This window comes from Planktothrix serta PCC 8927, assembly GCF_900010725.2.
Classification (GTDB): Bacteria; Cyanobacteriota; Cyanobacteriia; order Cyanobacteriales; family Microcoleaceae; genus Planktothrix; species Planktothrix serta.
In genome coordinates this window covers 1-57,671 of the sequence record NZ_LR734888.1, presented here as the reverse complement: position 1 = coordinate 57,671, position 57,671 = coordinate 1, and the positions used below count along the sequence as shown (strand labels likewise).

The following is a 57,671-nucleotide window of genomic DNA, read 5'->3' as shown; positions in this document are numbered from 1 at the left end:
TCCAAAAATTCGACGAATACACGACGAGTTTCGCCATCAATATGATCCCAGGATTGCTCAAACTCTTGATCCCGGACAAAGTGATGGCGGTTGTAGTCTACACGAAACTCTTCCAGAATGGCTAAGAGTTCTTCCTCATTGACGGAGATGTCCATTTTCTCCATTTCCTCAAAATCCGTCGTGTAAAAACGGGGAGTGAGGATGGTTTCTTTCGCTGGGACTTTCACCCCAGGTCTGATTTCGTCAAAAGCGGGTCTTTTCAGGGAATCTACCATGTCTGTTGGATCTCTATTCTGATCGGGGGTGTATTTTAAAGTCAGGAGTTCAGGGGACTTTTCGCCCGTAACCCCGCTTGAGGCTACGGCTAGTTAGGAATTAGTCTCAAATTGCCATGAAATACAGTCTACCAAGGTCTATACCCAGAAATGACGTCATTTGCGTTAAGATTTGCAACAAAAGTTAAAAAATAGCGATTTCCGGTCTTTTTTTGTTCTTACCGATACCCCAGATTCTCACCTGCGAGCCCCCTGAATTGAAAAATTATGTCACCATGAAATAGGAAAGTAGCCTTTAGAGGATTTCCAACTCCAGGTTACTGACTGCAATGGGGTGAAGTGTTTTCTGGAAATCTCTCCATGAATAAAGTCGGGATGAGTTATTTGTTATGGGCGGCTTGTTTAAGGACTTCATCGTTTTTATTATGAGCTTTGATAACTATTTTAAAAGTTGATTTTTTTCACGTTTATTCAATTTACTGTTAATTTTAGGGAAATAAACTATGTTTTTAGTAACGGGAGCAACAGGTGGATTAGGCCGTCGTATTGTTCAACAATTATGTGATCAGGAAATTCCAGTCCGAGCTTTTGTGCGTTTAAGTTCTCGATATGCTCAATTGGAACACCGAGGGGCTCAAATTTTTCTGGGGGATTTAAGGGAACAGCGAGATATTGAAAAAGCTTGTCAAGGCGTTCAATATATTATTAGTACCCATAGTAATCCTGACAATCCTCTCAAACTAGATTATCGAGCAAATATTGATTTAATTGATGTAGCAAAAGCAGCTAATGTTAAACATTTTGTGTTTATTTCTGTGTTAGGAACAGATCGAGGCTATGAAGATTCACCCATTTTTAAAGCCAAACGAGAAGTTGAGAAATATTTACAATCCAGTGGATTAAATTATACTATTTTAAGACCTTCAGCCTTAGCATCTAGTTTATTACCCTTAGCAGAAAGCTTTAAACAAACAGGAATTTATTTATTAATTGGCGATCGCAAAAATCGGACTTCCGTTGTCAGTACCGATGATGTTGCCCGCATTGCGATTGATTCAGGATTTATTGAGGCTGCAAACCATCAAATTTTTCCCGTAGGAGGGCCAGAAATTTTAATTAGAGAAGACATTTATCAAATTTTTAGCCGAGTTTTTAATCGAGAACCGATTGTAATTAATCCGCCCTTATTTCTCTTTGATGGACTTCGGGGCGGTTTGGGATTAATTAATTCTGATTTATATCAAAAATTAGGAACCTTACGAGTATTATTAGGCAATGAATTCTTCTGTACAACGGAGGAAATTCAAAACTTAGAGCTAATTTTTAAGATGAAAATGGAAAATTTAGAAAGTTTTATTCGTCGCTATTTAGCAAGTTAAGATTCCTCCCAACAGAACCTAGACAGGACTTAGAGACGAAGGGTTTTTGCCTCCTTCTAACAATCAGGGCCTCAGATCTGCTAAGTTGGATAAAGCACTGATTGGGGTAAAATTGCTCAATTCCCCTTGTTCAAGTGATCCCATCGATCACAAAAGTGCTTTATTCTCCGAATAGGTAACGGATGCAAGCAACATTCATCCATCAATTCAATAGCGGTTTTACGCTGTTTCTCAGCTTGCTGGTAGAAGCGATCCCCTTTTTACTATTGGGGGTTTTATTTTCCAGTTTGCTGTTATGGTTCGTTGATGAACAGAAACTTTTATCCTATATTCCTCCCCATCCTCTGTTAGGGGCATTTATGGGGAGTTTAGTGGGGTTTCTGTTTCCCGTCTGCGAATGCGGTAACGTTCCCGTCGCCCGTCGCTTGCTTCTGCAAGGGGTTCCCTCATCAGTGGCCATTGGGTTCTTATTTGCCGCCCCCACCATTAACCCCATTGTCATCTGGTCAACCTGGGTAGCCTTCCGAGATCAGCCGGAAATTGTGATTTTAAGGGTGCTATTTTCCCTGACTATTGCTACAACTTTAGGCTGGTTATTTAGTGTTCAGAAGGACTTAAGACCCATTGTTCAACCTGCGATCGCCCGTGCATTACCCATTGTTGATCCCCCTAAACCTCCTGCGTCTGACCTTGTGGCTTCTTCCTTACTTCAGTCGGGAACCTATTTTTTAGGGGAGTCAGAACAACCCCTGCGCCTAGAGTCCCTTCCCGCCTGGAAAACTCAAAGACTCCTCAAGAAAAACCAGGTTAAAAAAGAATCTGTCACTGTTAAACCTTCCCTCCCTCCTTGGAAAACGATATTCTTGACACCCACCCAAGAGCGTTGGAGTTCCATGTTGGAAAATATGGTGCAGGAATTTCGAGAATTAGGAGGAGTGTTAGTCTTAGGAAGTTTTATCGCTGCACTGATTCAAGTCGCCGTTCCGCGTGAATTTATTCTCAATTTAGGTCAAAGTCCCGTTACATCAATTCTGGCGATGTTATTGTTAGCGGGAGTTGTTTCAATTTGTTCAACCGTTGACTCCTTTTTTGCCCTCTCCTTTTCCTCTGCATTTACCAGTGGATCGCTGTTAGCTTTTTTGGTTTTTGGGCCGATGATTGATATTAAAACCGTCGGGTTAATGTTATCTGTTTTTAAAGCTCGCGCGGTTTTTTATCTGGTGATTCTTGCTTTTCAGTTAACCTTTTTATTTACCCTGGTGGTTAACTTAAATTTCAGTTAATTTGGCTACCGTACTGGAAAAATCGGAGTCTTCTATATCATGACGCATCTGACTCAAAAACTTAGCCGTTTCTACCAGCGATTTTCCCCAAGTTTAGAAAACCCTTGGTTAGATGTTTTTGCTTTGTTGGCTTGGGGAATTTTGCTATTAAAATATTGGATCAGTGGAAAACTCTACATTCTCATCCATCCCAATTATTTTGGGTTAACCCTGGCTGCGGCTCTAACATTATTTATCTTAGGAGGATTAAAAGTTAAACAAATTACTCAAGAAACCCCATCCCCTGCTGTACAACATATCAGCTTATTTCCCAAAGGTTGGAGTAGTATCTTATTAATTATTACTGCTTGTTTGGGATTATTCATCACACCCCAAATGTTCGGCGCACAAACCGCATTAAAACGGGGGTTAACGGAATCTTTACCCATAACTCGCGCCCAACCCCAGGAATTTAGAACCGCAATTCAACCGGAAAATCGTTCTTTAATTGAATGGGTGAGATTACTCAATGTTAATCCTGAACCTGATGCTTATACAGGTCAAAAAGCCAAAGTCACCGGGTTTGTGATTTATCCTCCCGATTTAAGCGAAAATTATATATGGTTAGGACGATTTATTTTAACCTGTTGTGCGGCGGATGCTTACCCTGTCGGACTTCCCGTTTTACTTCCTGAAGGGAAATCTCGACAATTATATACTCAAGATACTTGGTTAGAGGTGGAAGGAGAAATGTTTACCGAAACCTTTAATGAGCAACGCAAGTTAACCATTAAAGCCAAAACAGTTAAAGCTATTCTCCCTCCTAAAAACCCCTACGATTACTAAAAAGTAGTAAGCCCTTTAGGGCAAATTCAACCTAATGTCATGAACAATATTATCTCAAAATTTAAACACCAAAAATGGGTTCAACCCTTAGATCAAGCTGCATTAATCTTAATGATAGTTTTAACAATATTAATCGGAATTGTTTTAGTAACAGGCGATCGCACTACCCCCAAAGTTAAAGAATTTAGTTGGCAAAACAAACAAATTGGGGCAGAAGATAGGGGTTTTATCATTGCTTTTAATCGTCCTATGAATCGAAAAAGTGTAGAAAATAATTTACAAATTGATCCTCCTCTACCTGGTAAAATGAGTTGGGCAGGACGACGCATGGCTTATACTTTATCAGAAACCATCCCCTATGGAACCCCCTTTAGTGTGCAGTTAAAAGGGGCAAGAGATCATTTATATGGGGATAAACAAGGAACACTTATTGAACCGTTTACCGGGTTTTTTCGCAGCCGAGATCGGGCATTTACTTATATTGGAGTGCAGGGAACTGAAGAAGGACGATTAATATTAGTTAATTTGAGTCAGAAAGAACCTAAACCCATTCCTTTAACACCCGAAGATTTAGTTATTTTAGATTTTGAACCCTATCCCAAAGGCGATCGCATTCTATTTTCTGCTATTTCTACAACTGAACAAAAACAAGGATTACTTGAACCTCAATTATATACTGTAACAACAGGAATTAATCCTCAATCTCCCGGAGAAAATTCTGAATCTGCTCAACAACCCCCAGGACAAATTGAAAAGATTTTAGATGCCAAATATTATCGAAATTTAAAATTTGATTTATCGCCCGATGGTAACATTATTGTTGTTCAACGGGTGAGTAAAACTAATCCCAATGATGCCAGTCCTTGGTTTATTGAAAGCGGGAAATCCCCTAAACCTTTAAATGTAGAAGGGGGAGACTTTTTAATTGCACCCGATAGTCAATCTCTTGTGATTGCTCAAGGGCCAGATTTAACCACAATTTTACCTTTAAAACCTGATACTAAACCCCTAGAATTTTTACCTAAATTTGGTCAAGTTTTAGGGTTTGCACGGGATGGAAGTGCCGCAACGATGTTAAAATTTAATCCCGATGGGACGCGATCGCTATTTATTGTTAATAATCAAGGACAAGAACAAGAACTCTATCGAACTCCTCCCTTTGGGAATATTATCAGTGCTGAATTTGATCCAAGCAATACGATTTTATACTGTTTAATTACTGAAGTTTTGGATGATCCCGAAACCTATAAAGAACAACCTTATATTGTTGCGATTGATTTAAAAACTAAACAAGTTATTCCCTTTGTGATTTTACCCAATCAACAGGAAATTAACATGAGTTTATCTCCCGATGGATTAGCCTTACTCTTTGATCAAACCGTGACCCAAATAACACAGCCTGATGATCCTAATCAATCCACAAAAACCGCCGGAGGAGATACAATTAAAACCAGTCGGATTTGGATTTTACCCTTAGTCATCGATACGCCTACGGATGGATCTAAACCTCAAGTTAAGCCGGAAGAATTACCTTTTTTAGGTTTTCATCCTCAATGGCTACCCTAAAATAGACTAAGCGATGTCGAATATCCAAGATTTTAGGTTATACAATTTAGATGGATATAAGCTGATCAATTAAACTATGGAGCGATCATTTTATGGAAATTGAAGAAATTGGTAAAATTTTAACCGCAAAATTTGGAAAGGCGGTAGGTCAAATTGAGTCGAGTTTATGGCAAGTGGAAACAGAACAATTTCGTTTGTTAGTCGTCTTATCTGAAGATCAAAGTTGGTTAAGACTGTTACTTCCGATCGCTCCAGTTCAAGAAGTACAATTAATTTTACAACAACTCTTAGAGGCTAATTTTGATCAAACTCAAGAAACTCGCTATGGAATTCATCAGAATGTCGTTTGGGGAATATTTCAACATAGTCGAGATACCTTAACTGAAGCTGACTTTAATCGCGCTATTTTCGGTGTAATTTCCCTTCAAGAAGCCGGATTTTCTGCCTATTATAATCAACTGATTGAAAATCGGATGATAGAAATTATTCAAGTCGCTAAACAGCAAGGACAATCAATGGAAACAACCTTACAAAATTTAGAACGCTTTTATGCTGAAGGAGTCATGGGAGATTTAAGCAATAGTCCAGAAGATCGAGAACGAACTTTAACCGCTTGGCGTTATCAATTAGAACGGTTGTGGTTAGAAGTAGAATAGTAGTAAGCCCTTTAGGGCTAAGAGAGTCCTAAAGAACTCACTACAGAATAGTAGTAAGCCCTTTAGGGCTAAGAGAGTCCTAAAGGACTCACTACGAGTATTATCAATAACCTCATAAACCTGCGCCATCATGAAAGTTAAGTTTAATATTGTTAGGCAAAGTCCTAATTCCTTTCCCCAAGTCCAAAGTTATCTGCTTGATGTTGAACCCGGAAATACAATTCTGGACTGTCTTAACCTCATTAAATGGGAACAGGATGGGACTTTAGCTTTTAGAAAAAACTGCCGGAATACCATTTGTGGCAGTTGTTCCATGGGAATTAATGGCCGTTCTGCTTTAGCCTGTAAGGAAAATATTGGCAGCGAAGTGGCCCGTTTACAAAAAATTGCCGAAGCCAACTCAGAGCCAACCCCCTCAAACGATATCCCAGAAATGACCATCGCCCCGATGGGGAATTTACCCGTCCTCAAAGACCTAGTGGTGGACATGAACCGCTTCTGGGATAACTTGGAAGCCGTTGAACCCTACGTCAGTACCGCAGGACGGGCCATTCCTGAACGGGAATTTCTCCAAACCCCAGAAGAACGGGCCAAACTTGACCAAATGGGCAACTGTATTCTCTGTGGAGCTTGTTATTCCGACTGTAACGCCGTCGAAGTTAACCCCGATTTTGTTGGGCCCCACGCCTTAGCCAAAGCTCAACGCATGGTCGCCGACTCCCGTGATGCCAAAACCGAACAACGCCTAGAACACTATAACGAAGGGATACAGGGCGTTTGGGGTTGTACCCGTTGCTTTAACTGTAACTCCGTTTGTCCGATGGAGGTGGCTCCCCTGGATCAGATTAGCAAAATTAAACATGAAATCCTTGAACGCAAAGACGCTAACGCCAGTCGTCCCATTCGCCATCGCAAAGTATTAGTGGAATTGGTCAAACAGGGCGGTTGGGTCGATGAACGCAAATTTGCTGTAATGGTAATAGGTAATTATTTCCGCGATCTCAAGGGTTTACTCAGCTTAGGGCCCGTAGGAATACGGGTGGTTATGCGGGGTAAATTCCCCCTAACCTTTGAACCTTCTGAAGGAACAGAAACAGTGAGATCCCTAATTCAATCGATTCAAGACTTAGAAAAACAACCATGACTTCTCCAACACCTTCGACTTCAACTCCCGACGAACCCAACCCCCAACCCGAACCCGCAATGGGTTGGACTTCCTACGCCGAACAAATTAACGGCCGTTTTGCCATGGTCGGATTTGTTCTATTAATTCTATTGGAATTTTTTACCCATCAAGATTTATTCACTTGGTTGGGTTTGCATTAGGTTTTGTAGAGACGTTATATATAACGTCTCTACGCAAATTACTGACCCTATATTCAGAGCAAATTTTTGGTTTTTACCTCAATAAAAAATGTTTAAAAAAATTACCCTAAAAAACTACAGAACTCATAAATCAACTACCCTGGAACTTCAGCCAATTACCCTACTAATCGGTAACAATAATTCGGGGAAAACTAACTTTTTATCGGGAATACAGCATTTTTCTGAGTTAATTATACAGTTAAATGATTACCGACCTGCTCAAGCTAAAGATTATTTTCCCCATCGTTATTGTCTAGCTAATGATGATGCTCCAATGTCTATTGAAATTGAATGGAGCAAAAATAACAATTTTGTTAGGTATTATATGGAGCTTTATCCGAATAAAAAATTTAAAAATAATATAGGTTGTAAAGAAAAATGTGAGTTTAGGTTTAACCATTCAAACAGTCTACAAACTTTGACCAGTGGTTATGATCCTGAAAGTAATTTATTAGAAATTCATTCTAGACTTTATCATGGTCACTTAGAATCATTAGAACCTGAAGATCAAGACGTATTAAAGTTATTTTTCCATGATTTTCAGAATACATTTAGCTATCATTTACAACCATCTTTTTTAAAAGATTTTTTTATTGAAGAAGAAAAAAATGAAATTATAGATATTCATAAGAATATCAGTAGACCACCAAGACCTATAATACTTAAATCTACACAACTAAAGCTAACAAGTTCATTTTCATGTTTAGACTATGAAGGAAAAAATTTACAGAACATTATTTATTATATAAAAACTAAAAATGAACGAGTTTTCAGTCGTTTCTTAGCATTAATGAGACGTTTTGCAAACAATCAAAACTTTCAAGGAATTCGTTATGATGAAGAAAATTCTAAATTATTATGGCAGTTTGATTTAGGAAGAACAACAACAGATCTCTTAGTAGATGAGTTTCCCCCAGAAGTTCTTTCTGATGGATTGCTAAAAGCAGCAGCAATCGCATTATTAGTCTCTTTGGAAACTTCTCCCGCTTTAATCTTAATGGAAGAAATCGAAAATGGTATCAATCCCGGCAATATTCAGGAGTTGATGCGATGGATTTGGCAAGCAACCGCTCCCAATCAAAAAGATATTAGTCACCAATTTATTTTAACTTCTTATAGTCCTTCTGTTCTCAGAGAATTTCATAAAAATTTAGATTCAGTCTATACATTTCGATTAAATAAACGTACCTATCAAAGTGATGTAAGAAACTTGAATCAAGCATTGGATACTTTGATTGGAATTGGTGCTGTAGAGGGAGAAATTATTGAAGATGAAGCTACTGGAAAACGCTTAGTTGAAATTCCCCAATATCAATTAGCGGAACTTTGGTATTCGGGGACTATTGGCTAATACAACTAATCAAAGTGAATTTAAGGGATTTTGAGTAATGGCACCTATTAAACGCAATATTGGGATTATTGGAGATGGCCCCACTGATAGAATAATTTTTACTAAAATTGTGGAATGTATTTTAACAGAAGAAGATCCATCCAAGGAATTTATCGACTGTAATATCATAGAATTACAAAGGCAAACAATCTTTGACTTAATACAAAAATATATTAACGCAGAGAAAAAAAATTTATCTCCAAATCCTCAACATTTAGTCAAATCGGTGACTGGTGTGCTTATTAGTGGATTTAAAGAGTTGCTCGACCAAGTTGACATCTGCAATTGCGATATTATTATTTTAACAACCGATTCAGAACAGGTATTAAATATGCCCGATGATTACTTCAACTATGGGATTAAATTCTTTCATATTTTATCAGAAGCTGCCATTAATTTTTATGGAGCAGTTTTGGCACAGGGTTATCCCCAGAATAATATTCCCCTGGTTTTGACAATTATTACTTTTCCATCCACAGAAATTTTAATTGCAGCAGCTAGGGGATTAAAAATAGCCGACTACTATAATACAAGACCTTTAGAGTTAAAACAGATGATTTATAATGTTCCTGATGCTCGAACACTTAGCGAGGAAGATTTAAAAAGTAAAGCTCTTGATCATATTACACTTAAAGGAATAGAAAATATATTTAAAAATATTCCTGAATCACGACATTTTATTCAAACCTTATCCACTTATAAAGTATCCTGTTGTTTATAACTTTTTTAATTAATTAATGTTAAAAAATACAGGTTGAGCTTCCCCGCACTCAACCCAACCTACATAAAAACCAACTCCTGGTAAACATAGAAATCAAATCAACGAATTTTCAATACCTGAACAATATCCCCCGCATTAATTTGAGATTGACCAATGGGTAAAACTGCTAACCCTGTTGTTTGAGCCAAATTAATTAAATTACCTGAAATTTGACTCCCTGGTGCTAATTGAAATTCATATTCCCCATTCACCAAACATAATTGACCCGATAAATAAGTTTCTCGTTTTCCTCCTCCTTTTAAATCTTGACGCGATCGCGCCTTCACAAATTCTGGCCCCCAAAACCGAGATAATAACCCCGATTGTTTTTTAATTGCAGGTTGCACAAACCGCCAACAGGTTACTAACGCTGAAACTGGATTTCCCGGTAAACCAAAATATAAGCAATTTGGAAATGTAGCAACTGTTAAAGGTTTTCCCGGTTTAATCGCAACGGCTTGGATATGAATTATTCCTCCTAATTCTGTTAAAATTTCCTCAACATAATCATAATCCCCAACAGAAACTCCCCCCGTTGATAAAACAATATCCGCATTTTCTATCGCTTGAGTAATGGCATTTCTTAACATCTCTGGTTGATCTTGAATCACCCCAAATCCAATCGGCTCCGCCCCTAAATTAGCTACAATTGTTGCCAAAGCATACTGATTAGAATCTACCAACTGTCCCCGCTTCAACGGTGCATCAGGCATCACTAATTCATCCCCCGTTGATAACAATGCCACTCGCAAACGTCGATAGACCGGAACTTGAGTACACTGTGCTGCTGCTAACACCGCAATATCTGCCGCATCTAAAGGAATTCCAGGGGGAAGAAGAGGTTCCCCGGCTTTGTAATATGATCCTTGATCTCGAATAAAAGCATGAGGTTTTGGAGCGGATAAAATTTTAACTTGATTTCCTTGCCGTTCTGTATCTTCTTGAATCACAATAGTATCAGCACCATTCGGAATACAAGCTCCTGTAAAAATTCGAGCGGCTTGTCCTGTTTGAATCGTACATTGAGGGGAATATCCTGCCGGAATTTCTTCAATAATTTCTAATAATTTAGGATAGTCTACTGAAGCATCAACAACATCTTCATATCGCACTGCATACCCATCCATTGCTGAATTATCCCAGTGGGGAAAATCTAATTGACTAACTATAGATTGAGCTAATATTCGTCCCGATGCTGTAAATAAACCCACAATTTCTTGATCGGTTTCAGCATCCAAAGGTTTTACTAAATTTAAGATAATTGATTCCGCTTGTTCTACAGGTAACATAGTTGTTGATCCTCTCTATAGGATTTAAAATTAAGTTTGGCACAGTCAACGTTGCTCAGAAGTATTGACCGTTAACTGATGGCTGATGAGTGAGCACTATTCTCTCTCTCCGGCTTTCAGTGATACAGATCACAAAAAAAGACACAATTGATCATCATTCTTCCGAGATGAACATCACTGAAATTTATTGGAATTTTCGTCAGAATTAGATCAGGCTTCGAGCAACCGTAAATTGATGAAATCGATTTCTGATTTTTAAGATCACAATTTATAAACCCTTTCCATTTAATATCACTATGATAAAACCAAACCGTGCCCCAACCATCATCCCCGATCCTGAAGAGTGGATTACAGAGCATTATGTATTAGCGAGTTTCGCCCACACTCTCAGTACACTAAAGCAACTTTTAGGTGATGAAGAAACTCAGATCGATCATACAATTTCCTATACCCATGAAGGAGATTTAGTCCTAGGAAATGAAACGATAAATTTATTAAAAGCCAGCTACGGCGATGATCATTGGCGATATGTTGAAAATTATCTGGCCGTAGGTGAATATTAAATAATAGATAATTGAACCCCATCTTTTGTCAATGCTGATCAAACAGAGACAATTAATTGATCATGAGCAATGCTAAAACCAGAACTATTTTACTAAATTCTTAATCCTTGTACTTTTTATTCAGAAATAGATTAATCCTGAAGTCTGTAGAAACCTATTGCAATTGCGCTTACTTTTTTTCTTTAGATGGCAAAGAAGAATTAATTCCCCTTTGTCGTCTCCCCCCATGGCTAAAGCCCCTGAGCTTCCCGACTCCCATTCTTAATTTGTGATCAAACTCAATCCCACCCCGCAATCAATCGATCAATATCCCCATTAACAAAGAATAGAGTCCCTATATTACCAGCAAGCCATTTAGCAAACAAGCTGAATGCCTTGCTGCACAAGTCTTTCAAGAATCAGCAAAAAAACTTTCCCCAAAGGGGTTGACAAACCCGTGAAGGTTAGATACATTGGTAAATGCGCTTGAGAGACGAAAGAAACGAGAGCGCAGCCGAACCTAGAAAAAAGAATACGTTTGAAAGTCGAATTAACGAAATCCTAGTCAAAAAACTAAGAGAGAAATCAGTTGTAAAACTGAAGACTCCCAAAAAATAACATGACTAGCAAGTCTAGTCAAGATGAAGAGCTAACAGATTCTTCAAAATGGAGAGTTTGATCCTGGCTCAGGATGAACGCTGGCGGTCTGCTTAACACATGCAAGTCGAACGGAATCCTTCGGGATTTAGTGGCGGACGGGTGAGTAACACGTAAGAACCTGCCTCTAGGACGGGGACAACAGTTGGAAACGACTGCTAAACCCGGATGAGCCGAAAGGTAAAAGATTTATCGCCTAGAGAGGGGCTTGCGTCTGATTAGCTAGTTGGTAAGGTAAAGGCTTACCAAGGCGACGATCAGTAGCTGGTCTGAGAGGATGATCAGCCACACTGGGACTGAGACACGGCCCAGACTCCTACGGGAGGCAGCAGTGGGGAATTTTCCGCAATGGGCGAAAGCCTGACGGAGCAAGACCGCGTGGGGGAGGAAGGTTCTTGGATTGTCAACCCCTTTTCTCAGGGAAGAAGAAAGTGACGGTACCTGAGGAATAAGCATCGGCTAACTCCGTGCCAGCAGCCGCGGTAATACGGAGGATGCAAGCGTTATCCGGAATGATTGGGCGTAAAGAGTCCGTAGGTAGCCCCTCAAGTCTGCTGTTAAAGAGCGAGGCTTAACTTCGTAAAGGCAGTGGAAACTGGGGAGCTAGAGTATAGTAGGGGCAGAGGGAATTCCTGGTGTAGCGGTGAAATGCGTAGAGATCAGGAAGAACACCGGTGGCGAAAGCGCTCTGCTGGGCTATAACTGACACTGAGGGACGAAAGCTAGGGGAGCGAATGGGATTAGATACCCCAGTAGTCCTAGCGGTAAACGATGGAAACTAGGTGTTGCCTGTATCGACCCGGGCAGTGCCGGAGCAAACGCGTTAAGTTTCCCGCCTGGGGAGTACGCACGCAAGTGTGAAACTCAAAGGAATTGACGGGGGCCCGCACAAGCGGTGGAGTATGTGGTTTAATTCGATGCAACGCGAAGAACCTTACCAGGACTTGACATCTCTGGAATCTTGATGAAAGTTGAGAGTGCCTTAGGGAACCAGAAGACAGGTGCTGCATGGCTGTCGTCAGCTCGTGTCGTGAGATGTTGGGTTAAGTCCCGCAACGAGCGCAACCCTCGTCGTTAGTTGCCATCATTAAGTTGGGAACTCTAGCGAGACTGCCGGTGACAAACCGGAGGAAGGTGAGGATGACGTCAAGTCAGCATGGCCCTTACGTCCTGGGCGACACACGTACTACAATGCGAAGGACAGAGAGCAGCCAACCCGCGAGGGCGAGCGAATCTCAGAAACCTTGGCACAGTTCAGATTGCAGGCTGCAACTCGCCTGCATGAAGGAGGAATCGCTAGTAATCGCAGGTCAGCATACTGCGGTGAATCCGTTCCCGGGCCTTGTACACACCGCCCGTCACACCATGGAAGTGAGCCACGCCCGAAGTCATTACTCTAACTCTTAGGAGAGGAGGGTGCCGAAGGCAGGGCTGATGACTGGGGTGAAGTCGTAACAAGGTAGCCGTACCGGAAGGTGTGGCTGGATCACCTCCTTTCAGGGAGACCTACTTCTGAGTAGAGTGCGAACATCCCAACAAAATCTAGCACCCTCAGAAGTCATCCCAGGTCGGAGCTAGGAAAACAGGAAAAGAGACTTTCAAACGTAAACTAGGTTGGGTAAATGGGCTATTAGCTCAGGTGGTTAGAGCGCACCCCTGATAAGGGTGAGGTCCCTGGTTCAAGTCCAGGATGGCCCACCTAAAAAAATGTGGGGGTATAGCTCAGTTGGTAGAGCGCTGCCTTTGCAAGGCAGATGTCAGCGGTTCGAGTCCGCTTACCTCCACTATTACCCCAAGTTTAAGAACAAATCAGCACTACTATTTTCCCAGAAGAAAGAGTAAATGCTGGAAAAAGTTCCAGCCAGAACCTTGAAAACTGCATAGAAGAATCAGAAGGGATCAAAAATGAAACCAGAACCGGGAAGAAAAAACCCGGGAAAGTTCTGGTGTTCAGGAGTTCGCAAACGAACAGAGATTCTCCTTTGGNATGAATGCAGCCGAGACACACTAACAGACCGAGGGCTTGACCTCATTTTCTTCTGATTCTCTATGCAGTCTTCTTTTTTCTGTTGTTTTTATCTATTACAAATCAAAGCCTCTTTCTGGTTATTCTGATTCTCTATGCAGTCTTCTTTTTTCTGTTCTTTTAATCTATTACAAATCAAAGCCTCTTTCTGGTTATTCGGAGAGAGGCTTTGGTTTTTTAAGGTGAAAAGGTGAAGAAGTGGAAGAAGTGATTGATGTCCTCCACCTTCAACACAAACCTAGAGGGGTGGATGCCTTAAAAAAGGAACATCCACGACTTCTGCCTCGATTTCACCGACTTTGACCTTTAAACCCACTCCACCCGCTTTTGTGCGAATATAACCTAAGCCAAAATGTTCTCCATCGGTGTTGGTATAACTGGTTAATTTTCCGATTTTGACCTCATCACTCCAGATTAGGGTTCCCGGTGAAACAGGCGCATTCAAACGAATTCCCCACAGTTGTTGTTTAACACCCTTATAAGTATTGAGACGGGTAATGGTTTCTTGACCAATGTAACAACCCTTATCAAAAGATAGCGTTTGCCATAAACCCGCTTCCAGAGGATTGTAATCTTCTGTTAATTCAGCATCGGGCACTGGACGACCTTGACAAATGCGTAAATGTTGCCAAACGGCCTCACCGAATGGAATAGCCCCCACCTGAGTTAAAACTTGCCAGATAGAGGAGGCGTCAGAGGCGGGAATCATCAAAGTATAGCCCAGAGTTGCTAACCCACTGCCAACAGTGATGCGGAGGGTTGAACCTGCAATTTCCAATAATTGATGACAGCCGTAGGGTTGCTGTTGCAGGTCTGTTACACCCAGCTTGTTGAGAATAGTAGGACTATCTGGCCCTAGGAGACTGAAAACGGCATAATCGCTGGTGATATCCTGCAATTGTATTTGATCCATCGGGAAAATATACCGATCTAGCCATTGTATTAAATGCTGACGACGGTTTGGTGAAATTAACAGCAGAATTGCATCTTCTGTGATCAACGCTGTAGCTAGGTCAAGGGTGCGAGCCGTCGAAGTTACAAATACCGTATCACAACCTTCTCCGGGTTTGAGAGTCTGAATAGAATTTGTACTTTGATTATGTAAAAATCGCAGTCGGTCTTCCCCAGAAAGTTTCAATAGTCCCCAGTGAGATCGATCATACAAACCAACACCCTGTTTTGTGGCGGTGATGGCTTCAGGATCATTGCCAAAAGTCATAGGAATAATTTCCCCAGTGCTTAAGGGTTCAAAAATAGCACCTGTAGAAGCTTGTAAATTCTGTAATTCTGAAATCATTGTGGCAGTAAAGAGATTAAAAAAATTTTCAACATTGATAAGTATAGGGACTTAACATGAAGAATGGGTTGCCTCAAGAGGTAAGTTGGCAAATAAATCTGCAATAATCTGACGGGTTTTATTTTCGAGGTTCTGCCAATCAACATCCCCCGTTTCTTGATCAATTAAGGTCATGTCAATTTCAACCTCAAGACTTTCTTCGTGAGCATGGGTAGGACGATAGTTTTGAAAACAGATCTGATAACACAATTCCCAAATATCTACACTGACTTGTTGACCATTATGCTCTAATTCTAACCGATACCCAGGGAGAGGGTCTTGGATTTCCTGGTAAGTTCCCGTCCAAATCGATTCGTCTAATTGTTTACGGATGTTATCTAAAAGACGAATCAAAGCGGGTTGCATCAGGAGTTCAGCTTGTTGCCAAGCTACTTGATCTTTAATTTTAGGTCTCATGGATCTAAATCTCAACAGGATTTTTTCATTCTCTCAGTTCATGCTGAAAGTGCCAAATCCTGTTTGAATTAGACATAGCAAACTAAACGATTTAGAACAGTAAATTGTTACAATACTTCAAAAATGCTTCGATTCAGATGATGAAGGTGTAGACTATTCTATTTTACATAAGACCCCCCAAAAGGAAGATGTAATTTGCCTCTGAAGTTAGGAAAATCTATCATATAAGTTAAAACACGAGGGAGGGAAAGTTTAATGCTGAAGTCGCATTGTGAGGAAAGGATAAGTTTAAAATGTTGTGTTTGGCTTTAAAATTTCTTCATAGTTCGTCTCTAGTTTTGGACTCAAACTCGCAGGTTATTAAATTTTGTTGAATACGCGACTGATGGGAATTGAGAATGAATCAATTAAGATAAGAAAATAGCAAATGTTGTTAAAAATTTCACAGAATAAGTGTAAATTTTTAACGGCATCGTTAGAATCAGTTTCAGATATTGGGAATTTGATCTGATGCAATACAGCATAACATCAGATGATTTTGGGTAGTAATTATTAATAAATGAGTCACCAAAATCTAGGATAACCGTGATTGTTATGAAAAGGTGATTTTGTTGAATAACAAATTTCTCTAAAATTCTTCAATTCCACCTTGAAATCAAACCTGTTTCTGCCTTATTGCTGAATCTAATTTTGGATTCAGATGTAAAACAGTAGAACAAAATTTGAACCCGAATTTCTGTTTTAAAACACTCTGTTGATTGACTTTATTTATTTCCTTGAATTCATCTCATTTAAGCAGTCTAACCCAGAATTAAATTGCCTATTTTAGGTGATTGCTAGAGAAAATACAAGTTTAAAAAACATTTCAATGTGCTTTCAATTTTTTGATAGGAGAATTATAATCATGAATGAATGTCCCTGTTGCTCTTCTTCGATGCTACGTCATATTGAGCATAATCGAGTGTATTGGTATTGCCTTTATTGTCATCAAGAAATGCCTAATTTTTCTCTGGAGATTGCTCACCGCAAACGTAACTATTCTGTTCCTCACGTTTTTAACCCAGATCGACATCTGACAAAACTCGCATTAAGTTCTCGCATCCAGTTAAAGGTTGATATTCTCCCCTCCTAATACTGGCAATTGTAGCGGGGAATTCTCACATCACAGTCAGAGATTCCTGTTAGGATTGACTGTAAAAGTCTTCCTCGCTGCTGTCTTGTATGGGTTCATAGGAAGGTAAAACTAAAACCGATTTCCCTGTAATCAGGCGGTTAATTTCAGCTAAGGTTTCTGTGCGAGATAATCCATCTCTAGTAATTAAAAGTTTTAAAATATCAAAACTGGTGGTGTTCGTGAAGTAATAACCCCCATGAACATCTACTTTTTGGGCGATAAAAAATACAGTATTCATCACGTCAATAATCAGGCTTGTCCAGATATTTAAAGGGAGAGAAATAGCATTAACTCCCGGCATTTCTGAACAATCAATATAGTTGAATTTTTCAAATAAATCATAAGCTGAAGTGGGTTGAACCGCCGATTGAGAACTCATCATTACCCGAATATAGGGTTGATAGTTAATAGAATTTTTGACGGGTTTTAAATAAATATTTCCTAACCGCAATCCTGACATTTCTACGCTGGGTTCACTAAACCAGTTTCCGAGAATAGACATATAACGAAGAACTAAATCTCTATCACTGGAAAATAAATAAATTTCATTACATCGTAAAATCGCAGAGCGAACATAATTATTTCGACCTTCACGGAGAAATTCTAAGGGAATATCAGGAGCCGTTAAAATTAATTTATTTAATTGTAAATAATCCCCCATATTATTTTTTTCATATTCCAGACGATCTTCTTTACCAAATCGATCCGAGAGAATTCGGAGCACATTGACAACCACTAACGCCCCCATACTATGACCAATTAAGTTAACACTCATCGGGGGGAAATTTTGGCTATAATAATTAGCGATCGCTATTTCTTTTTGAGGTTCATAAAAAGGCATAGAGGTATAAGGATTTTCACCCAAAACCTTATCTAATCTCCAAAAAAATTCTGCTAAATCTGGTGCTCCGTAATGAATGGCTCGATAGCGATCGCGTTGATAAACAGAAATTCTTAAGATTTGCATTAATAACAACCACAGGGCAAAAACCGTTAGAGTGACCCAATTCCATTGAGCAAATAAATCAGAAATTTGATTCCAATTCAACCAATACCACAGGGGAGATAAAGGCATTTCCATCCCGAATAAATTCAAGAAGGGAACTCCAATTAAGGTTAATAGAATATAAAATCCGGTTCCCACAGTCCAAGCGATCAGGGCTAAAATAAATAAAAATTTCAACGATATGCCTTTTTGATCACCCAGATCACTCCATAATCCCGGATGAATTAAGGGCATTTCACTCGGCCAAGTATAACCAATATAAACACTCCGATTTTCTAATGTACCTATCTGATTAATCGGCCCCTTTTCGGATAAAGACTCGATTTCTGCCATAAATTCTTGATAAAATTTATGAGCCGGATTTGCATAACCATGAGTTCTTAATGTTAGATAGCGAAAGTTTTCCTTCCGCATCATTTGCCCCATTTCAGCAATATTAAATAGGGGACGAAATCGTTCTAAAGGAGGTAATTCTCGATCAATATTTAATGAAGTGCGGGCTGTACTTACAACTAAAAAACCATTAGAATATTTACGATCTACATAAACTTCAAAGTTGCGACTGACGGCTTTAGCAAATTGTTTATTATGCCAACTATTTAAGGTACGAATCACATAATCTTCATTAACCTGAGTCTCAAAATCGGGGTATTCTTCTAAATTACAGGTAGAACGTAATGCTTCTGCGATCGCTAATTCAGAGGTATAAGAGCCATAAATAGGCAAATTATAAAGGGTTTGAGTCTTGACCCCTTTGGGAATGGAATAAGCGAGTTGGACAATGCGGGCTTTTGTCCAAGCATCAGAAAACGGCGCCGTGTTACGAACAATCGACTCTAACCAACGATAGTCATTTTCAACGGTGTCTTGATGCCAATACAAGGGTAAACCTTGGTATATTCGCTTAGTACCCATAGTGTTATTTGTTCGAGGTTAAACATTCAAGTGATTTCAGCAACAGTGATCTGAAATCCTGTTTGATCAGCTTTGTTTCGCGTAATAGCATGACACAAAATTGACCTGTTGTGTTAATTGTTATAACCCCGATTAGGAAATGTCCGTTAAATATTAGAAGTTTTATGTACGATGTTGATGCACCCGACAATCAGATTAATTGTTATTTTTGAATGGATTCCACCAAGAATCTGAAGTCGATTGTACCCAGTTAATTCGACGACGAATATCCTCAATTTTCCAGTTTGTTAATGTGGCTAAGTTTTGCGCTTCTTGTTCCTGTCGTTGGCGAACGGACTGCCGATATTGCTGGGCTTGTGAACACTGCATTTGACCCCGATAGGGACGATTAATAATATATCGACCTTGAAAATTTTGTTGATTGGCTGTTGATTGAAAATTTAGATCTTCAGGAAAAGTATTCCGGGTGTAGCGAATATGTAAGCGAGTAATAAAGGTTGAATTAAAAGCGTTTGAATCCAACCAAAATACCCCCGCTTGTTTTAATTCTTCCTGGTTTAAAGGATCGGCAGAACAAGGATCGCATCCGCCCATATTCCAAGCATATTCTAAAAAGGCGACTTTTTTCTGTTCCCGTTCATAAGCTTTTGTGAACATGGATTTATAAAAACCGGGAAACTCTTCTTTCACAAATTCAGGAATTTCTTGATCGGAAGGAATTTTAACCGTGCGATAATTGGTTAATTCCATTTGACCTTTAGGAGAAAGTAAATAAACAATTAAATCCTGTTCTCCTGTCCCATTAATCATCCCTAAACGAATCGGTAACATAAATCGAGGAGATTCATAAGCCATCATTAAAGGACGCAGATTTTGAAACCCACTTTGATCAAATTTTGTTAAATTAACTTTAGCAACAAAAAATTTTAATCCCTGTTGAATATAGGGTTTTAATAAAGCACTTGCTCCTTCAGGAATTTGATAACCATTTTGCGTTAACCAGGTTTCTAATCCATCGGATTCTTTCGCACTCAGAATTAAAATATCATATTCGCCGACACTAAAACGAGCTTCAATTGTGACCCCTAAACTAGATTCGGATTCGGGTTGTTTTTCCATTTGTAAATCAACTCCTCCTCTAGTTCCTCCTCGCGTTGTTGGAGCCATAGGGTAGAAATTACAAGGGTCAGGATCGAAATATTCCACCAGTCGAGGCGCACTAAACGCATCTAATCTTTGAATAATTTTGGGGTCTCCGATATGAACTTGTTCAGGTTTTAAAATAACAGGAACCGGAACCACTAAAGCAAAATCTTTCACAGATCCTTGATAATCATTTGCCATTGTTAAAATTGTACGATTTCCATCTCTGGCAATGATCACTTGAGAGGCTTGATTATATAAACTTGCATCAGCTTGAGAGACATAAAATCCACAAAATGCCAACGCAGGAGAAGCAAAACCAACAATGACTAAAAGAATAACTAAAACAGAAATAATCCAGTTTAAAGCTTTCATCAACAACTCCAATTTAAACACTATTAGGAATGGGAATATTAACTAAAAAACAGGAGATGAAGGCAAAGATTTGAGATATTTTTCTGACCAAGAAAAGCGAGACGCTTGAAAAACTTGATCAAATATAATAGTCAGGGGAGACAGGGCAAACAATGACCAAAATAGAGCCGTTGAGATAAAAAATTGGTGTTGTAAAATAAAGGTTAATCCGGCTATTAACATCGCCCATAAAATTCTGCTTAAGGGAGCATTGGGAATAGAACGCGGATCGGTAATCATAAAAAAGGCAAACAATAATAAACTGCCGCTCATCAGTTGATGACTATAAACATCCCAACTCCATCCTAAGCTAAAATTTCGCCAAGCTTCTAATCCTGTATAAGTGATTAAAAAGGCTGCGGAAGTATCCCAACGACCCACTTTTTTAAGAATAATTCCTCCGGTTGCTAAAAATAGAAGAAAATACCAAGAATCCGTTCCCCATTGTCCGGGGGAAACCCAAGCATCGGCTGTTAACGTGATAGCAATAATCATCCCAAAATTAGCGGGATTAAAAAAATGTTTTCCTTGAGATTGAAAGATAAATTTACTGGCGATCGCACAACATCCCGCTAAGGCTAAGGTTGTCCAATGGTTTCCTCGCAGTAGTAAACACAACCCTAATGTGGTAATTAAAGCACTGCGCCAAGAGGCTAAAAATTCTGGGGATAAAAAGGTAAATTTTTTGTGAATATAGAAGGAGGAAAGGGAAGAAAAAAACCATTGAGTCAATAAACAACTTAATCCGATTACCAGGATAAAATCGGGTCGTAATGTCCAATCTCTGGTTCCAATACCCAATAGCAAAAACATCGACAAAAATAAAATTTGAGCATTCCGAGCATCTTTAAACATGGGTTCATCCTTAAATAGGTTTAAACTAAAAGTAGTTGAATCCACTGATCTAACGATTGACGATATTGTTCTGTTAATTGTTGCCCTAATTGACTAATTGCCTTGAGATTAACTTCTGAAGGATCATCCATTGGTAAGGTTCTGCGATCGCTCAAAACCGTATTAATTCGTAAATAATGTTCCGGTTTACCCGTCGTATCAAAGATTTGTTTCATTTGATAATCAACGGTTTCCGCTACCCCAGTCATAATAATATCAAATAGCGGATCAAGCCATTTTAATTTTCCCCAATCTTTTGCTTCCTGATAAGGATATTTCTTTTTAACCTCCCCTGTTCCTAATGATAAAATCACCATTTCTTTAGCCGTTGGGCCTGTTTCATAGCGATGATCGAGATTAAAGTCTTGATTAAATTTATGGCGGGCTTCTGCGTAGGCACAGAGAGCCGGATTATTAGCAAAGACTCCCCCATCAATACAAGTATAAACCTCCTGGTTTAGAGCGTGAATTTGAGCCACTTCAAAAAACGTTGGGGCGGCAGAGGTAGCCCGGAGAACATCTCGAATTAAATAATCATCTTTTGGGTTTAATTTAGCATCATGTTGGGTAAAAAAGTGGGCTTCTCGTCTTTCTATTTCATAGGAAGTAATCAGACAAGGTTTAAGTAGTTCACTCAATTTAATATCTTTAAAAAAATCACCCATCACCTGATTAAATTTTTGATAGGAGTATTTTTCATTAAATAATTCCCCGACTTTTTGGAAGGAATCATTAAAGAAAGGATAAAAGATTTGGCTGGATTTATATCGAAAAAAATCATAAACTTCTTGGGCAGAACACCGAGGTCTTAAAGGATTTTCGGCATCAGGGCAAAGATAAAGAGCGGTTAATATTCCTCCAGCACTGGTTCCCGCAATTAAATCAAAATAATCGGCAATTCTAGCATCAGAATTTCCTGTAAAATCCTGTAATTTCTGCTCAACATACTTTAATACCTCGGCGGACATGATTGCTCGTAGTCCCCCGCCATCAAGAGCAAGAATTCGAGTAAATTGTGACATTTTTTACGATTACCTCGGTTTAGAAAGACACTGATCGATTTAGGAAATATTCCAACGTTCTGATAAATACGCTTGAATATCAAAAAAATCCGTCCAGTTAATATAAGGTTTTTGATATTCATCTAAATATTGTGCCAAACGATCACGAGCAAAAACAATAGGGGCAGCTAAAGCCATATTTAAGTCCGTAACAGAGTCTCCAATGGCTATCGGTTCAGTATTGGGATAACGTTCCATCACTTTAACTTTAGCTACTAATTCTGTATCCGCTTCAAATTCAGAATTAACTTTAAAATACGCGCCTGAAGTGTCTAAATCAACGGCATAAATGCTATCAATTTTTTGACTTAAATCTCCTAAAACCGTTTCTACCATCACCCGAACACCTCCAGAAACTAAAACAAAGGGAACGCCTTGGATATTGAGAAAATCTAAAAATTCAACAAATCCAGGTCGTATTTTCTTTGTTCTGGAAAATTCAATAATTTCAGGATAGCAACGCGAAGGAATAGACTCTAACATTTTTCTAACTCCTTCTCGTAATGTCATTTCCCGCCGATACAATAATGGCATAATTTCAGCCGCCATTTCGGGAGCAAATTCTTTTAACATTCCTACAAAAGTTTCTTCTGCGGTAATTGTTCCGTCAAAGTCACAAAAAATAATTGGGTTCATGATCATTAATCCGTTGTAGGGGCGGGGTTATCCCCAAAGTCCGTCAACTTAAGCCTCCGAAGCCCTGAACTAAAGTTCGGGCTAAGAGCTAAAGTCATCTAAAGATGACTAAAACTGTTCTTTATTAACCCGTTTTAACGGGTTTTAGCTTTGAGCCTGAAATTTATTTCAAGGCTTTTAGCGCGATTGTTGACACTGATGGGTTATCCCGCCCATATTTAGCTATTAATTGTAGGGTTATCTCGCCCATATTCAGCCATCAGTTATCAGTCAACTAATCAGGATGATTTCGCCACCATTCTCGAACTAACTTAATTTCTTCATAATTATACTGTTCTCCTAAATGTTCGTAAATTGTTCTTAAGCTAGTATCTCCTACTTTTTCAATTGCTTTAATAATACTATTTTGACGGTCAAGTTCAACAAACTGATCAAGATTGATCTCCTGATTAGCGGCAATTAATTGGGTTAAATGGTCAGCAATAGTGCTATTTTTTAACCCTCGTTGATTGGCGATCGCATTCAAACTTAATCCCTGTTGAGATAACTCCAAAGTCGTGATTAAACTATCGGATAAATCCTCCAAAGTTAGACGCTTAACTTCTGATGATTTAGGTTTAGAATTTGAACCCGTTTGATCTTGAAAATAGGTAGAAATGGCTTCAGTAAATTGTTTACCATAGCGTTCTAGTTTATAACTACCCACCCCAGAAATTTGACTTAATTCCTCTAAATTTTGGGGTCGTTGTTGGGCCATTAATCTTAATGTAGAATCAGAAAAAACCATATAGGGAGGGATAGATTGTTCATCGGCTAATTTTTTACGAAGATGGCGCAATTGTTCAAATAACATTTCCGCTTCCACCGCCAAAGATCGAGTTGATTTTTCCAGATTTTGTTCTTTAATTACCGTAATTTCAACGGTTCTTTCCCGTTTCATTACTTCCCAACTGCGGGAATTTAACTTTAAAATTGCATAACCATCTGTGGTTTGATCAAGTAGTCCTTGACGTAAAAGCGATCGCCCTAAATTCTTCCATTCTTCTGCTGTTTTATCTTTACCAATGCCATAAGTAGAAAGTTGATCATGATGTCGATCTAGAATTTTTTGACTTTTCGATCCTCTCAATACATCAATAATATAATTCATCCCAAATCTTTCTTGACATCGGGCAATACAGGATAAAAATTTCATCGCTTCAATTGTCCAATCTTCAACGGGATTTTGTGTCCGACAATTATCACATTTTCCGCAATTTTCCGAGAAGAATTCGCCAAAATAACTCAATTGAACTGTGCGCCGACATTCCGAGGCTTCAGCATAATCTAACATTTGCCGTAACTGTTGACGGGCAATGCGTTGTTCATCAGCATCGGGTTTTTGATCAATTAAATATTCCAGGGTTTTAATATCACCATAACTAAAAAATAATGTACATCGTGCTGGTTCTCCATCTCGTCCTGCCCGTCCTGATTCTTGATAATAACTTTCTAACGTTCGAGGTAAATTATAATGAATCACAAAGCGAACATCGGGCTTATTAATTCCCATGCCAAAGGCAATAGTCGCTACCATAATTTGGACATCATCCCGAATAAATCGGGTTTGATTTTCAGCCCGCAGTTGATCTTCCATTCCGGCATGATAAGGTAAAGCTGAAATGCCATGATTTTGTAACCGAAAAGCTAAGTCTTCTACATTTTTTCGACTTAAACAATAAATAATTCCTGAACCTCCAACATCCTGAATTATTTTTAAGAGTTGGGTAAAGGTTTGTTTTTTCTTGGGAATAACTTCATAATATAAATTAGGTCGATTAAAACTAGCAACATGAATATAGGGATTTTTTAACTCTAATTGTTGAATAATATCCTGTCTAACTCGTTGGGTTGCCGTTGCTGTTAATGCTAAAACGGGAATTTTAGGATAACGATTTCGCAGTTGTTTTAATTTGCGATATTCCGGCCTAAAATCATGCCCCCATTCCGAAACACAGTGAGCTTCATCAATGGCAAAGGCAGAGACTCCTAATTGATTTTCTATCGTATCTAAGAACAATAAAAACCTTTCAGATAATAACCGTTCTGGGGCAACATATAACAGTTTAATATCACCCTGTAAAATTGCTAACTCCCTTGATTTTGCCTCCGCAGCCGTTAAGGTACTATTGAGAAATGTCGCACCAATTCCATTATCTTGTAACGCCTCTACTTGATCTTGCATTAAGGCAATTAAAGGAGACACAACAATCATTAATCCGGGTTTTAATAAAGCCGGAAGTTGAAAACACAAAGATTTTCCGCCTCCTGTGGGCATAATAATTAATGAATCTCGCCTTTGTAGTGCCTGTTCAATAATTTCGCGCTGTCCGGGTCGAAAAGAATCATAGCCAAAGAAATGTTTAAGAGACTGTTCTAGGGATTGGGGTTGGGCAAAGGAAGTAGAAATTAGCCCTGACATTGCTCGTGATTTAGATAAAACGTCTTTTTTATTTTATGATTAAAACTGGGTAAATGACTGCGGGATCTCGATAAAATTTTGTGATTGATAACCCAGACTAGACACTGAATGCCTCAAAGATGTTAAATTTTAATACAACGTTGTAAATTTTAGAGGAGATTTATGCCGAAAGCAGTTTGGAATGGTGCAGTTTTGGCAGAAACTGACCAATGCGTTGTTGTGGAGGGCAATCAATATTTTCCCCCGGACTCCATCAAAGCTGAATATTTCCAAGAAAGTAACACCCATACAACCTGTGGTTGGAAAGGGGTTGCGAGTTATTATGATATCGTTGTTGAAGGTCAAGTGAATAAGGATGCCGCTTGGTATTATCCTGAAGCGAAATCCAAAGCTAAAAATATTGAAGGTTATATTGCGTTTTGGAAAGGGGTTAAAGTTGAGGTTTAAGCGGTTTCATGTTGATTGATGAACGTTAATTAACATAACAAAAGATAACTAATAGGGGCTTAGAGTTGTTAGCATCTTTAATTTTAGAAAAAAATAAGCGACCGCTCTTGATTTTATCAGGTAGCGATCGCTATTTCTTTACTCTTTTCCCCCCGACTTTGAAACAGCCCTGGGGAGTTGGGGGGATCATTTAGGGATTTCATATTAATAGTAAAAAGGCGATCTCATTGAAGATGGGCGGGTTTAGTCAGATTATTGGTTAGAATTGAAGATAATTACAGAACCCGCCCCTACATTTTGTTGTGGAAAAAATCTGATGGCGTAGCCGCCGCCTTGCGGCATCGCATTTGAGCAATAATCAACAATTAAACCGTAGGGGCGGGTTCCGAGACGAGCTTTAATGATCAGTAATTATCTCCCTAAACCCGCCCTCTATTCTCAGGCGATCGCATTTTAGATCCGAGAATGAAACAGCCCTGGGGGTTTTTCCAGGGGGATTTAGGGGGATCTGTTCTTGGCTGTAATCACGGATTTTTGGCTTAAGGTGACACGCTTTGGGGAGTAACCCCGCCCCTACTCCCTCCGCTCCCCCTGCTTCAAAAAAATATTTTTCAAAAGGGGTTGCCAAATCCAGAATGTTGTGGTTATACTAGGAAAGGAACAAGCGACGCGGGGTAGAGCAGTCTGGTAGCTCGTCGGGCTCATAACCCGAAGGTCAGTGGTTCAAATCCGCTCCCCGCCATTTTATTAGGTTATTGACAAATTGTTATCTGCTTTAACCCAATAATTTCATCTTTATCTTTTGAACAAGAACTTGCTAATGGTATGGCGAGTTCTTGTTTTTATTGGGTACATTATCAGCCTAAACCGAGAGGGAGAGAAGAAACAATCTAAACTCGGTAGCCAGGTGGCAGACAACAAGTAACTTAAATTATATTTATTGATCTTATAATTCACGAGGGGGCTGGAACCCCCTCTATAATCAGAAATTCTAAATCACTTTAGGCTTAACTCTTTTTTGTTCAGGATAAATTTCAACTGTCTACTGATTGAAGGCATCTAAGCGATCCAAAACTTCTAAACCCTTTGCCACATCGCCCTGTATTGCTAAAGCTTGAAATCGGGTCTGAGCATCAAACTCTGCGATCGCTAACGTTGATAATTCTTCCATAAGCTTATTGATACTGATGCCGCGAGATTGAGCTAAAGCCTTCAGGCGGAAATGTTTGTCATCAGGTAAACGAATCGTTAAAGTTGCCATATTGTAATTACTCCATAATCAATGCTTCAGGGGAAATAATAGAAAGCTGGGGAAAGAGAAGTTCAGCCCTCTGGAAATCTTTAATATTCTGGGTGACAATTGCCTCTGCATTGCCCGCGATCGCCAATTCAATTAGATGATTATCCGCTTCATCTTTCAAGTTCGGTCGCCATAAATAATAAACCTGAACCCATTGACTTACCGACATCAAAGCAGCAAGCAATACTTCAATATCAGCTTTTGATAGTGGGCAGCGTGCCATCACCTCCGAGCGCCCCAAGATTGACTCATACTCCATCAATAGTGCTGTTCCCATCAGGGGTTGATACTTCCCTTGCAAGCAGGCACGAAGTACAGCGCGACTTGCTCCAGAAGGGCTAATTAAGGCACTGACAAAAACATTGGTGTCAATGACAAGTTTGCTAGACATAAGCTAATGATAGCATATATGCTATTATCCCTTGACTCCGTGCCTTGCAAGGTAATATTAATTAAACAATTAACCCTCAAGATTAAAACCAATTTTAGCTAACTCTAACCTAATTTCCTGATCTAAAATTTCAGCTTCCAACACAGCCAGCCGTTTCTCTAGCTCTAATCTACCTCAGTGCGTTTCTTCTGAATGTCAAGTTTTTTAAATCGCTTTTCTTCTAACCCTACTTTTCTCTTAAAATAAATGACTTTTAGACTGCCAATCTTCCCGATTCAGACAATACACAAAACAGTCATCCTCACCAAATTGCCGTAACTCGACAAATTTAAAGCCCAGACGTTCATAGAAGCGGTGGGCGCGAGTATTATTAGCCAGAGGATCGACAAGGACAGCCGTTACAGTCGATACTGCAAAACAGCGAGCAATAGCAAGCTGCATCATTTGTGTTCCATAGCCTTTGCCTAAATCCTGTTCTTCTCCAATCCAAATATCAATAGCCCTAAGATCCGTTGCCATATCACCCCAATAATGGTCATCCTCACGGGCTGGATCGATGATTTCAATAAATCCAATGGGACGACCCTCAATTTCCGCAATCAGTTGTTCCCGCCAGTCGGGGCTGCGGTGAAGTTCTACTTCCCAACCCCAATCATCGTTAGGATCTGAGGAAATGATGTAGGGTTGTCTGATTTTCCTAAAGCGTTGTTAAGACTATTTCCCATGAAAGCCTCAAAATGTATAAAACGAATTTTTTAGAATTTCAGATAACTCAGTAATCATTTCAGGATTACTCCAATTCTTACTGCTAAGGTGTTGTATCCACTCCTGCTTCCGCTCATCTGAGTAAATTGTTTCAAAGCCTATATCATATTCATAACCACTATCTAGCTTAGTATAAATACATCTGCTCTCATAGTCAATAAACCAATGTCTATATTCAGACTTAAAAGATTGTTGTAATCTAACTAAATCTACTATGAACCTGCTGTCTTCAATAGTGACAAACCAATGACTGGCATTGTGTATGAAGTCCCTTACCTCGGAAATATTTGGATCTAGATAGTGATTACACATCTCAGCAACCTTTTTGTAATCCTTCTTGTCAGCATAAGAATTGCATATTTCAATGAATTGTAGAAACACTTCGCTATTCTTTTCCTCTTCACCATCTTCATCTATAACTTGGTTTGATTTAGAAAACCTTTCTTGATCAATTTCACTAAAATTATCGGATTTAGCTTCGATTTTTTCTGAAGATTCAATGAATGTTTCTATGTCTTGTCGCCATTGTGTCCAATTGCGAACATTACAAGCATGTTCCTTGAGTTTTTCAAGAGCAGCACCATATTGATGAGCTTCCTCTAAAAGTTTAAGACACTGCCATTCATTTAGATAATTTAAGCGCTTCCGCAGAATACCTCTAATGTAGAAGAGTTCTCGCATATAGGGCTTGCTCTTCTCTATTTTCTTGGTTGTACAAATGCCCCCAATTTTAGACCAGGCATAGCTAACACTCTCTTTGGTTAGTTGGGCGTTATCATATTGTAAGTATTGCTTAGTTGCAATACGCATTGCCTCCATGACTTCATCAGCATTATGTTGCCTCAGCAATTTCCTTAAACTTTTCAGTCCTTGCTCAGATAGCTGATAAGGAGCCACCAACTCTGCCCAAAAATCAGCTATCTGCTCAATTAAATACTGATCTAGCTCAACCAAACCTCTTTGCCACTCCATCATCATCTCAATTTGCTCACGTCGCTCCTGGAGTTCTTCCATCTGTGTACGCTTACGATCAATGATGGTAGTATCTGCTAAAGTTCGATCACTCTTTCCTAGATTACAATCTATGCAGGATGTAATGAGATTTAATAAGTCGTTAGTTCCGCCTTTAGATACTGGATTAATGTGATCCAGATGGAGAATAACGTTTGGTGCTTTCTTACCACAATACTGACAAGTAAATTTATCTCGTTTGAAGATTTCAAAACGGATTGACTTAGAAATAGACTCTCGCTCTGATTTTCGGTGGCTCATGTTGCTCTCCTTATCTCTCATTTCAATATAATTCCTTGGAGATCAGCATTTCCTTTGCTAATTCAACGGCTGCGATCGCTTGCTCACGAGGAACACTGGGAAAATGATCTAAAAATTCATCCAGTGGATCGCCGGCTTCGAGGTAATCGAGCAACGTTTTCATGGGTACACGAGTTCCAACAAAAACAGGGGTTCCTCCTAATATGTTAGGGTCGCTATGAATAACAAGTGCTGCGGTTGTCATATCAGTTATGCGGTAGTAGGAATCTTTTGATCTTAGCCTACAACTTGAAGTGCGAATCTACCGTCTCTGTTCTGCCAAACCTGTCTCTAAAGCATAAAAATTAGAGAAATCCAATAATGCCTCCCCCAAGGATTCCAGTTGGATCAGCGACAGAGTATTAATATTTTTGAATAATTAATTGATAGGCTTGATGCAGAATTTTCACGGGTTTGGAGAGGGTGTTCAGAAATTGATCAATTCCTTTGCGAGTGTCTTCTTCAGGGTGTTCAGGATCTCGATATTCATAATCATCAAAAATAATAATTCCTCCCGGTTTGACTAAATTCCAAGATAGTAACGCATCCTCTAATACTACTGAGGCTAAATGACAGCCATCAATATAAACAAAATTGTAGGTATTGGAGGCAAGAGTCGATAATATTTCTTGGGAATATCCCTCTAATTTTATGACTTTTTCTGACACTCCCGTTTTAGGAATATTCAGATCAAATTCTGGGTTAAAACTTAAGTCAATACAGGTCATTTTTGCTGTAGGATGGGTTAAAATATAATCCAGTAACCAACAAGCAGACATTCCTTGAAAACTACCGATTTCTAAGCCTTGAATTTCAGGAAGATCAGCGAAAGAATTTAGGGCTTTTTCCCAGTTAGGAATATTAACACTAAACCAATCTTTTGTAAAGTGATAATTCTTTTCAAGACTCGAATTCCATCCTCTTAATTGATGGGATTTTTGATGAGCTTGAACAGCTTTTTCTAATTCCCCAATTTCCGATAGAAAGTTACCTAAGTGGGTGTAACCATGGGGTAAATTAGGATTTAATACAATCGCTTTTTGAGAGGCTGCGATCGCTTCTTCCCATTGTTTTTTATAACTATAAGCTCGACTCAAGGATAAATAAATAAAAGGATTTTTATCTTCTAATTTTAATGCCTCTTGATAAGCTGCGATCGCCACATCCCATTGTTGCAATTTAAACCTAATTTCTGCAATTTGAAAATAAGGTAAATAAGCCGTAGGATTTAATGCAATCACACACTGATAAGCATGAATGGCATTTTCCCAATTTCCTAATAATTTATGGGCATTTCCCAAACCCATATAAGAAGTAAACAGTTGTTCATTTCTGTCAACGGCTTGGCTATAAGCTTCAACTGCATTCTGCCATTGATGGAGTTGAGTATAGGCTTCTCCTAAGTTATGATAGGCTTCATATCCCTTGGGATTAGCCTGAATTGCCTTTTGATAACAAAAAATTGCTTGATCAATTTCCTGTTTTTGTAAGAGTCTATTCCCTAACCTCAAATATTCAGGAAATGTCCCCAAACTCGGCTCTAAATGTAAGCCCTTATACCAGAATTTATCCGCTTCATCTTGTTGATTAATTTCAATCAAAACCTTGGCTAAATTTCGATAATTAATCGCCCGATCAGGATTACATTGAATTGATTTTTTATAATTTAAAATTGCCGTTTCCCAGTCCTGTTTTTGAGCATAAATATCTCCTAAATTTCCATAAACTTCTGCATAATCAGGCTGTAATTTTAAAGCTTTTTGATACCAAAATTCTGCCTGTTCAAAATCCTCTTGAACTTGCCAAATCACTCCTAATGTTTTACAAATGGGGGGATAATTTGGATCTACATTAAGCGCAGCCAGACAAACAGACAGAGCTTCATCGACTTGTTGATGTGCTAAATGATAACTAGCCTGTTGATATAAATATTGAACCAAAGTTTTTGGGTTTAAAAATGAGTCCATGCGATCAGTTTAAGTCGGGTGTCTGGTGTTAGCTGTTGACAGTTGACAGATGAGATGTTAACCGTTAACGGTCAACCGTCAACAATTAACCCCTTTAAAAATCCTTTAACCTAAGCGATGATTACTTTCCATTTGTACACGGGTTTCTTCTGGAGAAGGAGAAGCTAATAAGGGACTACTTTTAGGTTTGAGCACCGCTTGAATTGTTCTTAAAAAACGATTAGGTCTAGCAGCTTGACCATTTAATAATTGACGCTCTTTAACTTTTTTCGCCAAATGACGCATCACCGATAAATCTAATTCATCAATAAAATGATCAGCAATTCTTTCTCCCATAAATTCAATAGCTTCAGAATACTGCTCCATTAACGATTCCATCGCTTGGGAGGCTTCGGTTGTAATCTCATCAGGATGAGGATTTTGATTGACAACAGATGGCTGAGGTTCTACAATGGGTTGTACCCGATTCAGGCGATGATTTAAGAAGTTTTGATATTCATCAACGCTCATCCCCAAATTATAAATATGATGATGAACATGATCAATTAAATCCACTTCCGAGGGAGAAAATAGACCATCTTGTCTATGAATTCCATGGAAACTTGCCCAGTTTTTTAGGGTATTAGCATCATGGAGTTGATAGCGATCTAAAAGTTGAGTAGTTGTCATATTTGTTTCAGGAGTTGGTTTAAAATCACTCATCGATAAATCCTCATCAGAACAGATTAAGTTTAGAGTCAATTTAACAGATTGGGCTGAGAAAATTTTAATATCAGGAAATTTTAGAGCGTCATCATCCAAAAAATAGTTAATGTTGTCTTCTCTGGGATAATCGAGGATAGGATATTGTTGAGTTGATCAAGGGGAATCACGATCTCAACTTTCGTATTATCTCTGATTTTGGCAAAATTGCATCCCCTTTTATTTTTTTAGATGGTGTCAGCCATTGAGAATGATATAATCGAGAGGGATATCATCTGAGCAACAATCCATCCATTGTTATCCTAAAAAGCCTTCCTATGCCAATCTACGATTATTTCTGTCCGAGTAACAACCAGAAGATCGAAGTCATGCACTCCTATAGACAGGAGATCACCACCTGGGGTGAACTTTGTCAGTTAGCCAACTGTGAGCCCGGAGATACTCCTGAAAATGCTCCTGTGCGTCGTGTGTTGAGTGCGCCGATGCTATCAATTCCGACCTCTAATTCCGATTATAAAAACGCTGGATTTACGAAATTAGTTAAACGGGATCAAGGGGTATATGAAAATGTCACGGCGTCGGATTAATATCATTCGATGATTGATGACTTTCTTTCTCTTGAGTTATAGCAGGGAACAGGGAACAGGGAACACCGCAGGAAAAGAGTTCTCTGCGCGCAGTTTTAGAATTAATCTATGTCCTAACTACCAGGAGCGACTGCTATACATCATTCATGAATCCCTTTAACTTCTTGTAAAAATCAGGATGTTTTAGGGATAATCTCTCGGTTTCATCGGGTTCTTCTGTTGTCGATTCCCTGAATTGATGGGTTACTGGTGTCCTTGGGTTTTGACTTTCTCCTAATAAATTTTGCGGTAAGTGATGATAAATTAAATCCTCAAAATCAGGAGTAAAATGATAAATAGGTTCCCCCCTTCGTTGCCAATAAATTAATAGTTGTTCTACAGAAATCGCTTTATAGCGTCCCTGATATAATGCTTCTAACATCGCCAAAAATATCCAATTAGGGGGATATTGTTCTAACCACTGAGCCACGATTTTCTCAGAAGTCTGATCCGATAAATCAAAACCATAATACTTCAGTAAATCAGAGGCTTCTACAGAAGGCAGGTTCAGGGTTTCGGTTTGGAGTTGCCATTCTTCCCCATCGCTGAAGGGAAATTCTAAAGCAAACACGACGATCACCTCCTTGATATTAGTATTGTATAGCAGGGGGAGTAGGGGGAGATCCGAAATCAGGGTCTGGAGTTCCTATCCAGTTAAAATCACTAATTCTAAGATTAATACTACCAATCCGACGCACCGGATTAATGCGGAGAATTAGCCCATAGGTACGACGACTATATTCTAAGGTGAATTCATTATTTAATGATAAACCATTATCCAGATTTACCGCAGATTCAATCCCGGCCCTTAATCCCCCATAAATTTGTTGAACTAACCCCATACTTAAGACTCGTTGATCGACTAAGCGATCAAACAAAAACGGAGATTGTCCATCCAATAAAACTTGAGTATAAAAGACACTAAACCCCGTATAGTCTAAAAACTCTTTAGAAAAATGACCCAATTGTCCTTGAATTCCGACCGAAGTGCTGAGGTAGGATTGGGAATAATCTTGACTATATTCAGTGGTAACACCTCTAGCAATAAACGCTAATTTTAAGAAGGGAATTACAGGCTGAGGAGTATAGCGTAATCCTTCCGTTGCGGTCGGGGGAAGTCTTTCTCCTTCCCATAATAAAATCGGATAAATCAAGGTTCCCAAAACTTCATACCGATCTAATGTTACCCGATCATTTGGGCGAATTGGTTTTAATAATTCCGGGCGATCGGTATTCGCATTCACGGATTGATAGGAGGTTTGAAAGCTCAATTTCGCCCCTTGAGCGTTTAAGGGAATCACCGGAGAGGTGAGAACAGCCCCTAAACTACTATGGACGGTACGATACCCCAAAGTTCCATTAAATAGACGGTTGCGGTAACTATATTCTCCATTCAGAGCAAACCCAGCCCCCAATTGTTGGCGCACGCGAAAACTCCCCCGCAGAGCTTCTTCATCGAGATCGGGAAAATTTTCTAAGGTATTTAGGGATAAAAATCCCCTTAACTCGGTGGTGGGAGTAATTGATCCTGATAACTGAGCTTCTAAACCCAAGGCTTTAGGATCAAAGGGGGCGAGGTTATCTTGAAAGGCCCGTTGTAGTAACAATCGCGGGGCCACTTGTAAGGTCAATGGCCCCAGGGGCAGGGAGGGAAGATTACCTTGAACATAATAGCCCCCAAAATCTTTAAGATCATAGCCAAAGGAGAAGGGGAGGGGTTGCTTTTCTGTGCGATCTAGGACGGTACGTTCTCGAAACAGAGGCAGGGTAAAGGATTGATCCAGAACTAGACGCGATCGCGTGGTGATCAGTTCATCCCGTAGGGGAGATATACGGTTAAATCGGGCGGTATCGGCCCTTAATTCCAGTTCCGGGGGGGAAAAGGGATCGTTGGTAATTCTCACCTTTTGGGCTTCCCAGCCCCCATTGGCAAATAGATCAATCCGTTCGGCGGCGAATCTGAGGCGATTAACACTGCCTTGAACCCCAAAGAATGACCCCCCTCCGGCGGATACGGAGGCGTTTAATCCGGTATCGGCTTTGACTTTTTCTACGGGTTGGGCGGCGGTAATCCGATCGCTAATTGGGGTGGGAAGGGTGGAGGTGACACCTGTAATTAGGGGATCAACAACGGTTAAATCGGTGGTGGCGGAGGGGGTGAAGACAACACCGTTGGCTTGGTAGACTGACCCGGTATTTTGTACGAAGTTATAGTTGATGCGATCGCCCCGAACTACCTGATTTCCCCTGGTCAGGGCGACATTCCCTTCGGCGATGACTTCACGGGTACTTAAATTGACTTGGGCTTGATCCGCATCGATTAAGGACTGGCGAAACCGTACCATGACATTACCTGTGGCGGTGACGGTTTGCCGTTGTTGATCATATTCTTGCCGATCGGCGGTGATTTCTACAATATCTTCCGGGGTGGGAATGGGGATAACGGTGGGTTGTTGCGGGTTCGGAGGTGGGGGGGTAATGGCAATGGCGTTTGTATCCTCCTGGGGAAAGGAAAAGGAGGATACAAAGGTATATTGAATCGGGGTTGTCGGTTCGGAATCTGCGGTTAAGGTTACGGGGGGGCCAAGCAATTCTGCGGATACTGGATTCGTTTCCTCTGTCGTAGATTGAGGCAGGGGATAGGTGATGGTGGCGTGAGTGGAAATCCTAGGAGGAGTGATCGGGGAAGACGCAGGTTTTACTAACCCATTCAGGGCTATTCTTTTTTCCGCTTGAGTTGCGTCTGATTTGGGAAGGGTACGGATTAAAGGTGGCGGTTCAGGTGGCGGTACCGGATAGGGCATACTTCAGCAACATAATTCCACAAAAATAGCCCGAACTCGACCGCGTAAGGGATTGGGCTAACACAACGTCATTAGCTATCCGCCACTGGGGTTGATAGCTAATGATCTTTAAAGGTTTTATCATATCAAGGACTTTGTTCACAGAGGTTGGGTGATGGGCATATTGTTTAGGTGTTTATGCCCCAACTTCTGTTGAGACAACTTTCTCGTTGCCTATGGCCCTATTCTAAATCTCTGCGTTTGGGGTTACGCGCTGGGTCGTTGGATAAAAATCCAAACACGAATAAGGCAAAAAAGAACAGAACGACGATATTAACGACGATTTTTAGCGTCAGCATTTGTGAATGTCTCCGGGGCTGCAAGAGTCTATTTATAAATGTTATGCCGGAAGCACAACTTTATCATCATATCTTAAATTAGCCTTTCATTTAAGGATTCTATTCATACCCCCTTGACAAAAAATCGCTTTGTGTTAATATTATAATAGGGAATCTATGCGCGCCTATAGGGTCATTTTTGACAAGAGAACCAAGACCCTCTAATTCTTCCGATAATGGCTTAACCAATACCAAACTTTAGCGACAGTCTCTTCAACTCTGACCATCAGTTGATCTAACCACCCTAAAATCTGTTCTAGGGGGTGTTTAATATATCCCGTTACGGTAACTTGAGCTTCTAGCCAGTCAGCGTGAGTTTCCGGGGATTCTTTAACATAATCTATCGATTTTGTCAAGGGGTTAGTGGGGGTTTCTTCGGTTTGGAAGCGGTTTAAGGATAATTGAACTTTTTCCCAAACGGCGTTTTGGTCGGGAAGATTATTCGGGGTTTTTGGGGTTTGGGAGGGGGAAGAGGGGCGAGATTTTGCTATTTTGGGTTTTTGGAGTTTTGATAAAATATTGTTAGTTAGATTATTAGCCGTTAACCAAGGGTCTTCTAAGGGGGTAAGAGTTGGGGAGGAGGAAGAAGCCGAAATTACCCCAGAAAATTGTTCGGGAGTTTCAACAGAAGAAATAGGAGGATGATGGCTACCAAAGAAATAATCAACCGCAGCTAGAATTAGAGATTGAATCTTATAAAAATATTCATCAAACCCCTGTTCTAAAGTAGATTCTGATTTAACCGATAAATGGGGTTGAGGCGGTTGTCGCCAAACTTGAATCACCGTTTTTCCCCAAGTTTGACTTTGGTGAACTAAGCTATGGGTAACTTGGGATAGGGGAATAATCGAATAATCTTCGACTTGCGCGATCGCACCATCTAAGTTATGAATAAATTCAGGGGAAGGTAAGGGGAAAGATACAGAGTCAACAACATCCGATTCTCCAAAACAATTAATTTTCACCGCTACGGGACTGGTTTGTATCCAACTCATCACCTGCGAAAACCAACGCAGGGGAGGAATTGGAGTTGAAAACGGGTTTTGTTGTTGTGCTAAATTTTGATCAAAATAGAAATAGTCGCCTTCTTCTAAAAGAATCTGTTGCTGAAGCTGATGTTGTTGTTCAACAGTGAGACTATCTAAAATTTGATTATCGGTTTTGACTAAAACTAAAGTTTGGGAGTCGAGTTGGCTGGCTATTCCTTGAATTTCTATATCTAGGGTTGGAGAGGTTATCGAATTTGGAAATAGAGATTCTGTTTCAGTTGTCACCGTATTCAGAATATGAACAATTGCAGTATCAACATCCGGCGGTTGAGGAGGAGGATTTTGGGGAGACTGGAGTTGAGGTAAACGCTGTTTAATTGCAGTTCCCAATTTTTGCGTTGTGACTCGAACTGTTTGCAGGAGGAAATAAACCGGATAGAGTGCCGTTTGCAGGGTGATTTCAGTGGCAAATCTAAAATAGCGCCAAGTTCGACTACCCTCATCGCTCAGTTTTTGAGCCGTGAGAGAGATAAAATTAAATAATCGACTTTTGTATGGCCCGGAGTCAGCAACAGTCATGGTAACAATTAGCTTATCGATATTCTCCCTTCCTTAATATAGCAGTAAATGTATTTTTCTACAGCAACCCTCCTATCCCAGGTTTCGGAAATTGCTCAACAGTTACGTCTGTTGACACAGGTTGATGTTCAGCAACACTGGCAAGCCTTCAACCGGATGCAACCGATTGCAGTCAATGAGCGAGGACATATAGCTTGGGCGGGGGGAAAAGAGATCTTGAAATTAAGACAAAAAATAATAGTTCCGACTGAGTTGCGAGGTTATCCGTTAACAGGTTTAAGTTTAAGATTAGTCTTAAGTTGGTGGGCGGAAGCTGCTCAAATCTATATTAATCATCAGTTTGTACAAGCCGGAGATCTATTTGATAGTTATACCCGAATTTTATTAAGTTCATCGGTACAGCCAGGAGATGAATTTGAGGTGGAATTGCAGTTAGTCAGTCCGGGTCATGACCGAGGTGCATTAGTTTCTGCTTTCTGTTGGTATGAAGTCTCAGACTCCTCTGAAATTGATCCAGTTTTGATGGCGGATCAGTTAGAAATTTTAGGGATAATTTTAGCTCCCGAACCTCATCTCCCCAACTTAGAACCCAGTTTAATTTCCCTAGAGGAGATTTTAACTATTATTTCTGCCTATATCCTCCCCCAAGATCTAACTGAATTTGAAAATAGCCTGCTCCAACTTCGTCAAACCTTAGATTCTATTATTCCTCAACTTCCGTCTTATCAAATTAACTTACTCGGTCACGCCCATTTAGACTTAGCTTGGTTATGGCCGATAACAGAAACTTGGATAGCCGCCCAAAAAACCTTTGAGTCTGTTCTACAATTACAAACGGATTTTCCTGAATTAATTTTTTGTCATTCCTCCCCCATTCTCTATGAATGGATAGAACAACATCGTCCTGATTTATTTATCCAAATTCAAAATAACGTACAACAAGGAATTTGGGAAATCGCCGCCGGACTCTGGGTAGAACCGGAACTCAATATTATTAATGGAGAATCTATCGTCCGTCAGGTCTTATACGGACAACGTTATGTTTTAGAAAAAATGGGTCAACTTTCAACCGTAGCTTGGCTACCGGATACCTTTGGCTTCTGTTGGCAATTACCCCAAATTTTCCAACAAGGCGGTATCGATTATTTTATTACCCAAAAACTGCGCTGGAATGATACCACTAAATTTCCCTACGGGTTATTTCAATGGCAGGGTTTAGATGGAACAAAAATTATCAGTTTCATGACCGCTTTAATTGGAGAACGGGTTGAACCTGTGAAAATGTTTAAAGCTGCGGTGGAATGGAAAACCCAAACCGGATTAAATCAGAGTTTATGGTTGCCAGGAGTGGGAGATCATGGGGGAGGGCCGACCCGTGATATGTTAGAAATAACTCGACGTTGGAATCAATCTGCTATTTTTCCAGGGTTTAAGTTTCAAACGGTTACAGACTATTTAAAAGAAGTCCTGAATCATCCCCCCGCAACTCTTCCCCTCTGGAAAGATGAACTCTATTTAGAATTCCATCGTGGTTGTTATACGACCCACGCTGATCAAAAACGGTTTAATCGTCAAGCTGAAACTCTATTATATGAAGCAGAACTCTTTGCATCGATCGCAACTCTGGTTGCAGGTTGTGTTTATCCCCAAACCGAAATAGAAACCGCTTGGAAGCAAGTTTTATTCAACCAATTTCACGATATTCTCCCTGGATCGGCGATTAATTCCGTTTATCAACAAGCCAATCAAGATTGGGAAACCGCTATTACAAAAGCCAATAATATTCTCCAACAGTCTTTCGATGCGATCGCCCATTCTATTCCTCTCCCTCCTCCTCCCCAAGCCAACGCCCAACCGATTTTGATCTTTAACTCCCTCAACTGGTCGCGCTCAGAAGTCGTTGCTGTGCCTATTCCTAATTCCGATATCCCTTGGGAAATTTACGATACTCAGGGAATAGCCCAACCCTCCCAAGTTCGGGGAGAAAAGTCGGAAAATCCGCAATTGCTATTTCTGGTAAAAAATGTTCCGAGTGTGGGGTATCAGGTGTATTGGTTGGGGCGGAAACAAGCTGAAACCCTTGAAACGTCGTCAGAAATACCCTATATGAGCGCACCTATTCCCCATTATACTGAAAGTATAGCAGAAAAAAATCAATTTGTCAATTCTTATCAGTTAGAACCGGAAAAGATTAGCTTTGACAATGGAATTTTGCGCGTTATTGTGGATACCGAAACCGGAAATTTAGAACAAGTTTTCGACATAATTAATCAACGAAATATCTTCAAACCTGGACAAGGAAATCAATTACAAGCCTTTCAAGATTCAGGACAATATTGGGATGGATGGAATATCGACCCCAATTATCAACAATATCCCTTAACATCACCCCAATTAGAATCAATTAAATGGATAGAACAAGGGCCGATAGTCTGGAGATTGAGAATAATTAAACGATTTAATCAATCCGAATTTTGTCAAGATTATATTCTTGAACAAGATTCTCCCCTATTAAAAATAGAAACAACGGTAGACTGGCAAGAGCGTCATATTTTAATTAAAGCCGCCTTTCCCCTAACCCTTGCTGCGGATACTGCGAGTTATGAAATTCCCTGCGGAGTAATTCAACGGTCTACAAACCCGCAAACCGAGCCAGAAAAAGCTAAATGGGAAGTTCCTGCTATTCATTGGGCAGATATTAGTACATCGGATTATGGAATTAGTCTATTAAACGATAGTAAATATGGTTATGATGCTCAAAGCGATCAACTGCGTTTAACATTATTAAGAGGGTCAACCTGGCCTGACCCAGAAGCGGATTTAGGATGGCATCAATTTAGTTATGCGGTTTATCCCCATGCGGGAGATTGGAAACCAGCCAAAACGGTTCAAAAAGGTTATGAATTTAATCGTCCGTTACGGGTTAAAGTCTATCCTGATCAGGTTTCTGTGGGATCGAGTTTAGAGACTCAATCCTATTTGAAGACAACAGGCAAGATGCCTGTTCCACAGAGTTTTCTGGAATTAGGGTCTGAACAATTAATTTTAATTGCCTTCAAACAGTCAGAAACCCAACCCCAACAATGGATTTTAAGATGTTATGAATCTCAAGGAGAAGAAACTATTTTAAAATTCAATAATTCCCTGGGATTAACAATAGACTATGCAGTCAATCTATTAGAACAACCCCATGAAACAACAACATCTATATCTCCTTGGAAAATAGCCAGTTTTGCTTTAAGTTGTATGAAAGAAAACTGCTGAACTCCAATAGGATAATAGGATAACAGGCAAGATGCCTGTTCCACTTCCATTATTAACTCATTTTATTCCCATGCGAATTTCCGAACAAAAGGAAGCTTGAGTTAGTCCGGTGCTATTTTTAACGATGCTAGTCCGAAGCCTAAGATTTGGCATCAAATACCATAACCGTTCTTCCGCATAAAAATTAGGAGATTCTGTAATTAGAGTTAACACCTCATCTGCTCCTAAACTATAGCGTCCCGATAGAGATTGATTCGGAGTTGTGTCTTGAGATTGTAATAATTGACCTTCTTGGGGATGTTCAGGATTGATAATCGGAACAACAATAGCAGACCCTTTTTGTTGATTCGGGTTTCCTTCCATTGTCCCGTCCCAGGTTAATCGAAATCCTCCTGAAATCGTTGTCGGGTCAATTTTATGCTGTTGACAAAGCTGAACAACTGTAGCATCGGTTTGGGGTAAACTCTCCATGATTAAATTAGACTTACCCGCTTGTAATTGACCTGATTTTAAATTGTGCAGGGTGCGTTGAGAAAACCATTTCCCGGCACTTAACTCAAAAAATTCAATAATATTCATCTTGATTACTTTGATTACTCAAAAAAAGGGAAAACCCAATCCTTTAGGATGGTACTATAAACGGGGGATATTTTAATACTTCTCCAGAGATGAATTTTGCTATTTCTTGTTTAAATAATAGTCACTTCAAAAATTAACGGCAATTGAAATCATTTTTTTACCTCAATTAAGTCTGAGAAATACCTGTAAATTTAAAGTAAGATGGGCAAAGCCCATCCTACTAGCTCAATAATAACCCCAAAACAACCTCAGAAAATCAGACTTTGATCAACTATTGTTAATTAGGGGGAACAATCGGGTCTTGAGATTTTGGTTTATTCGTTGATACTCCAAAAGGGGATAAAATTGGATCAGAGGTGGCTTGGTTAACAAGGGTAGCTTTAACAGAGGAATCAGAAATTCCAGAATGTTGAGGAAAAATTACAGCTAAATTCAATAGGGAAGATAATAAAATATCCAACATGACTCAGTTCTCCATTTTAGTTCGTTGTAAAACGAACACAGAAGAAGCGAGAAGGCCTTCTGCTTGATTAATCTTTTGTGTTCTTACTTACTTATCAATCTGAACAACTAAAATTACGCAAAATTGCAGAATTTTTTTTTAGGCTTCAAAACCTGCTTAATTGATATAAGAGGAGTCAGGTGTAGGAGCAGAGGAGCAGAGGAGCAGAATATTGCTACGTCAACAGTCAACCATTAACATTATGACTCAACTACAAACTCAAATTCAAACAGATACTTGGATAACTGCAACTTGGGATGAATATTTGCAAATCTTAGAACAACCCAACTTTACCCAAGGGAGGGGTTATTATTTTAATCAACAGATGAGGATTGAAAGGGCAGCAGTCGGGGCGAATCATGCTGATGATAATGGTATAATTGTTATTTTAGTTAACCTATGGGGTATGTTTCGCGGTATTCCCATGAGATTATTCGTTAACTGTAGCTATCGAAAAACAGGAATTCGAGAAGCTCAACCCGATGCTTCTTATTATATTGGAGAACGAGTTAAATTAGCACCTCGTGGGAGTTCTATTGTTAATTTAGATGAAAATTTACCTCCAGATTTAGTGATTGAAATTGGAGATAGCTCTTTAGGGGATGATTTAGGGCAAAAACGAATATTATATGAAGATTTAGGAGTTAGGGAATATTGGGTTGTAGATGTTCAAAATGCTAAAATTATTGCGTTTAAAATATTATCAAATTGTGGGAGTGAACGAATTAAAGAGTCTGAGATTTTACCGAATTTTAAAATAGCTTTATTAGAGGAAGGATTAAAACGTAGTCGTCAACAGGATAATACAGAAGTGGGAAATTGGTTTATAGAACAAATGGGAAGATAAGCTGCATCAGTGTCAACTTAAGCCGAAAACCTCTGATTATAGCCCAGATTAGATCCCCCTAAATCCCCCTTAAGAAGGGGGACTTTGATCTCCTGTTCCTNACTTTTACTAACATCAAATAAATCAAAGGGTTCAATATTAGTTAATAAATGAATACAAGTTACCCCTAAACTATATAAATCACTAGCAAAGATCGGTTTTCCTATCGCTTGTTCAGGTGCAGTATATTGGGCTGAAGCAATAGCTGTTTCTGTCACCGCTAACGCTATTCTCGTCGCGGCTTTATCGGCTCCAAAATCCACTAAAAATAATTTATTATCGCTCTTTCTTCTAATAATATTTTCCGGTTTAATATCTCTATGAATTACCAATTTTTGATGAACAAATGCTAAAACAGGTAATAAATCCTCTAACAAATTAATAATTTTATTTTCTGAAAATGCCCCAGTTTGAGCTAATTCTTGAGCCAAATTTTGTCCTTCAACATATTGTTGAACTAAATATTGACGATGATCTTGAATTAAATAGGCAAATAATTCAGGAATTTGTTGATGTTTGCCTAATTGTTCTAACTTTATCGCTTCTTGTTTAAAAAGTTCCTCAGCTTTTTGTTGATTATTCGTCCCTTGAGCTTGGGGTAAAAATTGTTTAATTACACAATAGGGTTGAGAAGGTTTATGCTCATCAACAGCTAGAAATGTGCGATCAAAACCCCCTTGTCCTAATATTTTTAAAGCCCGATATCGATCTATTAATAGTAATTTAGAACCACACTTTTGACAAAAAATTGCGGTTTTAGAGTTAATTTGGAGGCAATCTGGGTTAAGACATTGACTCATGGTTAAGGACTGGGGTGAGGATGGGATGATGCAATTAATTAAATATTATCAGAACTTCGTAGTGAGTCCTTCAGGACTCTCAGCCCTAAAGGGCTTACTACTAATTTTCCCTCGTTCCAATGCTCTGCATTGGAATGCAAATCATGAGGCTCCGCCTCAAATCCTAGCAGGAGGCTCCGCCTCCGTTAAGATCATTTCTAGGTAGAACCTAGAAACGAGAGAAAACTTAGGTATTCGCGTTTGCGATCGCCAATACGGGAAGTTACAGAATTAATCAATCTCAAATTTTACCCAATTTAGAAATAGCGTTACTCCAATGCAGAGATCCAAGAAACCGGGTTTCTGCCATCACCTTTGCTACTAACAAAAAGCTCAATTAAGAAACCCGGTTTCTGAACCCCCTAACAGGTAACGAAATGCTGAAATAACGAAAATTGGGTGAAACAAACCCCCAAAAACTAGACTTGACAAAGGGCTGAAATTGTTATAGATTAAAGCTTACAGTTCTTGACGCGAGAGAATACACCCCCAAACCAACCCCATCAACCACACAACGTCCAAAACGCCCCTCACCAACCCCCAAAACGCCGGGAGGTGGCCAGTGGGAGCTTGCAATGTAAAGGTCAAGTCATGGTGGTTCATCCAACTGCCATTCTTTCTCCATCCGACGCGATCGCCCAGCTTACATTCTGTTTCATAGTCTACCTTACCCCCAAATTCCAGCCAAATCTTTTTCTGGACACTGAAGCCAAAGCGGGACATACTGTATTTTACCCATAACTGATCAATGGTGCGTAAATCCTCACAGGGGAAATTATTAATCGAGTCTACATTTAAGTACCCATCCTCCTCTCTCCCTGCCACCTGAAGCATCACCGTGGCAGTTTCCTGGTCTGCTTCTTTCCACTGTCCTGCTGCGAGGAGTTGTTGCAATTTCTGATATCGGGATGGAACGGTTTCCAGTGGTGTAGATGTAGATGGTACAACCAGTTGAGGAATAGTTGGCATCGGGGTAGGAATAACCCGATTATCAATCAATATTTCTAACCATTCCTCCACCGACTGAGGACGTTTATCGGGTTGTATTTCTAACCCCTTCATCACCGCTTTATGGACTCTATTACTAACATTAACGACTTGATTTAACGGTTGCAAACTATCCCGAACATTCCTCATAAATGCAGGGTTTGGCACTTTCCCACTGAGCAAATGATATAACGTCGCACTCAAGGCATATACATCGGTATATTCCCCCCGATGCGCTTGTTCATCGTATTGTTCAATGGGGGCAAACCCATGGGTAAAGGCAGGGGTATGAGTTTGGGTTACATTAGGAATAAACTCTCTAGCAATGCCAAAATCAATTAATACCGCTTCGCTTTTCCTGTCCCGCTTCATAATATTCTGGGGTTTAATATCTCGATGCAATAACCCCTTATCATGAACAACTATTAAAGCATTACCAATTTGTTGAATATAACGTACTGCTTCCGCTTCTGCAAATGCACCTTTTCCTCTAACTAATTCCCAGAGGTTCTCTCCAGCAATATATTCCATGACAATACAGGGTAAGGAGCCCTCCCGAAACACATTCTCAATTTCCACAATATGGGGATGGCGACAAACGGCGAGTCGGGTTGCTTCATCCTTAAAGTCGCGTAAATATTTATCCCGAAAATCAATAAAATCGGGATCGGTGAGGATCTGATCCCGTAAAGTTTTGATGACAAATTCTGTACCTTTGCGGTTTCGCGCTAAAAAGGTAATGCCAAACCCGCCTTCCTTTAGTTTTTTAATGATTGTATAGCGATCGCCATAAAGTTTTGTACCGGGTTGCCAAGCCATATTTTTTTAAAATTGATAGCTATTGTAATTATGCCATATTGATTGACTGAAAATATTACCTATTATTTTATTAGGATTTTAGCGATCGCTTTTCCCCTCCTCGTAGTGAGGGACACAAAGGACTCTTAGCCCTCGTAGTGAGTCCTTCAGGACTCTTAGCCCTAAAGGGCTTACTACATTTTAGCCCTAAAGGGCTTACTACAAGATTTTTAGCCCTAAAGGGCTTACTACATTTTAGCCCTTTAGGGCTTACTACGATTAGTTATTAAGGGTTTTTTGTGGCTGTTCAATAACAGGTGGAGAGGGGGAAGGTGTGGGAGGTGAACTTGGTTTTAACAATGGCATCCAAGCAGGAATCGTTCCTAAAACCGTTGCCATTGCTCCTACAATTGTCCAAAATAGTGCAGGTTCAATTTGAGGTAAAACTAGATTTTGATGCCCAGAAGGGAGCAATTTTAACCACTCGTTGATGGTTTGATGTCGGTCTTCCGGGGCGAGTTTCAACCCTTCTAAAATAGCGGTATTGGTGTGATCGCTAATTTGAGAATTGAGTTGTTTGGGTGGAATGAGTTGGGCTTTTTGTAAACTCCGATCCATTGCACTAGCGGGAATAGTTCCAGTTAGTAAAACATACAAAGTCGCCGATAAAGAATAAACATCCGTATAGGGCTTTTGTTCACTATCAACATGATACAATTCCAAAGGTGCAAAACCATCGGCAGTCGAGGCTTGAACTGTTGTTAAAGGATTATCAAACCCTCGCGCTAAACCAAAATCAATTAAGACAACTTCCGATTTTCCGGCGCGTAAAACAATATTAGCAGGTTTAACATCTCGATGTACAAATCCTTTTTCATGCACACAATTTAAAGCCGAACCAATTTGTCGAATATAGTCTAAAGCAACGAATTCTGGTAATATTTTATTAGGCAGATGTTCGAGAGTTTCTCCGGCAATATGTTCCATCGCCAAACAAACGCGATCGCCTTCTTTAAAAGACTCTTTAAGTTTAACAATATGGGGATGTTGACAATGGGCTAATTTAGTTGCTTCTTGCCAGATTTTATCCTCTAAACGCTTGAGATCTGAGGGAATTAATTGATTAATTAAATCATCACTCAAGGTTTTGATCACACAGGTTTTACCCTGTTTATCTCTCGCTAAATAGGTAATCCCAAACCGTCCCCGTCCCAACTCTCTAATAATCGTATATTGTCCGTTGCGTAACTGTTCCCCTGGTTGCCAGCCCATCGCTCAATCCTTCTGATAAAATTAGTTTAAATTATAAAGTATTGTAGTGAGTCCTTCAGGACTCTCAGCCCTAAAGGGCTTACTACATTCGGCCTCAAATCATAGTAAATCATAGTAGGAGGCAGAGCCTCCTTATAAGCATTTCTAGGTAGAACCTAGAAACGAGAAAACAAGAGAAACCTTCTCTCTTCTTTGTGTCTTCGTGCCTTTGTGGTTCTCAAAATAAAACCCCATCTTGACGGAAACTACAACCCAAACTATACGGTTAGCCACAAACGCAAAAGCGATCGCAGTTCCTACAGTAGTAGATGTGAACAACAGAGGCTAACCGTCCAAACCTGAAGTCCAACCGACCCAAATAGGTTCGGTAAACACACCTTCAAAGAATGGACAAACCGCCCGCAGTATAGAGATAAGCAATCGTATCTTAAAAACTGTATTGAAATTGGACTCGCCCCCTGATGCAGTTGGGTTAAGGAGTAGTCCAGAAGTCGAATTAAAACGACTAACCTCAAACAGAATCTAACTTTTTTGTAGTAAATTTGGAGAACAATAAACAATATGGGAAAAGTAGTCGGCATTGACTTAGGAACCACAAACTCTTGCGTCGCCGTGATGGAAGGGGGCAAACCCACCGTTATCGCTAATGCTGAAGGGTTACGCACCACACCTTCCGTTGTAGCCTTTGCTAAAAATGGCGACCAACTGGTAGGTCAAATTGCCAAACGTCAGTCCGTCATGAACCCCGAAAACACGTTTTATTCGGTCAAACGGTTCATCGGACGCAAATCAGAAGAAGTCAACAACGAATCTAAAGAAGTTTCTTATAAAGTGCTGCGCGATAGCAGTGGTAATGTTAAATTAGATTGCCCTGCCCGTGATAAACAATTTGCACCGGAAGAAATCTCCGCCCAAGTGTTGAGAAAACTGGTTGATGATGCCAGTAAATACTTAGGCGAAACCGTTAAAGAAGCTGTTATTACCGTTCCTGCTTATTTTAACGACTCCCAACGTCAAGCCACTAAAGACGCGGGTAGAATTGCCGGAATTGAAGTTAAACGGATTATTAACGAACCAACAGCGGCATCATTAGCTTATGGTTTAGAACAAAAAAGTAACGAAACCATTCTGGTTTTTGACTTAGGCGGCGGTACGTTTGACGTCTCAATTTTAGAAGTCGGCGATGGCGTATTTGAAGTATTATCAACTTCTGGAGATACTCACCTGGGAGGAGATGATTTCGATAAAAAAATCGTTGATTATCTCGCCGAAGAATTCCAGAAAAGTGAAGGGGTTGACCTCCGCAAAGATAAACAAGCATTGCAACGGTTAACGGAAGCTTCTGAAAAAGCTAAACAAGAACTTTCCAGCGTTACCCAAACGGAAATTAACCTCCCCTTTATTACCGCCACCCAAGATGGGCCTAAACATCTGGATATGACCTTAACTCGGTCAAAATTTGAACAATTATGTTCTGATTTAATTGACCGTTGTTTGACTCCCGTTGAGAAAGCCATCAGTGATTCTAAACTCAAGAAGTCAGATATTGATGAAGTGGTGTTAGTGGGAGGTTCTACCCGCATTCCCGCCATTCAAAAATTAGTTCGGGATGCTCTGGGTAAAGAACCGAACCAAACCGTTAACCCCGATGAAGTTGTGGCTTTAGGGGCTGCTATTCAAGCTGGGGTATTATCCGGTGAAGTTAAGGATATTCTGCTGTTAGACGTGACTCCGTTGTCCTTGGGTGTAGAAACCCTGGGTGGGGTGATGACCAAGATTATTCCTCGCAACACCACTATTCCGACCAAAAAATCGGAAGTGTTCTCAACGGCTGTTGATGGTCAAACTAACGTTGAAATCCATGTTCTCCAAGGGGAACGGGAAATGTCGAATGATAACAAGAGTTTGGGAACTTTCCGCCTGGATGGTATTCCGCCTGCGCCGCGTGGTGTTCCTCAAATTGAAGTCATTTTTGATATCGACGCCAACGGGATTTTGAACGTGACCGCCAAGGATAAGGGGACTGGAAAAGAACAGTCCATCAGTATTACAGGCGCGTCTACCCTACCCGATGACGAAGTACAACGGATGGTGCGGGAAGCGGAACAAAACGCTGCTACTGACAAAGAACGTCGGGAACGCATCGAACGCAAAAACCAAGCCGATACTCTATCTTATCAAGCCGAAAAACAACTTAAAGAGTTGGGGGATAAAGTACCCGAAGCCGATAAGACGAAGATTGAAGGCCTGATTAAGGAACTACGGGAAGCCATCACTCAAGATGATGATGAGAAGATCAAAACCCTAACCACAGATTTACAACAAGCGTTGTTTGCGGTGGGTTCTAGTATGTATCAACAAGCGGGTGGTGGTGCTCCTGAAGACGGTGGCCCTGGTGCCGGCGGTTCCACTCCTCCGAGTGGTGGCGATGATGTAATTGACGCCGATTTCACTGAATCTAAATAACTTGATTGTATAGACGCGCTGGAGGAAGCCTAATGCCATATTGCTGAAGGCTCCCAGCGCGTTTCTAATATTTAAGATGATGAATGAAGATCTCGGTTTATTTTTGTTAGGAATTCTAGTTTTAACGCTCTACTTAATTGTTTCTGCCTTAACAGAAATGGGAACCAAACTTCCCTGGAAAAAGTAGAGCAATTTTCCCTATTGCCTATTGCCTATTGCCTATTGCCTTCTAAAGCTTTTTCAACCGCGTTAATCACATCTTGGGGTTTAAAGGGTTTAATTAAATATCCATAAGGATTAGTTTCTTGGGTGCGTTCAATTGTTGAAGTATCAGAATAAGCTGTAATATAAACGATAGGAATGGGGTACTGTTCCTGAATGCGTTTAGCTGTTTCAATCCCATCTAATTCCCCGCGTAAGTGAATATCCATTAAAATTAAATCAGGGATATTTTTCGCCACCTGTTCTAAGGCTTTTTCTCCTGAATTGATTCGAGCAATAACTATATACCCTTGTTTTCTTAAACTTCTAGCAATACTTTCGGCGGCAATTAACTCATCTTCGACAATTAAAATGGTGGTTGCCATGTTAAGAAAACCCTCCTTTTTAAAGTTTAATATTAATTGATTTAATTATAGCCTTGTTCTTGAAAAGTCAGAGTAAAACTTGTACCTTGGCTACAATCCACTTCAACGGCTGCTTCTAATTGATCTCCTAAAATACTGACTAATCTTAATCCTAATGAGGGACTATCTTGCCAATCAACATTATCGGGAATGCCAATACCATTATCGCTAATTCTCAGATAAATTTGTTGTTGAGGTTCAAGTTTTAACTCGATTTTAATTTCTCCATATTGAGAATTTGGAAAAGCATATTTAAAAGAATTTGTAACTAATTCATTAATTAAAAGTCCGCAGGGAATTGCCGTTTCTAAATTTAAAGTGATAGGTTCAACATCAAGGATGATTTTAACCTCACAGTATTTTGTTTGATAGGATAACGATAATTTTTCAACTAAGTTTTGGATATAATTGGCAAAATTCACTTGGGATAAATCATCGGATTGATAAAGCTGTTCATGAATCAGGGCCATCGTTTGAATTCGATTTTGACTTTCGGCAAATAAATTGCGTTGTTCCTCCTGTTCTAAGGTATCCGCTTGTAAATCTAATAAATTAGAAATTACATAGAGATTATTTTTAACTCGATGGTGAATTTCCCGCAATAAAACTTCTTTTTCTTGGAGGGAAGCTTTAATTTTTTCTTCCGCTTTTAAACGTTCGGTGACATCTCGACAAACACAAATTAATAAATCATCATCGGTTAAAGTCAGTGAAACTTCTTCGGTAAAGGTACTGCCATCTTTGCGTTTTGCTGTGGCTTCTCCTTGCCAATGACGTTGTTGAGATAAAATCGGAAAAATATGCTGTTGAAAATAATCAAGTTGTTCAGGTTTATAGAGTTCAGCCCAACTTTTTCCGAGTAATTCTTCAGGATGAGTATAACCAAATAGTTTAACATGAGCTTGATTCAAATAAATGTATTGTCCCTCCTCTAAAATTGCAATCCCATCAATGGCGGCTTCAATAGCAGCTAACTGTTGTTTTAAGACTTCTTGAGCTTTTTGAAGTTCTGTAATATCTGTATGGGCTCCCACCATACGAATCACCTTTCCCTGCTCATCTTTAAGATGAATTGCTCTGGATAAAATATAGACAGTGGAGCCATTTTTATGATGAAATCGTTGAACAGCTTGAAAGCGATTAATTCGACCTTGATTATAGTCTGTAATTAATTTTATAGCCTCAATTCTATCCTCTTCAAAAATAACTTTTTCCCAGGAGGATAATTCATTCGGCAATTCATCATTATTATAGCCAATCATTTCTTTCCAACGGGGTGAAAAATAAATACTATCCGTGACAAAATCCCAATCCCAAAATCCATCCTGGGCGGCTTGAATGGCTAACTGAAATCGTTCTTGAGCTACTTTAATTTCGGCTTCTGTGCGTTTGCGTTCTCTTAAATCCTGAGCAATTCCTAAAAATCCACTAATATTTCCCGTTTGATCTCGTAAGGTAGAAATTGATAGTAAAACCGGAAAATGTGTGCCATCTTTATGAACATAAATCCATTCTCTTTCTTCTTTTTTGCCGATCCGAGATTTAGCAACAAATACTTCAAATCCGGGTTCAATGGGAGTTCCTAATTCTAAGGATAAACTATAGGAACGTTCTATAATTTCTTGAGAATTATGAATGATAGCCGGAGTTTTTTTATTAATTACTTCTTGCGCTTGATAACCGAGTAAATTTTCTGCTGCTCGGTTCCAAACTTGAATGATTCCATTGACATCTGTAGAAATAATCGCATAATTTGCCCCATCTAAAATCGCTTGTTGAAGCTGATTTAATTCTAAGAGTTTGGCTTCTGCTAATTTACGCTCTGTAATATCTAACATAATTGATAAATATTGGAACGGTTGACCCTCTTGATTTACAAAGGGAACAATCGTACTATCCACCCAGCAATAGTCTCCATTTTTGGCTTGATTTCGGATTTCTCCCTGCCAAACTTTTCCTTGAGAAATAGTTAACCAAAGCTGTTTAAAGAAACTCTGAGGATGGTAGCCTGAATTAATGAAACGGTGAGTTTTACCCAAAGCTTCTTCAGAAGAATATTGAAAGAGTTTACAGAATTTATGATTAACATAAGTAATCACCCCGTTAGCATCTGTAATCGCTACAATTGCTAATTCATCCAGGGCTAATTTATGATAAGTTAATTCTTGTAAAGCCATTTGTAGCTGTTGTTCTGCCTGTTTTTTGGCGGTAACATCGCGTAAAAAAGCTCGAATAACCGTTGGTTTACCATCCTCAATTCGACAGTTAGCACTGCCTTTTAAAATAACCGTTTCTCCGGTTTTGGTTAAAAATTTGGTTTCGATTGAATTATGTTTACTAATAGCTCCCGTTTTCAACTGTTCAAAAATTTGCTGATATTCATCAGTGTATTGCTCCTCAATTATATCAAAAATTGATAGATTTTTTAGGTCTTCATCGCTATATTTTAAGGTTTCTTTCCAAGCTCGATTCACATAAATAAACTGTCCATTTTCAGGAGAAATCAGTTGAATTAAATCATTAGCATTTTCAAATAAATCCTGTAACTGTTCTTGACTTTCTTGTAAATCCATTAATAATTGAGCTTGCGCGATCGCAATTCCTACTTGATCAGAAATTTGCTGCATGATCTCAATTTCAAACTCTGTCCATTTACGCGGTATACTACATTGATGTGCCAGCATTAATCCCCAAAGTTGATCATTTTGGAAAATGGGAACAATTAATTTTGATTTCACCTGGAATTGCTGCATTAATTCTCTTATGCAAAAACATTCAGATCTGTCCGACAGTTTAGCATCTTCTATATTATTAATCGCTTTAACTGTTCTGTGTTCATAAAAGCATTGAGAGTAACTGGAAAAAATGTCATCGTTCAAATTTTGATCAAGGATTGATAATTCCGGCTTGATCACAGATTCTGTAATAATTTTTCCCGACCGATTTGAAGAAAATCGATAGATTAATACGCGATCGCAATCTAAAATCTGGCGAATTTCTGTTACGGTGGTTTGCAAAATATCTTCGAGTTGCAAAGACTGACGAATATTCAGGGTTATATCCGTAAATAACTCTACCTTAATATTTTGACGATGTAATTTTTTTTCCGTTCGTCGATGTTCTTTAATTTCTTCTAAAAGTTGTTGGTTGGTTTGACTTAATGCTAGAGTTCTTTCTTTGACTCTTTTCTCTAATTCTAAATTGAATTGAATTAAAGCCGATTCTGCTTTGTATCGTTCGTTTAATTCATATTGAATTTGTTGATAAAGTTGAGATTGTTGAATGGCAATTGAAATCGGGACAGCCAGTTGATCTAATAAGGTAAATTCAGTAGAAATCCACTGACGCGGCTCCGAACATTGATGAGCAATTAATAGCCCCCATAATTGAGTTTTAGAGCAAGAATCAGTGACTATAATCGGAACAACTAAATTGGCTTTAACTTGAAACCGAGACAGTAATTCCTGATGACAAGGCAGAATTTCTGCTGTTTCTATATTATTAATTGCAGTTGTCTGTCCTTCTAAATAATGTTGTCCACCTCCCGTTTTAAAACAAGTGTCTTCCAGATGAATTTTCAAAAGACTATCCCATCCAGATGCAACGGATTCCGCAACCACATTACCACTTTTGTCTGGATTAAACTGATAAACTAAAACCCGATCACATTTTAACAATAGCCGGATTTCGTTCACCGTTGTTTTCAGAATTTCATCTAAGGATAAAGACTGACGAATATTAACTGTGGTTTGATATAATAGTTTTTCTAATTCGACTTGCTGACGGAGTTGTTCTTCTACCTGTTTTTGTTGAGTAATATCTCTAGCGATCCCCAAAAAAGAGATTAAAATTCCATCGGGTGTATATTCAGGAACGAGTCGGGTTTGATGCCAAGTTGAACTATCTATTTTGGGAAATGGATATTCACTTACTTGTTCTTCCCTCGTTTCTATTGCCTTTTGAATCACATTTCTCCAAAGGTTAATTAACGCTTGATCAACGCCTAGATCTTCTGGATGTTTACCGATTAGATCTGAAGGAGAAACTCCTAGCAATTTTTGAATCGCAGCATTAATATAGAGATAGCGTAAATCCAAATCTATTCTAAAAATAATATCGGGAGTATTTTCAACAATGACTTGAAATTCTTTTTCTCGATAAAATAGTTTTTTGTTCCGATCTTCGACTTGTTTTTCTAAGTCAAGGTTACGGTCTTCTAACAATTTAATTTTTTCATTTTGCAACTGTTTAATTTTCTTTTGTAAGACTTCAAGAACATTATAAACTTCTAAAGGTTTTAAGACTTGTAAAATATTAGTTCGGGTTACCAGTCCTACAAATTCTCCATGATTGCCAGTGATAATTAAGCGACCAATATGATAGCATTCCATGGTTTCGTGGGCAAGGGTCAAAGTATCTTCACCCCGTACTGTTAATAACGGTGAACTCATAACCATTTCTGCCTGGGTATCTTCTAAATCGAGTCCTAACGTTTTAAACTGAACTAAATCTCGTTCTGTAATGATTCCAACAGGAGTTAATTTTAGTGTTTCGTCAATAATCACCACACAACTAATGTGATGATTTGCCATCAGTTGTGCTATTCTTAATAAAGAGGTTGAAGCCGTTGTAGAAATGACATTGCTATTCATCACTTCAGAAACTTTTCTGAACTGCAATAAATCTCCGGGTTTCAAACAACTGCGAACTGTATCATAGGTGATTAATCCTACCAGTTTGTCGTCATTTACTATGGGTAAATGACGAATGGAATACTGGCGAAATTGATCGATAACGGCAAAAATATCCTGCTGTTCTAAATGTTTAAGGGTGACGATCGGTTGACTCATGACCTCCGCGACTTTAACCTTTGTTGTGTCTTTTCCGGTGGCGATCCAGCGAATTATATTTCGTTCTGTAATAATGCCAATAGGTCTATTATCATCCACAACAATTACACAACTTCCCCGTCCTTCTTTTTTGGCATTTTCTAGGGGGTTAGATTCCAATGAGGGAAGATAACAAATGCTTCTGGCGTGAGTAATTAATCCGATCACTTCATCTAACGGGGTATCCGGTGTCACCCTAATTGGATCAGGAATAATTGCGGTTTCTAAACTGTCTAACCAACTTAGTGTTAGGTTCATATAGAGTAGGGAACAGGGAACAGGAAATAGGGAATAGGAAATAGGGAATCCTGTTTTAATTCGGGTTTAAAGTTCTACTTTTAAAGAATAAATTAAATAAGCTTCCCTTTCCTAATACTTGATCTAATTCTCGTGTTATAAAGAAAGGAAGAAACACAAGGAATAAGCAGAAAATTTGATAGATTGTATCAATTCTAAAAAAATGATCTTTCAATTCTATTAAAATTTTAGCTATAGATTCTTGTTGAAACAAACCTATGATAAAATGTTCTGCTACATTAATAATTAAAACAATAATTGTAAATAAAATCGACTTATAAACAGATGAAATAATTAGGGGTTTATCTCCATAGCGTTCTACAAGGGGCAGTTTTTCACATAAAACAATCACTTTCCCCACGATTAAAGCCCCAATAATCGCCATCCCATAGTTAAAAGCATCAATCCCATGTTTTAATAACGCCAGGGAATTCAACGTGATTAAAACGCTAAAGGATAAAGCTAAATACAAATTAACAATTGCTAAACTCATAAACTCATTAATCAAGGTAGATTTCCGAGTTTTTTTGGGTGTTGTTTTAGGAGTCATAGATTAATTAAAGTTGACGGTTGATTATTCCTGATTAGCTACTGATCACTGATTATGGGCGGGATAACCCCGCCCCTACAGATTATTGTGTCTGGCTTTTAAAATAAATTCAGCGACGCTTAAATCGACAGGGGTTGTAACTTTTAAATTAGTTTCTTCTCCCATCACAATATGAACAGATAACCCACATTTTTCAAATAAGGCTGCATCATCAGTAACTTCCCAACCCTGTTGACGGCCTTGCTGATGACATTCTTTTAATAATTTTACATCAAACCCTTGGGGAGTTTGTGCCGCCCATAACTGTTTGCGATCGGGAGTATCTAAAATTAATTGGTGATCACCCACCACTTTAATCGTATCTTTGACGGGAACAGCCGCAATTAACCCTCCCCAGTTTTGTAAGCCGATGGCACAACGTTCAAATAACTCCGGTGTAGCCAAACATCGAGCACCATCATGAATTAATACCCGTTCTGCATCCGTTGGTAAGGCTTGTAAGCCATTATAAACCGACTCTTGACGAGTGCCGCCCCCTTGAATTAACTCCACAGGTTTACTTAAATTAACAGTAGCTAAAATTTCCTCGAAGTCAGGAAAATCCACAGGTTGACCCATGATCCCGATCCAGTCAATACAGGTCGCCGCCTCCGCCGCTTCCAGTGTCCACGCCAATAACGGTTTATCCCATAAGGTCAGGAGCAATTTGTTGCGATCGCTCCCCATTCGTCGTCCCATCCCTGCTGCTGGAATTAATAAGTGCATTTAGAAAATTTAGAGGTAAGATTGACAATCCTGTGTTCATATTAGAATTAAGCTGATCTTGTAGATTAACTCTTTAGTAATGAGAATACTAGCCCTTGTCCCAGGTGGAATAGGCGATCAAATTTTGTTTTTCCCGACGCTTGATGGCCTAAAGCAAGCTTATCCTGAAGCCCAAATTTCTGTTATGGTAGAACCCAGGGCCAAGGGAGCTTATCGAGTTTGTAAGTCCGTTTCTGAAATTTTGACCTATGATTTCAAGGGCCGCAACAGTTTAGCGGACTGGGGAAATTTTCTCGGTATTGTCCGTGACCGAGAATATGAAGTGGTGCTCTCCCTCGGTCAAAGTTGGACGGTAGGGTTGTTATTGTGGTTAACAGGTATTCCCGTTCGGGTTGGATACGCTGGAGGCGGTGAAGGGATGTTTATTAGCAACCCAGTACCCCTGAAACTGGAACAATACGCCGCCGAAATGTATTATGACCTGCTCAAAGGGATAGACATTATCACGCCTTTCCCTGGATTATCGATTAATGTTCCTAAACTAGATATTGACTGGGGGGATGGGGAACAAAAACGTTTAGGAGTCAAGGAAAGTGGTTATATTTTGATTCATGGCGGGTCTAGTCAGTTAGCACAACAAAAAGGCATTGACAAAATCTACCCCGTTGCTCGTTGGCAAAAAATTATTCAAGATATTCAACAACGACAACCTAACCTTCCCGTTGTGATTGTTCAAGGGCCAGAAGATGCGGCGTTAGTGCAGGAAATTGTCCAATCTTGTCCCCAGGTTAAAGTTACCCGACCAGAGGATATTGGCAAGTTGGCGGCAATGATCGCCTCGGCTAATTTAATGATCTGTACCGATAGTGCCCCGATGCACTTAGCGGTTGCGGTGGGAACCTATACGATCGCGTTATTTGGCCCAACAGAACCCGCTAAATTATTACCAAAAAGCGATCGGGTTATTGGTCTTAAATCTCCCACAGGTAAAATGTCTGATATCTCCGCCGATGAAGTAATTAAAAAAATCTGGGGAGGTTAATTCAGTCGTAGGGGCGGGGTATCCCAAAGTCCGTCAACTTAAGTTTCCCGCGCCCTGAACTAAAGTTCGGGCTAAAAGCTTAAACCCGTTAAAACGGGTTAAGAAACACAAGTCTTGAGTCATCTTTAGATGACTTTAGCTCTTAGCCCGAACTTTAGTTCAGGGCATTATGACTTAAGTT

Annotated in this window: 48 protein-coding genes, 3 tRNA genes and 1 rRNA gene (1 of these 52 running past the window's edge); 21 read left to right on the top strand and 31 right to left on the bottom strand. The window is 39.5% G+C overall.

From position 1 onward, the window contains the following. Positions 1-275, bottom strand: partial view of a magnesium-protoporphyrin IX monomethyl ester (oxidative) cyclase gene (gene acsF, locus PL8927_RS26665; protein ID WP_083626936.1) — the 5' portion only. 802 nt of this gene lie to the left of the window's left edge; only the first 275 of its 1,077 coding nucleotides appear in the window; its start codon is at positions 273-275; its stop codon lies off the left edge, out of view. A 503-nt stretch (positions 276-778) separates the two neighbouring features. Between acsF and PL8927_RS26660 the strand changes: the two genes are divergently transcribed. The 9 genes from PL8927_RS26660 to PL8927_RS26620 all read left to right on the top strand — a co-directional run bounded on the left by PL8927_RS26660 (position 779) and on the right by PL8927_RS26620 (position 9,460). Next, on the top strand, positions 779-1,654 hold the full coding sequence (locus PL8927_RS26660) for an SDR family oxidoreductase (protein ID WP_083626935.1): 876 nt from the start codon (positions 779-781) through the stop codon (positions 1,652-1,654). Between the two features lie 182 nt (positions 1,655-1,836). Further along, positions 1,837-2,937: a permease gene (locus tag PL8927_RS26655; RefSeq protein ID WP_083626934.1), complete on the top strand. Its 1,101-nt coding sequence runs from the start codon at positions 1,837-1,839 to the stop codon at positions 2,935-2,937. Between the two features lie 39 nt (positions 2,938-2,976). Next, positions 2,977-3,762 (top strand): TIGR03943 family putative permease subunit, encoded by a 786-nt coding sequence (locus tag PL8927_RS26650; protein WP_083626933.1) that lies wholly within the window; start codon positions 2,977-2,979, stop codon positions 3,760-3,762. A 39-nt stretch (positions 3,763-3,801) separates the two neighbouring features. Further along, positions 3,802-5,328 carry a hypothetical protein gene (locus PL8927_RS26645; protein WP_083626932.1) on the top strand — a complete coding sequence of 509 codons (1,527 nt, stop codon included), beginning with the start codon at positions 3,802-3,804 and terminating at the stop codon, positions 5,326-5,328. A gap of 92 nt (positions 5,329-5,420) precedes the next feature. After that, positions 5,421-5,984, top strand: a complete 564-nt coding sequence (locus PL8927_RS26640; protein ID WP_083626931.1) for a hypothetical protein — start codon at positions 5,421-5,423, stop codon at positions 5,982-5,984. Positions 5,985-6,114: 130 nt separating this feature from the next. Then, a complete protein-coding gene (locus PL8927_RS26635; RefSeq protein ID WP_083626930.1) occupies positions 6,115-7,128 on the top strand; it encodes a succinate dehydrogenase/fumarate reductase iron-sulfur subunit in 1,014 nt (337 codons plus the stop codon). After that, positions 7,125-7,310: a chlorophyll a/b-binding protein gene (locus PL8927_RS26630; RefSeq protein WP_083626929.1), complete on the top strand. Its 186-nt coding sequence runs from the start codon at positions 7,125-7,127 to the stop codon at positions 7,308-7,310. Before PL8927_RS26635 ends, PL8927_RS26630 begins: the two co-directional genes overlap by 4 nt. Before the next feature lie 88 nt (positions 7,311-7,398). Continuing rightward, entirely contained in the window at positions 7,399-8,700 is a 1,302-nt protein-coding gene (locus PL8927_RS26625) for an AAA family ATPase (RefSeq protein WP_083626928.1), read from the top strand. Between the two features lie 37 nt (positions 8,701-8,737). After that, positions 8,738-9,460 carry a hypothetical protein gene (locus PL8927_RS26620; protein WP_083626927.1) on the top strand — a complete coding sequence of 241 codons (723 nt, stop codon included), beginning with the start codon at positions 8,738-8,740 and terminating at the stop codon, positions 9,458-9,460. Between the two features lie 98 nt (positions 9,461-9,558). Here PL8927_RS26620 and PL8927_RS26615 read toward each other — a convergent pair whose 3' ends face one another. Further along, positions 9,559-10,788, bottom strand: a complete 1,230-nt coding sequence (locus PL8927_RS26615) for a molybdopterin molybdotransferase MoeA (protein WP_083626926.1) — start codon at positions 10,786-10,788, stop codon at positions 9,559-9,561. 296 nt (positions 10,789-11,084) lie between these two features. On the opposite strand from PL8927_RS26615, the gene PL8927_RS26610 reads away from it, so the two are divergent. From PL8927_RS26610 to PL8927_RS26595, 4 genes are all read left to right on the top strand, one after another. Further along, positions 11,085-11,351: a hypothetical protein gene (locus PL8927_RS26610; RefSeq protein ID WP_083626925.1), complete on the top strand. Its 267-nt coding sequence runs from the start codon at positions 11,085-11,087 to the stop codon at positions 11,349-11,351. 642 nt (positions 11,352-11,993) lie between these two features. Then, a 16S ribosomal RNA gene (locus PL8927_RS26605) occupies positions 11,994-13,484 on the top strand. A gap of 127 nt (positions 13,485-13,611) precedes the next feature. Next, positions 13,612-13,685, top strand: a tRNA-Ile gene (locus PL8927_RS26600). Between the two features lie 13 nt (positions 13,686-13,698). Further along, a tRNA-Ala gene (locus tag PL8927_RS26595) sits at positions 13,699-13,771 on the top strand. Positions 13,772-14,251: 480 nt separating this feature from the next. Here PL8927_RS26595 and ygfZ read toward each other — a convergent pair. Together ygfZ and PL8927_RS26585 are read right to left on the bottom strand one after the other, a co-directional pair. Continuing rightward, complete coding sequence (gene ygfZ, locus PL8927_RS26590) at positions 14,252-15,310, bottom strand: CAF17-like 4Fe-4S cluster assembly/insertion protein YgfZ (protein WP_083626924.1); 1,059 nt, start codon at positions 15,308-15,310, stop codon at positions 14,252-14,254. A 51-nt stretch (positions 15,311-15,361) separates the two neighbouring features. Beyond that, positions 15,362-15,766, bottom strand: coding sequence for a hypothetical protein (locus PL8927_RS26585; RefSeq protein ID WP_083626923.1), 405 nt, complete (start codon positions 15,764-15,766; stop codon positions 15,362-15,364). Between the two features lie 904 nt (positions 15,767-16,670). On the opposite strand from PL8927_RS26585, the gene PL8927_RS26580 reads away from it, so the two are divergent. Beyond that, a complete protein-coding gene (locus PL8927_RS26580; RefSeq protein ID WP_156093347.1) occupies positions 16,671-16,898 on the top strand; it encodes a hypothetical protein in 228 nt (75 codons plus the stop codon). A 49-nt stretch (positions 16,899-16,947) separates the two neighbouring features. Here the strand turns inward: PL8927_RS26580 and PL8927_RS26575 are convergent, their stop codons facing one another. The 6 genes from PL8927_RS26575 to recQ form a co-directional block, all read right to left on the bottom strand. Then, the gene (locus PL8927_RS26575) at positions 16,948-18,861 is read right to left on the bottom strand and encodes an alpha/beta hydrolase (RefSeq protein WP_083626922.1); all 1,914 of its coding nucleotides are present in this window, start codon (positions 18,859-18,861) and stop codon (positions 16,948-16,950) included. A gap of 195 nt (positions 18,862-19,056) precedes the next feature. Next, positions 19,057-20,379, bottom strand: coding sequence for a DUF2330 domain-containing protein (locus PL8927_RS26570; protein ID WP_083626921.1), 1,323 nt, complete (start codon positions 20,377-20,379; stop codon positions 19,057-19,059). 42 nt (positions 20,380-20,421) lie between these two features. Further along, entirely contained in the window at positions 20,422-21,273 is an 852-nt protein-coding gene (locus PL8927_RS26565; RefSeq protein WP_083626920.1) for an RnfABCDGE type electron transport complex subunit D, read from the bottom strand. 20 nt (positions 21,274-21,293) lie between these two features. Beyond that, entirely contained in the window at positions 21,294-22,334 is a 1,041-nt protein-coding gene (locus PL8927_RS26560) for a patatin-like phospholipase family protein (protein ID WP_083626919.1), read from the bottom strand. Between the two features lie 39 nt (positions 22,335-22,373). Next, complete coding sequence (locus PL8927_RS26555; protein WP_083626918.1) at positions 22,374-23,009, bottom strand: HAD-IB family phosphatase; 636 nt, start codon at positions 23,007-23,009, stop codon at positions 22,374-22,376. A gap of 274 nt (positions 23,010-23,283) precedes the next feature. Next, complete coding sequence (recQ, locus tag PL8927_RS26550) at positions 23,284-25,470, bottom strand: DNA helicase RecQ (protein WP_083626917.1); 2,187 nt, start codon at positions 25,468-25,470, stop codon at positions 23,284-23,286. 162 nt (positions 25,471-25,632) lie between these two features. Between recQ and PL8927_RS26545 the strand changes: the two genes are divergently transcribed. Both PL8927_RS26545 and PL8927_RS26540 read left to right on the top strand, forming a co-directional pair. Further along, on the top strand, positions 25,633-25,917 hold the full coding sequence (locus tag PL8927_RS26545) for a DUF427 domain-containing protein (RefSeq protein WP_083626916.1): 285 nt from the start codon (positions 25,633-25,635) through the stop codon (positions 25,915-25,917). Positions 25,918-26,585: 668 nt separating this feature from the next. Then, a tRNA-Met gene (locus tag PL8927_RS26540) sits at positions 26,586-26,659 on the top strand. Between the two features lie 300 nt (positions 26,660-26,959). Here PL8927_RS26540 and PL8927_RS26535 read toward each other — a convergent pair. The 8 genes from PL8927_RS26535 to PL8927_RS26500 form a co-directional block, all read right to left on the bottom strand. Next, the gene (locus PL8927_RS26535) at positions 26,960-27,178 is read right to left on the bottom strand and encodes a toxin-antitoxin system HicB family antitoxin (protein WP_083626915.1); all 219 of its coding nucleotides are present in this window, start codon (positions 27,176-27,178) and stop codon (positions 26,960-26,962) included. 7 nt (positions 27,179-27,185) lie between these two features. Next, on the bottom strand, positions 27,186-27,608 hold the full coding sequence (locus tag PL8927_RS26530; RefSeq protein ID WP_083626914.1) for a putative toxin-antitoxin system toxin component, PIN family: 423 nt from the start codon (positions 27,606-27,608) through the stop codon (positions 27,186-27,188). Between the two features lie 237 nt (positions 27,609-27,845). Then, complete coding sequence (locus PL8927_RS26525) at positions 27,846-28,283, bottom strand: GNAT family N-acetyltransferase (RefSeq protein ID WP_231506163.1); 438 nt, start codon at positions 28,281-28,283, stop codon at positions 27,846-27,848. Between the two features lie 57 nt (positions 28,284-28,340). Next, complete coding sequence (locus PL8927_RS26520; RefSeq protein WP_197047566.1) at positions 28,341-29,666, bottom strand: HNH endonuclease; 1,326 nt, start codon at positions 29,664-29,666, stop codon at positions 28,341-28,343. Position 29,667: 1 nt separating this feature from the next. Then, positions 29,668-29,889: a DUF433 domain-containing protein gene (locus PL8927_RS26515; RefSeq protein WP_083626912.1), complete on the bottom strand. Its 222-nt coding sequence runs from the start codon at positions 29,887-29,889 to the stop codon at positions 29,668-29,670. Positions 29,890-29,946: 57 nt separating this feature from the next. Then, positions 29,947-30,018 carry a hypothetical protein gene (locus PL8927_RS29215; protein WP_407947437.1) on the bottom strand — a complete coding sequence of 24 codons (72 nt, stop codon included), beginning with the start codon at positions 30,016-30,018 and terminating at the stop codon, positions 29,947-29,949. A 28-nt stretch (positions 30,019-30,046) separates the two neighbouring features. Further along, positions 30,047-31,624: a tetratricopeptide repeat protein gene (locus PL8927_RS26505; protein WP_197047565.1), complete on the bottom strand. Its 1,578-nt coding sequence runs from the start codon at positions 31,622-31,624 to the stop codon at positions 30,047-30,049. A 132-nt stretch (positions 31,625-31,756) separates the two neighbouring features. Then, complete coding sequence (locus PL8927_RS26500) at positions 31,757-32,353, bottom strand: hypothetical protein (protein ID WP_083627076.1); 597 nt, start codon at positions 32,351-32,353, stop codon at positions 31,757-31,759. A 317-nt stretch (positions 32,354-32,670) separates the two neighbouring features. Between PL8927_RS26500 and PL8927_RS26495 the strand changes: the two genes are divergently transcribed. After that, positions 32,671-32,940 (top strand): FmdB family zinc ribbon protein, encoded by a 270-nt coding sequence (locus PL8927_RS26495; protein ID WP_083626910.1) that lies wholly within the window; start codon positions 32,671-32,673, stop codon positions 32,938-32,940. A 133-nt stretch (positions 32,941-33,073) separates the two neighbouring features. Here the strand turns inward: PL8927_RS26495 and PL8927_RS26490 are convergent, their stop codons facing one another. From PL8927_RS26490 to PL8927_RS26475, 4 genes are all read right to left on the bottom strand, one after another. Next, positions 33,074-33,550, bottom strand: coding sequence for a hypothetical protein (locus tag PL8927_RS26490; protein WP_083626909.1), 477 nt, complete (start codon positions 33,548-33,550; stop codon positions 33,074-33,076). A gap of 19 nt (positions 33,551-33,569) precedes the next feature. Then, a complete protein-coding gene (locus PL8927_RS26485) occupies positions 33,570-35,783 on the bottom strand; it encodes a DUF3769 domain-containing protein (protein ID WP_083626908.1) in 2,214 nt (737 codons plus the stop codon). Between the two features lie 221 nt (positions 35,784-36,004). Then, positions 36,005-36,121, bottom strand: coding sequence for a photosystem II reaction center protein I (locus PL8927_RS26480; protein ID WP_083626907.1), 117 nt, complete (start codon positions 36,119-36,121; stop codon positions 36,005-36,007). 200 nt (positions 36,122-36,321) lie between these two features. After that, positions 36,322-37,728, bottom strand: coding sequence for a hypothetical protein (locus PL8927_RS26475; RefSeq protein WP_083626906.1), 1,407 nt, complete (start codon positions 37,726-37,728; stop codon positions 36,322-36,324). A 48-nt stretch (positions 37,729-37,776) separates the two neighbouring features. On the opposite strand from PL8927_RS26475, the gene PL8927_RS26470 reads away from it, so the two are divergent. Continuing rightward, positions 37,777-40,992, top strand: a complete 3,216-nt coding sequence (locus PL8927_RS26470) for an alpha-mannosidase (protein WP_083626905.1) — start codon at positions 37,777-37,779, stop codon at positions 40,990-40,992. Between the two features lie 57 nt (positions 40,993-41,049). Here PL8927_RS26470 and PL8927_RS26465 read toward each other — a convergent pair whose 3' ends face one another. Together PL8927_RS26465 and PL8927_RS26460 are read right to left on the bottom strand one after the other, a co-directional pair. After that, complete coding sequence (locus PL8927_RS26465; protein WP_083626904.1) at positions 41,050-41,571, bottom strand: phycobiliprotein lyase; 522 nt, start codon at positions 41,569-41,571, stop codon at positions 41,050-41,052. Between the two features lie 277 nt (positions 41,572-41,848). Further along, entirely contained in the window at positions 41,849-42,034 is a 186-nt protein-coding gene (locus PL8927_RS26460) for a hypothetical protein (RefSeq protein WP_083626903.1), read from the bottom strand. A 241-nt stretch (positions 42,035-42,275) separates the two neighbouring features. Here PL8927_RS26460 and PL8927_RS26455 point away from each other — a divergent pair, with 241 nt between their 5' ends. Continuing rightward, complete coding sequence (locus tag PL8927_RS26455) at positions 42,276-42,920, top strand: Uma2 family endonuclease (RefSeq protein ID WP_083626902.1); 645 nt, start codon at positions 42,276-42,278, stop codon at positions 42,918-42,920. Between the two features lie 17 nt (positions 42,921-42,937). Here the strand turns inward: PL8927_RS26455 and PL8927_RS26450 are convergent, their stop codons facing one another. The 3 genes from PL8927_RS26450 to PL8927_RS26440 all read right to left on the bottom strand — a co-directional run bounded on the left by PL8927_RS26450 (position 42,938) and on the right by PL8927_RS26440 (position 46,855). After that, positions 42,938-43,759: a serine/threonine-protein kinase gene (locus tag PL8927_RS26450; protein WP_083626901.1), complete on the bottom strand. Its 822-nt coding sequence runs from the start codon at positions 43,757-43,759 to the stop codon at positions 42,938-42,940. Between the two features lie 498 nt (positions 43,760-44,257). Then, positions 44,258-45,604 carry a serine/threonine-protein kinase gene (locus PL8927_RS26445; RefSeq protein WP_083626899.1) on the bottom strand — a complete coding sequence of 449 codons (1,347 nt, stop codon included), beginning with the start codon at positions 45,602-45,604 and terminating at the stop codon, positions 44,258-44,260. A gap of 258 nt (positions 45,605-45,862) precedes the next feature. Continuing rightward, positions 45,863-46,855 (bottom strand): serine/threonine protein kinase, encoded by a 993-nt coding sequence (locus PL8927_RS26440; RefSeq protein WP_083626898.1) that lies wholly within the window; start codon positions 46,853-46,855, stop codon positions 45,863-45,865. A gap of 561 nt (positions 46,856-47,416) precedes the next feature. On the opposite strand from PL8927_RS26440, the gene dnaK reads away from it, so the two are divergent. Next, entirely contained in the window at positions 47,417-49,321 is a 1,905-nt protein-coding gene (dnaK, locus tag PL8927_RS26435) for a molecular chaperone DnaK (RefSeq protein ID WP_083626897.1), read from the top strand. Between the two features lie 212 nt (positions 49,322-49,533). Here the strand turns inward: dnaK and PL8927_RS26430 are convergent, their stop codons facing one another. The 4 genes from PL8927_RS26430 to ispD form a co-directional block, all read right to left on the bottom strand. After that, complete coding sequence (locus PL8927_RS26430; protein ID WP_083626896.1) at positions 49,534-49,908, bottom strand: response regulator; 375 nt, start codon at positions 49,906-49,908, stop codon at positions 49,534-49,536. Positions 49,909-49,949: 41 nt separating this feature from the next. Beyond that, positions 49,950-55,094, bottom strand: coding sequence for a PAS domain S-box protein (locus PL8927_RS26425; protein WP_083626895.1), 5,145 nt, complete (start codon positions 55,092-55,094; stop codon positions 49,950-49,952). Between the two features lie 55 nt (positions 55,095-55,149). Beyond that, entirely contained in the window at positions 55,150-55,683 is a 534-nt protein-coding gene (locus PL8927_RS26420) for a hypothetical protein (RefSeq protein WP_083626894.1), read from the bottom strand. Between the two features lie 75 nt (positions 55,684-55,758). Next, positions 55,759-56,448, bottom strand: coding sequence for a 2-C-methyl-D-erythritol 4-phosphate cytidylyltransferase (ispD, locus tag PL8927_RS26415; protein WP_083626893.1), 690 nt, complete (start codon positions 56,446-56,448; stop codon positions 55,759-55,761). 79 nt (positions 56,449-56,527) lie between these two features. On the opposite strand from ispD, the gene PL8927_RS26410 reads away from it, so the two are divergent. After that, positions 56,528-57,490 (top strand): glycosyltransferase family 9 protein, encoded by a 963-nt coding sequence (locus PL8927_RS26410; RefSeq protein WP_083626892.1) that lies wholly within the window; start codon positions 56,528-56,530, stop codon positions 57,488-57,490. Positions 57,491-57,671 lie beyond the last annotated feature (181 nt).

Excerpts from the sequence above, each read along its gene's own strand:
- PL8927_RS26660 (WP_083626935.1), top strand. The coding sequence starts at position 779 with ATGTTTTTAGTAACGGGAGCAACAGGTGGATTAGGCCGTCGTATTGTT.
- PL8927_RS26655 (WP_083626934.1), top strand. The coding sequence starts at position 1,837 with ATGCAAGCAACATTCATCCATCAATTCAATAGCGGTTTTACGCTGTTT.
- PL8927_RS26650 (WP_083626933.1), top strand. The coding sequence starts at position 2,977 with ATGACGCATCTGACTCAAAAACTTAGCCGTTTCTACCAGCGATTTTCC.
- PL8927_RS26645 (WP_083626932.1), top strand. The coding sequence starts at position 3,802 with ATGAACAATATTATCTCAAAATTTAAACACCAAAAATGGGTTCAACCC.
- PL8927_RS26640 (WP_083626931.1), top strand. The coding sequence starts at position 5,421 with ATGGAAATTGAAGAAATTGGTAAAATTTTAACCGCAAAATTTGGAAAG.
- PL8927_RS26635 (WP_083626930.1), top strand. The coding sequence starts at position 6,115 with ATGAAAGTTAAGTTTAATATTGTTAGGCAAAGTCCTAATTCCTTTCCC.
- PL8927_RS26630 (WP_083626929.1), top strand. The coding sequence starts at position 7,125 with ATGACTTCTCCAACACCTTCGACTTCAACTCCCGACGAACCCAACCCC.
- PL8927_RS26625 (WP_083626928.1), top strand. The coding sequence starts at position 7,399 with ATGTTTAAAAAAATTACCCTAAAAAACTACAGAACTCATAAATCAACT.
- PL8927_RS26620 (WP_083626927.1), top strand. The coding sequence starts at position 8,738 with ATGGCACCTATTAAACGCAATATTGGGATTATTGGAGATGGCCCCACT.
- PL8927_RS26615 (WP_083626926.1), bottom strand. The coding sequence starts at position 10,788 with ATGTTACCTGTAGAACAAGCGGAATCAATTATCTTAAATTTAGTAAAA.
- PL8927_RS26610 (WP_083626925.1), top strand. The coding sequence starts at position 11,085 with ATGATAAAACCAAACCGTGCCCCAACCATCATCCCCGATCCTGAAGAG.
- ygfZ (WP_083626924.1), bottom strand. The coding sequence starts at position 15,310 with ATGATTTCAGAATTACAGAATTTACAAGCTTCTACAGGTGCTATTTTT.
- PL8927_RS26585 (WP_083626923.1), bottom strand. The coding sequence starts at position 15,766 with ATGAGACCTAAAATTAAAGATCAAGTAGCTTGGCAACAAGCTGAACTC.
- PL8927_RS26580 (WP_156093347.1), top strand. The coding sequence starts at position 16,671 with ATGAATGAATGTCCCTGTTGCTCTTCTTCGATGCTACGTCATATTGAG.
- PL8927_RS26575 (WP_083626922.1), bottom strand. The coding sequence starts at position 18,861 with ATGGGTACTAAGCGAATATACCAAGGTTTACCCTTGTATTGGCATCAA.
- PL8927_RS26570 (WP_083626921.1), bottom strand. The coding sequence starts at position 20,379 with ATGAAAGCTTTAAACTGGATTATTTCTGTTTTAGTTATTCTTTTAGTC.
- PL8927_RS26565 (WP_083626920.1), bottom strand. The coding sequence starts at position 21,273 with ATGTTTAAAGATGCTCGGAATGCTCAAATTTTATTTTTGTCGATGTTT.
- PL8927_RS26560 (WP_083626919.1), bottom strand. The coding sequence starts at position 22,334 with ATGTCACAATTTACTCGAATTCTTGCTCTTGATGGCGGGGGACTACGA.
- PL8927_RS26555 (WP_083626918.1), bottom strand. The coding sequence starts at position 23,009 with ATGAACCCAATTATTTTTTGTGACTTTGACGGAACAATTACCGCAGAA.
- recQ (WP_083626917.1), bottom strand. The coding sequence starts at position 25,470 with ATGTCAGGGCTAATTTCTACTTCCTTTGCCCAACCCCAATCCCTAGAA.
- PL8927_RS26545 (WP_083626916.1), top strand. The coding sequence starts at position 25,633 with ATGCCGAAAGCAGTTTGGAATGGTGCAGTTTTGGCAGAAACTGACCAA.
- PL8927_RS26535 (WP_083626915.1), bottom strand. The coding sequence starts at position 27,178 with ATGGCAACTTTAACGATTCGTTTACCTGATGACAAACATTTCCGCCTG.
- PL8927_RS26530 (WP_083626914.1), bottom strand. The coding sequence starts at position 27,608 with ATGTCTAGCAAACTTGTCATTGACACCAATGTTTTTGTCAGTGCCTTA.
- PL8927_RS26520 (WP_197047566.1), bottom strand. The coding sequence starts at position 29,666 with ATGAGAGATAAGGAGAGCAACATGAGCCACCGAAAATCAGAGCGAGAG.
- PL8927_RS26515 (WP_083626912.1), bottom strand. The coding sequence starts at position 29,889 with ATGACAACCGCAGCACTTGTTATTCATAGCGACCCTAACATATTAGGA.
- PL8927_RS26500 (WP_083627076.1), bottom strand. The coding sequence starts at position 32,353 with ATGAGTGATTTTAAACCAACTCCTGAAACAAATATGACAACTACTCAA.
- PL8927_RS26495 (WP_083626910.1), top strand. The coding sequence starts at position 32,671 with ATGCCAATCTACGATTATTTCTGTCCGAGTAACAACCAGAAGATCGAA.
- PL8927_RS26485 (WP_083626908.1), bottom strand. The coding sequence starts at position 35,783 with ATGCCCTATCCGGTACCGCCACCTGAACCGCCACCTTTAATCCGTACC.
- PL8927_RS26480 (WP_083626907.1), bottom strand. The coding sequence starts at position 36,121 with ATGCTGACGCTAAAAATCGTCGTTAATATCGTCGTTCTGTTCTTTTTT.
- PL8927_RS26475 (WP_083626906.1), bottom strand. The coding sequence starts at position 37,728 with ATGACTGTTGCTGACTCCGGGCCATACAAAAGTCGATTATTTAATTTT.
- PL8927_RS26470 (WP_083626905.1), top strand. The coding sequence starts at position 37,777 with ATGTATTTTTCTACAGCAACCCTCCTATCCCAGGTTTCGGAAATTGCT.
- PL8927_RS26465 (WP_083626904.1), bottom strand. The coding sequence starts at position 41,571 with ATGAATATTATTGAATTTTTTGAGTTAAGTGCCGGGAAATGGTTTTCT.
- PL8927_RS26460 (WP_083626903.1), bottom strand. The coding sequence starts at position 42,034 with ATGTTGGATATTTTATTATCTTCCCTATTGAATTTAGCTGTAATTTTT.
- PL8927_RS26455 (WP_083626902.1), top strand. The coding sequence starts at position 42,276 with ATGACTCAACTACAAACTCAAATTCAAACAGATACTTGGATAACTGCA.
- PL8927_RS26445 (WP_083626899.1), bottom strand. The coding sequence starts at position 45,604 with ATGGCTTGGCAACCCGGTACAAAACTTTATGGCGATCGCTATACAATC.
- PL8927_RS26440 (WP_083626898.1), bottom strand. The coding sequence starts at position 46,855 with ATGGGCTGGCAACCAGGGGAACAGTTACGCAACGGACAATATACGATT.
- dnaK (WP_083626897.1), top strand. The coding sequence starts at position 47,417 with ATGGGAAAAGTAGTCGGCATTGACTTAGGAACCACAAACTCTTGCGTC.
- PL8927_RS26430 (WP_083626896.1), bottom strand. The coding sequence starts at position 49,908 with ATGGCAACCACCATTTTAATTGTCGAAGATGAGTTAATTGCCGCCGAA.
- PL8927_RS26425 (WP_083626895.1), bottom strand. The coding sequence starts at position 55,094 with ATGAACCTAACACTAAGTTGGTTAGACAGTTTAGAAACCGCAATTATT.
- PL8927_RS26420 (WP_083626894.1), bottom strand. The coding sequence starts at position 55,683 with ATGACTCCTAAAACAACACCCAAAAAAACTCGGAAATCTACCTTGATT.
- ispD (WP_083626893.1), bottom strand. The coding sequence starts at position 56,448 with ATGCACTTATTAATTCCAGCAGCAGGGATGGGACGACGAATGGGGAGC.
- PL8927_RS26410 (WP_083626892.1), top strand. The coding sequence starts at position 56,528 with ATGAGAATACTAGCCCTTGTCCCAGGTGGAATAGGCGATCAAATTTTG.